48 protein-coding genes and 1 tRNA gene are annotated in these 50,839 nt (G+C 63.1%); 30 read left to right on the top strand and 19 right to left on the bottom strand.

Annotation, left to right across the window (positions count from 1 at the left end; all coding sequences use genetic code 11):
- Positions 1-42: 42 nt before the first annotated feature.
- Positions 43-828 (bottom strand): SDR family oxidoreductase, encoded by a 786-nt coding sequence (locus IVB47_RS17805; RefSeq protein WP_247437822.1) that lies wholly within the window; start codon positions 826-828, stop codon positions 43-45.
- A gap of 134 nt (positions 829-962) precedes the next feature.
- Between IVB47_RS17805 and IVB47_RS17800 the strand changes: the two genes are divergently transcribed.
- On the top strand, positions 963-1,661 hold the full coding sequence (locus IVB47_RS17800) for a histidine phosphatase family protein (protein WP_247462891.1): 699 nt from the start codon (positions 963-965) through the stop codon (positions 1,659-1,661).
- Between the two features lie 67 nt (positions 1,662-1,728).
- The gene (locus IVB47_RS17795; protein WP_247462889.1) at positions 1,729-2,496 is read left to right on the top strand and encodes an SDR family oxidoreductase; all 768 of its coding nucleotides are present in this window, start codon (positions 1,729-1,731) and stop codon (positions 2,494-2,496) included.
- Between the two features lie 166 nt (positions 2,497-2,662).
- On the opposite strand, the gene IVB47_RS17790 is transcribed toward IVB47_RS17795, so the two are convergent.
- A complete protein-coding gene (locus IVB47_RS17790) occupies positions 2,663-3,916 on the bottom strand; it encodes a serine hydrolase domain-containing protein (protein ID WP_247462887.1) in 1,254 nt (417 codons plus the stop codon).
- 162 nt (positions 3,917-4,078) lie between these two features.
- Between IVB47_RS17790 and IVB47_RS17785 the strand changes: the two genes are divergently transcribed.
- Positions 4,079-4,154 (top strand) — tRNA-Trp (locus IVB47_RS17785).
- Positions 4,155-4,228: 74 nt separating this feature from the next.
- Here IVB47_RS17785 and IVB47_RS17780 read toward each other — a convergent pair.
- The 16 genes from IVB47_RS17780 to IVB47_RS17705 all read right to left on the bottom strand — a co-directional run bounded on the left by IVB47_RS17780 (position 4,229) and on the right by IVB47_RS17705 (position 19,545).
- Entirely contained in the window at positions 4,229-5,263 is a 1,035-nt protein-coding gene (locus IVB47_RS17780; RefSeq protein WP_346730797.1) for a Gfo/Idh/MocA family oxidoreductase, read from the bottom strand.
- Positions 5,264-5,266: 3 nt separating this feature from the next.
- The gene (locus tag IVB47_RS17775) at positions 5,267-6,472 is read right to left on the bottom strand and encodes a class I SAM-dependent methyltransferase (protein ID WP_247462882.1); all 1,206 of its coding nucleotides are present in this window, start codon (positions 6,470-6,472) and stop codon (positions 5,267-5,269) included.
- Complete coding sequence (locus IVB47_RS17770; RefSeq protein ID WP_247361962.1) at positions 6,465-7,682, bottom strand: class I SAM-dependent methyltransferase; 1,218 nt, start codon at positions 7,680-7,682, stop codon at positions 6,465-6,467. Before IVB47_RS17770 ends, IVB47_RS17775 begins: the two co-directional genes overlap by 8 nt.
- A complete protein-coding gene (locus IVB47_RS17765) occupies positions 7,679-8,296 on the bottom strand; it encodes a WbuC family cupin fold metalloprotein (protein ID WP_247462878.1) in 618 nt (205 codons plus the stop codon). The genes IVB47_RS17770 and IVB47_RS17765 overlap by 4 nt, the downstream gene beginning before the upstream one ends.
- Positions 8,274-8,939, bottom strand: a complete 666-nt coding sequence (locus IVB47_RS17760) for a class I SAM-dependent methyltransferase (protein ID WP_247462874.1) — start codon at positions 8,937-8,939, stop codon at positions 8,274-8,276. The genes IVB47_RS17765 and IVB47_RS17760 overlap by 23 nt, the downstream gene beginning before the upstream one ends.
- 25 nt (positions 8,940-8,964) lie before the next feature.
- Positions 8,965-9,357, bottom strand: a complete 393-nt coding sequence (locus IVB47_RS17755) for an LIC12192 family sporadic carbohydrate cluster protein (protein WP_247287045.1) — start codon at positions 9,355-9,357, stop codon at positions 8,965-8,967.
- Positions 9,350-10,156, bottom strand: coding sequence for a sporadic carbohydrate cluster 2OG-Fe(II) oxygenase (locus IVB47_RS17750; protein ID WP_247287044.1), 807 nt, complete (start codon positions 10,154-10,156; stop codon positions 9,350-9,352). Before IVB47_RS17750 ends, IVB47_RS17755 begins: the two co-directional genes overlap by 8 nt.
- Entirely contained in the window at positions 10,153-11,271 is a 1,119-nt protein-coding gene (locus IVB47_RS17745; protein WP_247462872.1) for a DegT/DnrJ/EryC1/StrS family aminotransferase, read from the bottom strand. Before IVB47_RS17745 ends, IVB47_RS17750 begins: the two co-directional genes overlap by 4 nt.
- Positions 11,261-12,367 (bottom strand): DegT/DnrJ/EryC1/StrS family aminotransferase, encoded by a 1,107-nt coding sequence (locus IVB47_RS17740; protein ID WP_247462870.1) that lies wholly within the window; start codon positions 12,365-12,367, stop codon positions 11,261-11,263. The genes IVB47_RS17745 and IVB47_RS17740 overlap by 11 nt, the downstream gene beginning before the upstream one ends.
- 8 nt (positions 12,368-12,375) lie before the next feature.
- Positions 12,376-13,335: a transketolase C-terminal domain-containing protein gene (locus IVB47_RS17735; RefSeq protein ID WP_247462867.1), complete on the bottom strand. Its 960-nt coding sequence runs from the start codon at positions 13,333-13,335 to the stop codon at positions 12,376-12,378.
- A gap of 10 nt (positions 13,336-13,345) precedes the next feature.
- Complete coding sequence (locus IVB47_RS17730; protein WP_247462865.1) at positions 13,346-14,194, bottom strand: transketolase; 849 nt, start codon at positions 14,192-14,194, stop codon at positions 13,346-13,348.
- Positions 14,191-15,219 carry an aminoglycoside phosphotransferase family protein gene (locus IVB47_RS17725; RefSeq protein WP_247462864.1) on the bottom strand — a complete coding sequence of 343 codons (1,029 nt, stop codon included), beginning with the start codon at positions 15,217-15,219 and terminating at the stop codon, positions 14,191-14,193. Before IVB47_RS17725 ends, IVB47_RS17730 begins: the two co-directional genes overlap by 4 nt.
- Positions 15,216-15,827 carry a hypothetical protein gene (locus tag IVB47_RS17720; protein ID WP_247462848.1) on the bottom strand — a complete coding sequence of 204 codons (612 nt, stop codon included), beginning with the start codon at positions 15,825-15,827 and terminating at the stop codon, positions 15,216-15,218. The genes IVB47_RS17725 and IVB47_RS17720 overlap by 4 nt, the downstream gene beginning before the upstream one ends.
- Positions 15,828-15,832: 5 nt before the next feature.
- Positions 15,833-16,834 (bottom strand): SDR family oxidoreductase, encoded by a 1,002-nt coding sequence (locus IVB47_RS17715; RefSeq protein WP_247396612.1) that lies wholly within the window; start codon positions 16,832-16,834, stop codon positions 15,833-15,835.
- A 27-nt stretch (positions 16,835-16,861) separates the two neighbouring features.
- Positions 16,862-18,433 carry a PfkB family carbohydrate kinase gene (locus IVB47_RS17710; RefSeq protein WP_247462846.1) on the bottom strand — a complete coding sequence of 524 codons (1,572 nt, stop codon included), beginning with the start codon at positions 18,431-18,433 and terminating at the stop codon, positions 16,862-16,864.
- Between the two features lie 83 nt (positions 18,434-18,516).
- A complete protein-coding gene (locus IVB47_RS17705; RefSeq protein WP_027567499.1) occupies positions 18,517-19,545 on the bottom strand; it encodes an SDR family oxidoreductase in 1,029 nt (342 codons plus the stop codon).
- 161 nt (positions 19,546-19,706) lie between these two features.
- On the opposite strand from IVB47_RS17705, the gene IVB47_RS17700 reads away from it, so the two are divergent.
- The 13 genes from IVB47_RS17700 to IVB47_RS17640 all read left to right on the top strand — a co-directional run bounded on the left by IVB47_RS17700 (position 19,707) and on the right by IVB47_RS17640 (position 39,917).
- Complete coding sequence (locus IVB47_RS17700; protein ID WP_245287774.1) at positions 19,707-20,294, top strand: SIS domain-containing protein; 588 nt, start codon at positions 19,707-19,709, stop codon at positions 20,292-20,294.
- A gap of 75 nt (positions 20,295-20,369) precedes the next feature.
- The gene (locus IVB47_RS17695; protein ID WP_247437850.1) at positions 20,370-21,638 is read left to right on the top strand and encodes a class I SAM-dependent methyltransferase; all 1,269 of its coding nucleotides are present in this window, start codon (positions 20,370-20,372) and stop codon (positions 21,636-21,638) included.
- A 379-nt stretch (positions 21,639-22,017) separates the two neighbouring features.
- Entirely contained in the window at positions 22,018-22,209 is a 192-nt protein-coding gene (gene secE, locus IVB47_RS17690) for a preprotein translocase subunit SecE (RefSeq protein ID WP_007602984.1), read from the top strand.
- On the top strand, positions 22,209-22,763 hold the full coding sequence (gene nusG, locus IVB47_RS17685; RefSeq protein WP_007602985.1) for a transcription termination/antitermination protein NusG: 555 nt from the start codon (positions 22,209-22,211) through the stop codon (positions 22,761-22,763). Before secE ends, nusG begins: the two co-directional genes overlap by 1 nt.
- 130 nt (positions 22,764-22,893) lie before the next feature.
- Entirely contained in the window at positions 22,894-23,322 is a 429-nt protein-coding gene (gene rplK / locus IVB47_RS17680; protein WP_007602986.1) for a 50S ribosomal protein L11, read from the top strand.
- 6 nt (positions 23,323-23,328) lie between these two features.
- On the top strand, positions 23,329-24,021 hold the full coding sequence (gene rplA, locus IVB47_RS17675) for a 50S ribosomal protein L1 (protein WP_007602988.1): 693 nt from the start codon (positions 23,329-23,331) through the stop codon (positions 24,019-24,021).
- A 90-nt stretch (positions 24,022-24,111) separates the two neighbouring features.
- Complete coding sequence (locus IVB47_RS17670) at positions 24,112-25,059, top strand: 2-hydroxyacid dehydrogenase (protein WP_247462843.1); 948 nt, start codon at positions 24,112-24,114, stop codon at positions 25,057-25,059.
- Between the two features lie 577 nt (positions 25,060-25,636).
- Positions 25,637-26,155 (top strand): 50S ribosomal protein L10, encoded by a 519-nt coding sequence (rplJ, locus tag IVB47_RS17665; RefSeq protein ID WP_027567495.1) that lies wholly within the window; start codon positions 25,637-25,639, stop codon positions 26,153-26,155.
- Between the two features lie 54 nt (positions 26,156-26,209).
- Positions 26,210-26,587: a 50S ribosomal protein L7/L12 gene (gene rplL / locus IVB47_RS17660; RefSeq protein ID WP_007602994.1), complete on the top strand. Its 378-nt coding sequence runs from the start codon at positions 26,210-26,212 to the stop codon at positions 26,585-26,587.
- Between the two features lie 482 nt (positions 26,588-27,069).
- Entirely contained in the window at positions 27,070-31,185 is a 4,116-nt protein-coding gene (rpoB, locus tag IVB47_RS17655; RefSeq protein WP_007602996.1) for a DNA-directed RNA polymerase subunit beta, read from the top strand.
- Between the two features lie 129 nt (positions 31,186-31,314).
- A complete protein-coding gene (rpoC, locus tag IVB47_RS17650; RefSeq protein ID WP_247462841.1) occupies positions 31,315-35,511 on the top strand; it encodes a DNA-directed RNA polymerase subunit beta' in 4,197 nt (1,398 codons plus the stop codon).
- A gap of 191 nt (positions 35,512-35,702) precedes the next feature.
- Positions 35,703-37,763 carry an FAD-dependent oxidoreductase gene (locus tag IVB47_RS17645; RefSeq protein WP_247462839.1) on the top strand — a complete coding sequence of 687 codons (2,061 nt, stop codon included), beginning with the start codon at positions 35,703-35,705 and terminating at the stop codon, positions 37,761-37,763.
- 132 nt (positions 37,764-37,895) lie between these two features.
- On the top strand, positions 37,896-39,917 hold the full coding sequence (locus tag IVB47_RS17640) for an ABC transporter ATP-binding protein (protein WP_247462837.1): 2,022 nt from the start codon (positions 37,896-37,898) through the stop codon (positions 39,915-39,917).
- Here the strand turns inward: IVB47_RS17640 and IVB47_RS17635 are convergent.
- A complete protein-coding gene (locus IVB47_RS17635) occupies positions 39,845-41,083 on the bottom strand; it encodes an NAD(P)/FAD-dependent oxidoreductase (protein WP_247462835.1) in 1,239 nt (412 codons plus the stop codon). The two genes, IVB47_RS17640 and IVB47_RS17635, sit on opposite strands and share 73 nt — an antisense overlap.
- A 639-nt stretch (positions 41,084-41,722) precedes the next feature.
- On the opposite strand from IVB47_RS17635, the gene rpsL reads away from it, so the two are divergent.
- The 14 genes from rpsL to rpmC all read left to right on the top strand — a co-directional run.
- Positions 41,723-42,094 carry a 30S ribosomal protein S12 gene (rpsL, locus tag IVB47_RS17630; protein ID WP_007603006.1) on the top strand — a complete coding sequence of 124 codons (372 nt, stop codon included), beginning with the start codon at positions 41,723-41,725 and terminating at the stop codon, positions 42,092-42,094.
- 15 nt (positions 42,095-42,109) lie between these two features.
- Positions 42,110-42,580: a 30S ribosomal protein S7 gene (gene rpsG / locus IVB47_RS17625; protein WP_007603009.1), complete on the top strand. Its 471-nt coding sequence runs from the start codon at positions 42,110-42,112 to the stop codon at positions 42,578-42,580.
- Positions 42,581-42,610: 30 nt separating this feature from the next.
- The gene (gene fusA, locus IVB47_RS17620; protein ID WP_027518591.1) at positions 42,611-44,683 is read left to right on the top strand and encodes an elongation factor G; all 2,073 of its coding nucleotides are present in this window, start codon (positions 42,611-42,613) and stop codon (positions 44,681-44,683) included.
- Between the two features lie 40 nt (positions 44,684-44,723).
- Positions 44,724-45,914, top strand: a complete 1,191-nt coding sequence (gene tuf, locus IVB47_RS17615) for an elongation factor Tu (protein WP_018456453.1) — start codon at positions 44,724-44,726, stop codon at positions 45,912-45,914.
- A gap of 82 nt (positions 45,915-45,996) precedes the next feature.
- The gene (gene rpsJ, locus IVB47_RS17610; protein WP_002712302.1) at positions 45,997-46,305 is read left to right on the top strand and encodes a 30S ribosomal protein S10; all 309 of its coding nucleotides are present in this window, start codon (positions 45,997-45,999) and stop codon (positions 46,303-46,305) included.
- Between the two features lie 53 nt (positions 46,306-46,358).
- Entirely contained in the window at positions 46,359-47,072 is a 714-nt protein-coding gene (rplC, locus tag IVB47_RS17605) for a 50S ribosomal protein L3 (protein WP_007603016.1), read from the top strand.
- Position 47,073: 1 nt separating this feature from the next.
- Positions 47,074-47,694, top strand: coding sequence for a 50S ribosomal protein L4 (gene rplD, locus IVB47_RS17600; protein ID WP_007603018.1), 621 nt, complete (start codon positions 47,074-47,076; stop codon positions 47,692-47,694).
- On the top strand, positions 47,691-47,993 hold the full coding sequence (locus tag IVB47_RS17595) for a 50S ribosomal protein L23 (protein WP_007603019.1): 303 nt from the start codon (positions 47,691-47,693) through the stop codon (positions 47,991-47,993). Before rplD ends, IVB47_RS17595 begins: the two co-directional genes overlap by 4 nt.
- A gap of 12 nt (positions 47,994-48,005) precedes the next feature.
- The gene (rplB, locus tag IVB47_RS17590) at positions 48,006-48,839 is read left to right on the top strand and encodes a 50S ribosomal protein L2 (RefSeq protein ID WP_007603020.1); all 834 of its coding nucleotides are present in this window, start codon (positions 48,006-48,008) and stop codon (positions 48,837-48,839) included.
- A gap of 12 nt (positions 48,840-48,851) precedes the next feature.
- On the top strand, positions 48,852-49,130 hold the full coding sequence (rpsS, locus tag IVB47_RS17585; protein WP_007603021.1) for a 30S ribosomal protein S19: 279 nt from the start codon (positions 48,852-48,854) through the stop codon (positions 49,128-49,130).
- A gap of 10 nt (positions 49,131-49,140) precedes the next feature.
- Complete coding sequence (gene rplV / locus IVB47_RS17580; RefSeq protein WP_007603022.1) at positions 49,141-49,527, top strand: 50S ribosomal protein L22; 387 nt, start codon at positions 49,141-49,143, stop codon at positions 49,525-49,527.
- A gap of 18 nt (positions 49,528-49,545) precedes the next feature.
- Positions 49,546-50,271: a 30S ribosomal protein S3 gene (gene rpsC, locus IVB47_RS17575; protein ID WP_007603023.1), complete on the top strand. Its 726-nt coding sequence runs from the start codon at positions 49,546-49,548 to the stop codon at positions 50,269-50,271.
- A 32-nt stretch (positions 50,272-50,303) separates the two neighbouring features.
- A complete protein-coding gene (gene rplP, locus IVB47_RS17570) occupies positions 50,304-50,717 on the top strand; it encodes a 50S ribosomal protein L16 (protein ID WP_007603024.1) in 414 nt (137 codons plus the stop codon).
- A gap of 5 nt (positions 50,718-50,722) precedes the next feature.
- The coding region (rpmC, locus tag IVB47_RS17565; protein ID WP_346730800.1) for a 50S ribosomal protein L29 at positions 50,723-50,839 on the top strand (117 nt) is incomplete at its 3' end.

Genomic DNA, 50,839 nt, shown 5'->3' with positions numbered 1-50,839 from the left:
TTGCTTCGCTGCGCTCGCAATGACGGTGCTGAAGCAGTTGCGCTAAACCGGTTTCCCCGTATACGGCATCGACGCCGTGAGGCCACCGTCCACCGGGAAGGCCTGGCCATTGACATACGACGCCTCGTCGCTGGCCAGAAACAGTCCCATCGCGGCGAGCTCGTGCGGCTGGCCGGGGCGCTTGAGCGGATTGAGCTGGCCGATCTTGTCGGCGGTGCCGCGCTCCTTGGCGCGGTCGAAGATCGGTTTGGTCATGCCGGTCTCGATCAGGCCCGGGCACACTGCGTTGATGCGCACACCGGTGCCGGTGAGCGAATACGCCGTGGTCTGCACCAGGGAGATGACGCCGGCCTTGCTCGCGGCATAGGGGTGACCGCTGGCGCCGGCCTTGAGGCCCGCGACGGATGCGGTCAGCACGATCGCACCGGACTGCTGCTTCACCATGTGCGGCATCGCATGCTTCACCGCGAGAAACGGCCCGATCAGATTGATGCGCAAAACCTCCTGCCATTGCTCGACGGTCTGCTCGCCGAGCGGGACGAGTCCGCCGGAGACGCCGGCATTGGCCCAGATCACGTCGAGGCGGCCGTGCGTCTTCACCGCCTTGTCGATCACGGCGATGACGTCCTTTTCGGAGCCGGCATCCGCCACCATCGCTTCCGCGACACCGCCGGCCTTCTTTACCTCGTCGACCGTCTCCTTCACCGCCTCGCTGCGATCGACCGCGATCAGCCTGGCGCCTTCTCTGGTGAACAGCAGCGCGGCCGCGCGGCCGATGCCGCTGCCGGCACCGGTGATGATGACGGATTTGCCTTGCAGACGGCCCATGCGGTTTCTCCCTTTGGTTGGCACGCGACGCTTGCCGCGCGACGGAATTTCAAACAAGATTTCAAACGGTAAAGTGTCTTGAGACACGTTCACTACTGACGTACAGCGACATCAAACGGGATGGAAGGGTTTCGATGGCAGGTGCAGACAAGCCCAAAGTGGTCACGACACGCTGGTGGTGGGTCCGTCACGCGCCCGTGCGCAATGACGGCGGCAACATCTACGGTCAGTCCGATCTCGCCTGCGACACCAGCGATACCTACGTCTTCAATGCTGTTGCCAAGGTGCTGCCACGCAAGGCGGTCTGGTATTCGAGCAATCTGATGCGCACGCATCAGACTGCCGAAGCGATCTGGGCGGCGGGCTTCCCGAAGCCTGCATCGATGAAATGGGAAGCGGACCTCGCCGAACAAAATCTCGGCCGCTGGCAGGGCATGAACCGCGCCGAGTTCATCGCCAGCCGTCCCGTCGGCTCGAGCTGGTTTGCCGATATCAACGAGCCTGCGCCCGGCGGCGAAAGCTTCATGGATCTCTACAACCGTGCCCGCCGCACCATCGAGCGGATCAACAATGAGGCCGCCGGGCAGGACGTGATCGCGGTTGCACATGGTGGCACCATCAAGGCGGCGCTGGGCTTGGCGCTCGACAATCAGCCGGAGCGGGGGCTCGCGTTCGATATCGACAATTGCTCGGTGACGCGGCTCGACTATTTCGCAAGCCCCGAGCGCAGCGTCTGGCGGCTGCCGATGGTGAACCAGCAGCCGTGGATCGCGGACGACGCGCATGCGGCGATGCATCAACCCGCGGGACCGGAAGTCAAGAAGCTCGCCTGAGCAATTGCCCGGTCGCGCGGATGCGGCGTAAGCTTCAAGCAATCAAAACGTACTCTGGGAGAGAAACATGACCTTGTTCGACATGAAGGGGAAAGTCGCCGTCATCACCGGCTCGACGCGCGGCATCGGGCTTGCGATCGCCGAGCGCATGGCCGAGCACGGCGCCAAGGTGGTGATCTCCTCGCGCAAGGCCGACGTTTGCGACCAGGTCGCAAAGAGCATCAACGACAAGTTCGGCAAAGGTAGCGCGGTGGCGATCGCCGCCAACATCTCGTCGAAGGAAAACCTGCAAAACCTCATCGACGAGAGCAACCGCGCCTTTGGCAAGATCGACGTGCTGGTCTGCAACGCCGCGTCGAACCCGTATTACGGCCCGCTCGCCGGCATCTCCGACGATCAGTTCAGGAAGATCCTGGACAACAACATCGTCGCCAACAACTGGCTGATCTCGATGGTGGTGCCGCAGATGATCGAGCGCAAGGACGGCTCGATCATCATCGTCTCCTCGATCGGCGGTCTGAAAGGCTCGACCATCCTCGGCGCCTACGCGATCTCGAAAGCCGCAGACATGCAGCTCGCGCGCAATTTGGCCTGCGAATATGGCCCGCACAACATCCGCGTGAACTGCATCGCGCCGGGCCTGATCAAGACCGATTTTGCGAAAGCGTTGTGGGACAATCCGGAGAATTTGAAAGCCTCGACCGCGCGTTCGCCGCTGCTGCGCATCGGCATCCCCGACGAGATCGCGGGCGCCGCGGTGTTCCTGGGCTCGAAGGCCGGCGACTTCATGACCGGCCAGACCATGGTGATCGACGGCGGCGCGACAATCAGTTGAAGCACCAGTAGGTGTCATCGCCCGCGAAGGCGGGCGATCCAGTACTCCGCGGCCTTCGTTGCAGAGCTCGCTCCCACGAGATCCGCCGCGGCGTACTGGATGCCCCGGTCAAGCCGGGGCATGACAGCGAAAATGTGGATGCAGCGCCGCGCATAGCGGCGCCGTCTCAATCCACCGCCGCGTACACCAGATCCCGCACCAGCGTTCGCGTAAAATCGCGCTGTCCCGGGCCCTGGCTCATGAACACGACGAACAGATCCTCCTTCGGATCGATCCAGAAGAAGGTCCCCGCAATGCCGCTCCAGAAAAACTGGCCGACGCTGCCGGGGAAGGGCGCGATGCCGGCATCGCGGCGCACCGCGAAGCCGAGGCCGAAACCATGGCCGGGTGACAGCAGAGTGCCGTTGGTCACGACGTGAGGTCCGAGATGATCGGAGGCCATCAGCTCCAGCGTCTTGCGGCCGATGATCCTGTTGCCGTCGAGCGTGCCGCCATTGCGCAGCATCAGCGCGAAACGGGCATAGTCCATGGTGGTCGAGACGAGGCCGCCGCCGCCGGACTCCATGATTGGCTGCTCGAGCATGTTGAACAGCGCGACCTTGTCGCCGGTCCAGGGATCGGCTGCGAACGGCTCGGCGAGCCGGCCGGCATTGGCCTCCGCTGTCGCAAAGCCGGTCTCGGCCATCTGCAAGGGCGTAAGAATGCGCTCAGCGAGGTACGCGCCGAGCGACTTGCCGCTGACAACCTCGATGATGCGACCGAGGATGTCGGTGGAGCGGCTGTAGTTGAACTCGTCGCCGGGATGGCAGACCAGGGGGAAGCTCGCCACCAAGGCGGCGTGCTCGGCATTGCTGATCTTGCGGCTGCGCACCCGCGAGTCCTGGTAGATCTTGTGCACGGGGCCGTCGCCCTGGTGCTCGTAAGTTAGCCCGGAGGTGTGGCGGAGCAGGTCCTGCACCGTCATCGGGCGTTTCGGCGGAACCAGTTCCAGCTTGCCGCCACTGATCACGCCGACCTTTTGGTTGGCGAACTCCGGGATGAATTTCGCGACGGAGTCGGCAAGGAGCAGGTGGCCGTCCTCGACCAGCGTCATGATGCCGACCGACACGATCGGCTTGGTCATCGAGAAGATGCGAAAGATCGAATCATGCGCCATCGGCGCTGAGCCTGTCGGGCTCTGCCTCCCGAGCGCCTCGAACCAGCCGACCTGGCCGTGCCGTGCCACCAGCACGGTGACGCCCGGAACGGTTCCCTTGTCGATCTCGCGCTTGAAGGCGTCCGACATGGCCTGGAGGCGAGGACGCGACAGCCCCAGCGTCTCGGGGCGGGATTCCGGCAGAGGCGGGGTTTTCGGCGCAATCGAGGGGCGGTGGGCGGCTGTCGCGGACGCTTGGGCAGTCGCAGAGGCTTGGGCAGTCATGGGCACTCCCGGTGCTTATTATTGTTCGGAGCGGACTGTGGCCCAGAAGGCGCGGCACAAACAAGCGAAGCCAGCGCGCTTCACCCTTGCAATCCGGCCTTGCAATCCGGCCGCCCCCTGTGCTTCAAAGCGGCCTGATCCGGGCGGCAACGCAGGGTCCGTAGGAGTGTAGCTCAATTGGTAGAGCACCGGTCTCCAAAACCGGGGGTCGCAGGTTCGAGCCCTGCCACTCCTGCCAGCGAAATCAAACACTTAACCCAGGACGCGGGCGGTCAGCCATCCTCCGGATATTGCCGCCGGACGGCGTGAAACCTAGCCACTGACCCGCGCTTTCCAGATCGCCTCCGCAAGGGCGATGTCGGCCACGGAATCCTCGCCGGACGCCAACGGCGTCCTCTGTTCCACGATATCGGCGACGAATGCATCGGCCTGACGCCGAAACGCCCAGCTCGTGTCGCGCGGCAATTGCGTGCGTTGTCCTTGCTGATCGAGGATGACCTCCGCCTCCTGCTCGGCAAAAGGCGGGGGCAATTCGATGGTCAGCGTGCCCCGCTCGAATTCGATGCTCAGCCCCTCGCGCCAGACGCCTTCGGATTCATTCGCGAGTTGCAGCGCGCAGGCGACGCCGTCGAAGTCGAGTGTCACGGTCGCCGCGCCCGAGGTCTCGACGGTGCTTTCCGCAATTGTCGGTGACGATCCGAGCACGTAGCGCGCGAGATTGATGATATGGCTGAACACGTTCAGAAAATTGTCGTAGCCGGGTCGCATCGCGCCCGGCATCCAGTCGGGGCCGTCTTGCCAGAGCTCGAGCCCGTCCGGCCGCACTTCGCCGGTCATGACGAACTTGTCCTGCGACCGGCCCGTGCTGCCACCGAAGCACCAGCCTCGCGCGCCAACAATCCGTCCAAGCGATTGATCCGCTCGCAGGCGCGCCAACTCGGCAATCGCGCGCGCCACCCCGGCATCATGACGCTTCATGTAGCCGATGCTGTAGACGAGGTTGTGCCGCCGCGCCGCCTCGGTCAGTGAAACGGCCTGAGCCGTGGTGTAGGCCATCGGCTTTTCCGAGAGCACATGGCGACCGCTGTTCAATGCATCCAGCACGATCGGGCCGGTGGCGCGACGCTTCGTCACAACGACGACGGCCGACACCTCGCTATCCGCCAGCAATTCTCGGTGCGTACCGTAGACCCGGGCGATGTCGAATTTCTGCGCCGCTGCGGCGGCGAGATCAGGCCGCAGATCCGCAATCGCGACAACGCGGCAGGTGGGGTTGGCGGCGAAATTGGCGAGGTGGCACATCTGACCGACCATGCCCGTTCCGACGATGCCAATGCCTGGCCTCACTTGCTAGGACCCCTCGAAGCGTTTCCGGAGAACGAGGAAATGCGCCGGCTGTCCCCAGGTGTTGATGAACGCCTGGTCGGATTGGGTGAGGGCTATGACTGTGGACGCATCCCGTCGCCCGATCGCGCCAAAGATACGGTGGAAACTGTCGAGGGTCGCAATGATGGCGTCGATGTCGGACGCATCGTTGGCGAGAACATCTGTCGCCGGAATCGTCTCGCGCAGTGACGCGAGGCTCGCGATCGCACGGGGCAGGCTGTCGCCGAAGGGATCGTCGATCATCGCATCGACATCGGCAACCAATGTCTCGATCGAAGCCGAGATCGCGTCGACCGCTTCGGTCCGGCCGGCCAGATAGAGCTTCCGGCCGCCGAGAAAGCTCAGACGACTGCGGCCGAGGTGGCGCGTCGCGCGCCGCAGCTTCTCGTCATCGGGCAGGACCTTCTTGTGCCAGTAGACATCCAGGCTGTCGCGATAAGCGGGCCAAGCCGAATGGATATCGAATCCCTGCTCGTGCGCCGCCGTGCACAAGGCGCCCGCGTCGAGGAAGTAGCGGTGCCGGACGAAGGGATTTTCGAGCACGTCCATCAGCCAGGATTCGAAGCTGCGCGTGTGCGGAATGCTGCTCCATTTTGCATCGAACAGCAGCTTCGCCGTTTCGAGTCCGGGACGGCCCGTCAGTGCCTTGCCGGCCGCATGAATCGCCTTGAGCGCGAGCTCGAAGAAGCCGCCGTAGCGCTCGTAGTAGGAAACGACGGCGTAACCGTCCGGATTGAGCAGCTGGTGAAAGATGCCGAGCCAATTTTCGGTCGGCTGCACTGTGTAGATGAATCCCTCGGCATCAATGATGTCGAAACGGCGATCGCTGTGAAATCCTTCGACGTCGAACGATAGGAGTTCGCGGAGACGTTGGGCCTGGTTGAAATGCGCGAAATAAGCCTGGATTTTCGCGTGCGCATGCCGGTTCGGCTCAGCGAGCGTCATGTTTGCGCCCCAGCCGGCAAACACCAGCGCGTTCTCGCCGGAATCGGGGCCGAATTCGAGCACGTCTGCGTCGCGGAACAACCGCGGCGGCAGCACCAGCTTGTCGGAAAACAACTCACGCCGCAGGCCGGCATAGGCTTCGAGTTCGGCGGCGGATTTGAAATTGCCGAACGTCGGCAGGACGTCCTGACGTTCGTAATAGTTGAAGAGCTTGTCCTCAGCCATGCCGCGACCCTGCGGCGGCCTCGAGGCGATCGAGCTCGCTCCAGATGTCCGATGGCGCGAAGATCGAAACGATGTGGAGCGGACGCTTCACGTTTTCGCGCAGCCGGCTGCCGACCTTGTCTTCGTTCTCCTGGTTCACGGCCAGAAGACAGACGAGCGGTTCCGACTTGCCGGCGAGGTCCTCCGGCGGGCGGATCGGAATCCCGGTGCCGGGCAGGAACAAGCCCTGGCGCTCCTTCTGGTCGTCGACCGAGAGGTCGACGAGATCCGCGAGTTCATGGGCATTGGTGAAGGTGCAGGCGCGGCAGCCCGCGCCGTAGATGGCGATCTCGGCGCCGTTGGCGCGGGCCTTGGCGAGGATCGGGCGAAGACGCGCGCCGTACTCCCTTGCGCGCTGGCCGAACCTCTCGCCGACGCCAGACGGCGCGGGCGGGGCCGTAACGTCGCGCGTCGTACGTCGCGCTGCGATCGCGAGGCTGCCGCCGCTGAAATTGTACTTCTTCACCGAGACCGCTTCGAAGCCGTGGCGCGCCAGCAGCGCGAGCAGCGTCGGCTCGGTGAAGTAGCTGACGTGCTCCTCCCACAGGACCGAGAGGTCGCCCGCGGTCGAGCCGGGCGCGAAATCAGGCACGTCGATGAACAGCAGACCGTCGTCGCGCAGCGCGATTTTCACGCAGTCAAAAAAATTCTCGAAATCGACGATGTGTTCGAGCACCTGTCGCGAGACGACGAGGTCGAACTTGCCGGCCTCCGCGACCGCGTCGTGACACAGCGCCGGGCTGATCATGTCGGCATAGACCTTGATGCCGCGCTCGCGGGCGATCTTGCCCGACACCGGGTTGGGCTCGACGCCCACCAAAATCTTCGCACCGCGTTCGCGAAGCCTGTCCATGAACAGGCCGTCATTGCATCCGATCTCGAACACGGATTGGTGGGCCGAGAATTTGGCGATGGTATCGAGTTCGTCGACCTGGTGCGGCTCCGGCTTCCAGCTGCTGAAATTGTAGTTGAACTGCCGGTACAGAATGTCGGGATCGATTGGCTTGACGATCTGGGGGAGGCCGCATTCGCCGCAGGCGAACACCTCGAACGGATACCGTTCCTCCTGTTCGTCGCGGCTGTGCCGAAGCCGATGCGCAATCGGCATCTGTCCGAGGTCGATGACCGGGCGCAAATTGGTCGAGTGGCAGAGGCGGCAATGATCAGTCATCGAATAGGAACCTCTGCTGGATTGGCTCGTGAAGCATGGCGATGGGCCAGATGCTCCGCGGCGAGCGCACCGGTCCTAGTGACATAGACCTGCACTTCCGCGGCATCGCCGCCATCCGGTGCCCAGTCGGGAAACGCCGTGTGGGAGGGATCGAACGGACCGGCGGTGGTTTCGTGAAACACCAGCCACTCCGAGGTGATCAGGATCGAGTGAAAAACCTGCTCGGGCATCCGGTAATAGCAAAGCACGCCCCGGCCGTACGGCGCCATCTCGAGCACGTCGCGAATGCGGCCGTCGTCCTCGAAGATCACGACCTGCGCAGTGCCTTCGATCAGGTGAAACGATTCAGGTTTGCCAAAATGCTTGTGAGGCCGCACATAGGCCTCGCGGTGATGCACGATCAGCATCTCGTGCAGGCCGGACGAAGGATCGGGATGCGTGCACAGCCGGCTGCGCAGACGCGGATTGCCTGCGGCGATGCGCTTCAGCTCCGCGATCGTGGCGTCGTCCGCCGTGACGATGGCGTCGTCCGAATAATACACTTCGGGATTTTGCGCCCGCAACGAGGCCGGCCGGCGCAGGCCCGTTGCTTCATTCGAAGAAGATGAACCCATGGTCGCCCCGGTAGCCGCATTTGTCGTAGATCCAGGCCCACGTCTCCGGACCATGGAAACTCAGGCAGGTGAGCTGCCAGTAGAGCAGGTTCGCCTTCTCACGCTCGTCGCGGAACGATTCCACCATCAGATATTTCGAGGCGCCGCGCCCCACGCGCTCGATCTCCGACACGGCGCGGAAGACGTCCTCGAGCGGAAGATTGTGGAGCACGCCGAGCGACACCACGAGATCGAAGCTGTGGTCGGGGTAGGGGAGCTCGACGGCGCTGCCGACCTTTAATTGCGGCCGCACCTCCTCCTTGGCGTTGGCGATGCCATAGTCGGAGATGTCGATGCCGGCGATGGTGAGGTCGGGGACGAGCTGGGTGAATTCGTAGAGCAAATAGCCCTTGCCGCAGCCGACATCGAGCACGCTCATCCCGGGCTTGATGCCATAGCGGTCGATCAGGGTCTGGGCGAGCGGGCGCCAGCGTCCGTCGTAGCGGTAGCCGCCGTAGCCATAACGGCGGTCGCCGTCCCAGTAGTCGTGTCCCCATTGCCGAGCGACAGTGGCGGATTCCGCCTTGTCGTGCTCGACGACCCGCTGGACGTAGTTCCGCTTGGTCGATGCGTGCATCGGCTGGAGCAGGTTGATCTCGGTCATTGTCCCCAACCGGTCCGCGGCATCGTCACAGGATGGTCGCGAATTTGTTGACGAGCAGGATGTCCTCGACGGCCTGGATGTTGTCGCGCGAGGACAGCGTGATCTCCTCGACGGCCGCGTGCAGATCGCAGCCCTCGCTCAGCACCCGGTCATAGATCTCCCGCCGCCGTGCCTCGTCGGGCGGCAGCATGAAGATGCTGTAGAGAATCAGGCCGCGCAACCGCGGCAGCTCGTCCAGGATGTCCTCGAGCACCATGTAGCTGCCGGGCATGGCGTGCTCGGCGGCGCTGAGCAGATAATGCAGGTTCTTCCGCCGCGCGTAGTCGCGGATCACGATGTTCTGGACGTGCTGCGGGGTACGGCTGCCGTTCAGCGGCCGGGCCCCGATATAGCCGCGATGGCCGGCTCGCTCAGCCATGGAAGCCTCCCGGCAGCTTGTATTGCATGCCGACGCGTGTCGCCGGACGCAGCAGGATCGGTTCGAAGAATTCGCCGAATCGCTTGTCCGCGTAGGGCGACATGATGCTCTTGAAGCGGCAGTTCATGCTCCAGCGCGAGCCGGCTTCCTCGTTGATGCGATTGCCGTGCATCAGGGTCTGATTGAACAGCATCACGTGACCGTAGGGAATCTCGATGAACGTCGCGTGCGGCTTGATGGTCTGGTAGAGTTCCTCGGCGCTGCGGAGGCTGGCCATCCGGTCCTGCATGTCGCCGTTCAGGGATGGCGGCAGCAGATACATCGATTTGGTACGGTGGACGTCCACCAGCGGGACCCACACCACGACCTCGAACGGCGAGTCGCCCGACCAGACGTCGGAATGGGTGGCGAGCAGCGACGAATCATCGCCCGGCAGCTGGATGCTCAGATTGACGCGGCGCTGCATGCAGAGCTCGTTGCCGACGATGGTCTCGATCGTCGAGCGCGCCAGACGGAAATAGGCCGGCCGGAACCAGGGCTCGGCGTTGAGGCCGTTGAAGACGTGCAGCCGCAGGCCGTTGAGATCATCTACGCTCACCCGCGTGTGGATGGTGTCGAGCATCGCGTAGGGGTCGTTGCCGTCTGGCAGCTTCAGATAATCGGCCGCGAGCTCGGCGGCGCGCCGTTGGATCCGATCGAGCCCGGCGCGATCGTCGGCCGGCGTGGTGACGAAGCCGTCGTCGATGAAGCGTTGCGCCAATGCCTGCTCATCGGCCTCGAGGAAAGCCGTGTCCGTCATGCAAAATACTCCCGGGCCGTCGCGCAAATATAGCTGATGTCCGAGGTCGAGAGGAACTGGTTGATGGGAAGCGTGAGGATCTGATCCGCCTGCCGCTCGGTGACCGGGAACGCGCCGCGACCGTGGCCAAGATGCGCCGCCGCTTCCTGGAGGTGGATCGGTACCGGATAGTGGATCGCGGTCTCGATACCCTTGTCGGCAAGATATTTCTGGAGGTCGTCGCGACGGTCCGTCTGCACGACGAAGGTGTGGAAGGTGTTGAACTCGATGTTGCGGCAAACCGGAATGAACAGGGGAAGGCCGGCGAGCTCGGCGCGGTATTGCGCGGCGTTGCGGTGCCGGCGTTCGATGACAGAGGGCAGGTGACGCAAGCGAATCCGGAGCACCTCGGCCTGGACCGTGTCGAGGCGTGACACGATGCCCCATTCCTGAACGTCACTGCGATTGATCAGACCGTGATTGCGCAGGCGGCGAATTCTCGCGGCAAGCTCGGCGTCGGCGGTGACGACGAAGCCGGCGTCGCCCGCGGCATTGAGGTTCTTCAGCGGGTGGGCGGAGAAGCAGCCGAACGTTCCGATGGTCCCGCTCATCCGCCCGTCATAAGTCGAGCCGACGGCCTGTGCGCTGTCCTCGATCACGGCGAGAGCGTGCTTGGCCGCAATCGCCATCAGCGGGTTCATGTCGGCCATCCGCCCGGTCAGGTGCACCGGCATGATTGCCCTGGTCCGCGGGGTGACGGCGGCCTCGACCGCGGCCGGATCGATATTCTGGTCCGGCAGCACGTCCGCAAATACTGGCGTGGCGCCGACGGCGATGATGGCGGCGGTCGACGCCACGAACGAATTCGGCGGGGTGATCACCTCGTCCCCGGGACCGATGTTGAGCACCCGCAACGACAGGATCAGCGCATCGGTGCCGGAATTCAGCGTCACCACATGCGGCGAGCCAAGATAGGTGGCGAGCTCCTCTTCGAGCTTCGCAACGGCCGCGCCGCCGATGAAATCGCCGCGCCGGAACACGCCCTCGACCGCCTGCATGATCTCAACGCGCTCTTCCTCGAATTGCGCGGGAAGATTGACGTAACCGATGCGCCGGCGGCCGGTGTCAGCGTCCATGGCAGAACTTCCGAACGATCTCGATGACGCGGTCCTGTTGCGCCCGCGTCAGATGCTGGTCGACGGGGAAGCTGATGACTTCCTGGGCGTGGCGGTCGGTGACCGGGAAGGTGCCCGGCGCGTAGCCGAGGTGCTCGAGGCCTTCCTGCTGATACAGCGGGATGGGATAGTGGATCTTCGCTTCGATGCCGTTGTCCAGGCAGTATTTGTAGAGCTCGTCGCGGCGCTCGGCGAACACCATGTAGAGATGGTAGACGTGCTTGACGTTGGGCCGGCGCGGCGGAATCCGCAGGCCGGGCAGACCGGCAAGGCCCGCATCGTAATAGGCCGCGTTCTCGATCCGACGGCGCGTGATCTCGCTGGTCTGGCCGATCAGCCAGTTGCCGACGACCGCCTGGAGGGAATCGAGCCGCGAATTGCAGCCGAGAATCGCGATCTCGTCGCGATTCTTCATGCCGTGGTTGCGGATCAGGCGAAGCCGCTCGTTCATCCCGTCGTCATTGGTGACGACGACACCGGCATCGCCCCAGACGTTGAGGTTCTTGAGCGGATGCAGCGAGAAGCCGGCCGCGATACCGTGTGTGCCGGACCGTTTTCCCGCGAACTCCGACAGGATGCCCTGGCAGGAATCCTCGACGACGGGGATGTTGTGACGCTGGGCGATCGCCATCAGCTTGCCCATGTCGGTGACCTCGCCGGTCAACTGAACCGGCATGATCGCCTTGGTCTTTTCGGTGATCGCGGCTTCGACGTAGTCGACGTTCATGCAGAAGGAGTCGTCGCAGTCGACCAGCACCGGCGTCGCGCCGGTCTCGGCGATGGCACCGACCGTGGCAATGAAGGTGTTGGCAGCCGTGATGACCTCGTCGCCATGGCCGATGCCAAGCGCCTTGAGCGGCAATTTGAGCGCATCAGTGCCCGATCCGACGCCGATGGCGTGACGCACGCCGATCAGCTCGGAAAAGCGCCGTTCGAATTCAGCGACCGGCTTGCCCAGGGTGAAGTCACCGGTCGCCACCAGTCGGCCGATCTCGGCCAGGATCGGTGCCGGGTCGGAGAATTGCTCGAGCAGATAGGAATATCGAACGTCGTGCATGGGGCCCGTCAGGTGGAATGAAGTTGAGGAGAGGAGGTGTGCGAAGCGGGGAGCGCGCGCGCGACCGAGGTCGCAATGGCGTCGGCGGAAAGTCCGTGCTTCTTCAGCAGCGAGTCCTGCGATCCGTAATTGTGCATGAACCGGTCCGGCAGCGACAACCGCAGCATCGCGGGCAGGCCAGAGCCGAGCTTGTCGATCAGCGCCTCCGCGACCGCGCTGCCGAGGCCGCCGGAGGGCACGTGCTCCTCCAGCGTCGCTACCAGCCTGGTGCCCCGGATCGCTTGCAGCAGCGCCTCGGTGTCGAGCGGCTTGACGGTGTGCATGTGCAGGATGCCGGCGCGAATGCCTTGCGCTGCCAGCAGGTCGGCCGCAGCGAGTGCGCGCTGGAGCATGATGCCTGTCGTGACCATGACGACGTCGCCGGGCGGGCGCATCAGGATGGCCTTGCCGATCTCAAAGCCGTGCTCGGCCTTCGAGACCACGGCGTCGCCACCTTTGCCGAGCCGGATGTAGATCGGCCCGGTCCAGTCGAGGGTTTGCTCCATCAGCCGCGTCGCCTCGTCGGCATCGCACGGGCAGACCACCGTCATGTTCGGCAGCGCCCGCATGATGGCGATGTCCTCGATCGCCTGGTGGGTGGGGCCGAGCGGCGCGTAAACCAGCCCGCCGCCATTGGCGATCAGCCGCACCGGCAGATTGTGCAGGCACAGATCGACCGCGACTTGCTCGTAGCAGCGGCGGGTGAGGAATGTGGCGATGGTGTTGACATAGGGCACGAAGCCTTCCATCGCGAGGCCGGCTGACATGCCGATGATGTGTGCTTCCGAAATGCCTTCGATCAGGTGGCGCTTGGGAAACTCCTTGCTCATCGCGCGCAAGGTACCTGCGCCGGGATCGGAGCCGATGTAGAGCACACGCTCGTCGCGTGCGGCGAGCTTGTGGACCATGTTCATCGCGGTGTTGCGCATGAGGACCCGATCAAAAATCCCCGACGGCGACGCGGATGGCGTCGAGCTCGCTGTCGGTGAGCTTGTTCTTGTGATGCCAATCGGCGTTGGATTCCGCGGCCGGCAGACCCTTGCCCTTGACGGTATGGCAGATGATCGCGGTGGGTTTTCCCGGAACGGCTGGGACCTGCTTCAGGACTGTGCGCAGGGCGCCGACGTCGTGGCCGTTGAGCTCCTGGACGGCAAAGCCGAAGCTGCGCCACTTGTCCGCGAGCGGCTCCAGCGGCAGGACGTAATCGGTGGGCCCGTAACTCTGCAGCTTGTTGTAGTCGATCAGCGCGACCAGATTGTCGAGCCCGTGCTTGGCCGCGCCCATGGCGGCTTCCCACACCGATCCCTCGTTGATCTCGCCGTCTCCGAGCAGGACGAAGGTGCGGTAGGTGCGCTCGCGCATGCGCGCGGCGAGCGCGAGGCCGACACCGATCGACAGGCCGTGTCCGAGCGCGCCCGTCGAGGCCTCGACCCCCGGCACCATTCCGTATTCGGGATGTCCGCCCAAAATGCTGTCGGGGCCGCAGAAACCGTCCAGCTCCGACAAGGGAAAGAAGCCGCGATCGGCCAGCAGCGCATAGAGCGCCAGACAGCCGTGCCCCTTGCTGAGGATTGCGCGGTCGCGGGCCGGATCGCGCGGGTTGTTTGGGTCGATCCGCAGCACGTCATCGTAGAGCACGCGGACCATCTCGATCAGCGACAATGCCGGACCGACATGTCCGCGTCCCGCGGAGCGGACAGAACCGAGCACCAGTCGGCGCAAATAAAGGCTGCGCTCATCCAGCGTGCAGGTGAGGGCGGCTTCAGCGTGGGGCGAGATCTGGGTCACTTCGGTAAATCGGTTGGGCGAATCGTCTGGTGAAGCCGGCGGGCTTTGTCGAGCTGACCGGCGAGGCGGATCCTAACATCGCCACCTTGCGCAGCGATTGCGCGCCGGGAGCGGCTGTCCGGCAAATAGGCGTTCAGGACAATCAGGCACCAGATTCCCTTGAACACAGGATACAGTACGTCACGTCGGATCGCAAACGCGTCATCGCTCGCCTCGAAGGCGCGCGACAGCCGTTCGATCAAGCGATTCGCGCTCGCTTCCGGCAGGTCGCTGCCGGGGTGAATGGCGGTGTCGGACACGAGCTTGACGGGATCGTCCCAGCCGAAATATTCGAAGTCGATGAATCGCAAGCGCCCGTCTTCAGCGCGCAGTGCGTTGTGCAGTCCGAAATCGGACGGACTCAGCGCGCGATGGGTGGGCGCAAGGTCTGCTGCGGGATCCCGACCCAGTTCCGCGTAGCGCCGGCGGAGCTGCCGAATCGCGACGTCAATGCTGGGAACCAGGCTGCCTTCGAGGAACGCACGCAGGTCGGAATGATCATCCGAGGCTCGCCTCAATGCGTCCAGGCGCTGTTCGTACTGGGCGATGGCCGCCTCCGGCGAAAAGATGCTGGCTGAGGCGTTGCGCAAAATCTGCGCGCCTTCGGCTTTGCGCAGCTTCTGCAGCTCTATGAGGAAATCGGCGAGTTGGTCGGCGTCGTCGCCCTGGGGACGCAGCGCCGCGGCCTCGCCGTCGAACCATTGGTACAGCGCGCAGAATGCATCTGCGTCCTTCGCGACTGGCCGCGGTGTCGACGTGATGCCGTGGCGCGCCAGGAACGAGAGTGCATCATACTCCTGTCCCAGGCGATCGCGTCCGTCGGACGGATAATGCTTGAGGGCGAGGGGCGGTCCATCCGCCATCTCCAGCCGAAACACCCTGTTGTTGCCGCCGGATCGTGCCGGCTGGGCGGACGCAACACGCGCACCGGCCAGGCGGCTGCCGATCGCCATCGCATCCGGCGCGGTGATGTCGGTCTCGCTCATGCCGCAAACACCTCGCGGCGAATATCGGCCCATGTCGCGATTGGCTTGCAGTGTTCGGGGTGGGGCGGCTGCGACTGCGTGAACAGGATCGATCGCGTGGCCTTCGGAAAATGTGGTTGCTCGAAGACGTCGACGAGGTCATCGATGAAGACGTCGAGCTTCAGGATCACGAGCCTCTCGATCTTGGCGGGCAGTGTGTCCTCGAAATAGACATCGCGGATAGCCAGCGCCGCATCCGCAGCGTCGACTAGGCCCGCCCCCCGCAGCCAGCTGCGCGCGGCGTCACGCAGGTCGATGCGGTCGGGGTCCTGATGACCGAATCGGGTCTTGTGGCTGACGATGCAGACCTTCGAGCCGGCCTGCTTGCACGCCGCCAGGAATTCCCGCACCCCTGGATAGATTTCGGCGCCGCCGATTCCCTTGCCGTAGACGAAGCCTTGCAGTCCTTGCCAGGCGAGCTCGCCGCCCGCGCGGGACCGGAGATGATCCCGCAGGTCGGTCTTAAGCCCCTCCCACCCTTCCGGCACCAGCCCACGCTCACGTGCGACGGCGGCAAAGACCTTGTCGTAGCAGATGATCGTGTTGTCGAAATCGATGCCGATCCGCACGCCGCTCACTTCAGGCTGATGTTCTGCATCATCTTGATGTTGAAGTACCGGGGGTCGTTGAGCGAGTTCGGCAGGCGGCCGCCCTTGAAGGCGTTCACGAGGCCGGACACGGCCTGCTCGATCGTGTGGGTCGGCGCAAAGCCGAGCTCGCGGCGGATCTTCTCCGACGAGACGTGGTAGGAGCGGAGATCGTCGGTCGGCTCGACGACGACGTCGACATTACTGCCGACCACCGACTTGACGATGTCGGCGATCTTCATCAGCGAGTGGTTTTCGTAACCGATATTGTAGGTCTTGCCGTCGATCTTTGCGTCATCCTGCTGGAGCAGGAACAGATAGGCGGCTGACATATCCTCGATGTGCAAATTGGGCCGGCGCTGCGTTCCGCCGAACACGCGGATGCGGCCGGTGTTGACCGCGAGATTTGTCAGGATGTTGACGACGACGTCGAGCCGCTGCCGCGGTGCGTAGCCGCAGACGGTGGCGGGACGAACCGTGCAGGTGACGAAACCGGACGCGGCCTCGTCGGCAAGGTCGGTCTCGCACATCGCCTTGAACTTCGAGTAGTCCGTGAGCGGCTCGCAGGACAGGTCCTCGGTCACCTCGGCTTCGTCCTTGATGCCATAGACGCTGGACGAGGAGGCATAGATGAAGCGCTTGATGCCCGCCTTCTTGGCGGCGCGCACCATCGGCCGGAAGCAGTCGTAATTGATGGACTTGCCGAGCCCCGGGTCCAGCTCGAACGACGGGTCGTTGGAGATGCAGGCGAGGTGAATCACGGCGTTGTTGCCGCGCAGGGCCTCGTTGATCGCGGCTTCATCACGGATGTCGCCCTTGATCAGGCGCAAATCGGGATTGCTGCGGACGGCATCGAACACGTCCTCGCCATACATGAACAGGTCGAGCACGGTGACCTTGTGGCCCGCAGCGAGCAACTGGGGAACCAGCACGCTACCGACATAGCCGGCACCACCGGTGACCATCACATTCCATTTTCGACCAATCACTGTTGTTCTCCAGAATCTGCCGTCGCGCTACTTCAGCAACGCGGTGACGAACTTGACCAGCGGCACCTTTTCGACCGAGCTGCGGTGGCCAACGATCCCGACCTTGATTGCGCCGGCCGCGTTGCCGATGAAGGCGACGTCCTCGATATTGCCGCCGGCGGCGACCAGCGGCGCGGTGATCGTCAGGAAGGCGTCCCCCGCGCCGACGGTGTCGACGACGGTCTTGGTGAAGGCGGGGACGCGCGTGACGCCGGTTTTCGACGAGAAAGGGTAGCAGCCGAAGGAGCCGTGCGTGATGATCATGTTGTCGCAGTCGATCTTGCCGTGCAGGCCGACCTCGATCACGGACGCGATGTCGCTGAACTTGTCGGTTGCAGCCAGACGCGCCTCTGGCGCGTCGATGCAGATGTAGTCGGCCCGCGGATACCTCGTGATCAGGTTGTAGCCGTGATTGCCGCTGTTGCTCTGGGCATTGACCGCCAGGAACTTGGAGTTGGCGATCAGGGTATCGATCGTGCTCGACGCGATCATGCCGTGACCGAAATCAGTGGCAATCACCACATCCGCGCTACGCACACGCTCCGTCGTGATACGGTCGATTTCCTTCCGATCGGCCTCGTCGAGCGGCGTGTCGTCCATGGTGTAGACTTCGAAGAGCTTGTGCAGATATCCCAGCTCGACGTACCGCGATTTGCGGGTGGTCGGACGGCCCGGAAGGCGGATCGGCGTCAGCGTGACGTTCGGGCGGACATGCGCCCGAATGAACTCCTCAGGGTAGTCGTTGCCGCCCAGCGTCGTGACGACCTCCACCGACTTGCAGAAGCTCGCGACATGGTTCGCCGCCGCAATGACGCCGCCGGCAAATTGCTCGCCGCTCTTGAACAGCGTGGCGACGATGTTTTCCTTCGATGCCTTTCCGAGCGCCGTGACGTACTGGTATTCGTCGATGATGGTGTCGCCGACCAGCACGACGTGCATGTCCTGCACCTTGTCGATCAGTTTCAGCAGGCGATCGGCGCCGCCACCTTCACGGACTTTTTGCAGGTAGTCGCGAAGCGGCGGATCGTAGATGTCGAAATACCGGTTCACTAGCGACGAGGAGCTGAATGTCACGTCCCGGGTGAACACGATGCGTCCGCCGTGACGCTCGACGGCGTCGCGCTCGCTCCGGATCTTGCCGGTCACGTCGTCTTCGGGATTCTCGTAGTCGGATCCCTTCACGTAGATGTCCGGCCGCACCGTATCCAGGATCGGCTCGGCGCTGGAGGTGTGATTGATGCCGACCCAATCGACGGTCGCGAGCGAGGCCAGCATCTCGGCCCGCATGTTTTCGGGGAAAATCGGCCGACCCGGTCCCTTGTTGACATAACGGTCGGCGGTGATCGTCACCATGACGACGTCGCCCTCGTTGCGCGCCGCCTGGATGTGTCTGATATGGCCGAGATGCACGAGGTCGAAGACGCCGTGGCAGAGCGCAACCTTCCGGCCTCGCGCTTGCGCGGACCGCGCGATCTCGCCCAGTTCCTCGATCGTCTTGATCTTTTCGTGCGCCGCCAGTTGGTCGTTCAACGCGGGATTGCCGGTCGGAATATTGCCCATGTGAATAACCTAAAGCGCCAGCCGGCCTCAGCCGGGCGGCCCGGAATTGATCGATTCGCGGCAACGATACCCGGCGAACCTGTTCACTGGCTTGCCTTCTGCGGCACGCCGGGCGCCGCGTCGTTGTTGTCCCCGAGATATTTGAACCAGTCCTTCGTGGCGTCCGCGATCTTGTCCACCGTCCACAGGGGGGCGTCCTTGTACTGATCCATCGCCTTCAGCATCGTCGCGACCCCGTCCTCAAATTTTACCTTCGGCGCCCATGTCAAGATACGCTTGATCTTGGTGATGTCGGCATAGGTGCAATCGGGCTCGCCGGGACGCTTGGGAATGTGGACCTTGTCGCCGCCGAGAAGCTCGACCAGCCGGTTGACACTGTAGGTGTTGTCGGAGCCGACGTTGAAACTCTCGTTCGAGACATCGGAGCGCGCGGCGGTCACGAAAGCGTCGGCGACGTCGCTGACGAAGGTGAAGTCGCGGGTCTGCTCGCCGTCGCCGACCACCGTGAAGGGCTTGCCGGCGAGCTTCTGCGCCATGAACACGCCGAACACCGCACCGTAGGTTCCCGTGGTGCGATGGCGCGGCCCGTACACGTTGAACAGGCGCAGCGCGACCGCGGGCAGCTTGTAGACCTGGCACCAGTGCATGACGCACTGCTCGCCGAGATTCTTGGTGAGGGCATAGGGATACATCGGCCGGATCTCGGCGCTCTCCGGCGTCGGATAGACGTCGGGAATTCCGTAGCAGGACGACGACGCGGCATAAACGAAGCGACTGACGCCCGCCTGCCGTGCAGCCTCGAGAACGTTGACGGTGCCGTCGACGTTGGCGCGGTGATACGGGATCGGGGACTCGATCGAGGGAACGATGTCTGCCAGCGCTGCGAGATGGAATACCCAGTCGATGCCGTCGAAATGCGGCTTGATCGATTCGAGCTCGGTGACGTCGGCCCGCACGATCTTCAGTCGATCAGAATCGACGCGCGAGGCCAGATTTTCGGGACGTCCGATCACAAAATTGTCGAGCGCGACGACCTCGTGGCCGTCGTCGAGGAGGCGGTCGACGAGGTGACTGCCGATGAAGCCGGCGCCACCGGTAACGATGCATTTCATAGGAACATCCGTGATGCGAATGCCCAGCGAAACAGGCCCGCCAATGTTGAGTGAAGGTGGAAACCGAATCGGCTGCTGGTCAACTTCGAAGGTAATATACCTTTGCAATCACTGGTGATAGCCGGTATCAGGGCGTCATGTCGCCGTCGAGCTGCGAGCCCATGCCTGCCGAGTCCGTCGATCCCGATCACAAGGCTTTCCTTGACGACTACGTAGGACGCCTCCATCGCGCGACGGCGATTGACGACGGTGTTTTCGCCAGGATTTCCGCCACCCGCACGGCCTGGTTGTGCGCGCGCGAGCAGGGCGGCCGCGTCATCTTCATCGGCAATGGAGGCTCGGCCGGCATCGCCTCCCATCTCGCGATCGATCTGGCGAAGAACGCATCGGTGCCGGCACTCTGCTTCAGCGATGCCAGCATGATGTCGTGCCTCGCCAATGACTATGGTTTCGAGGACTGGCTTGCGCATGCCGTGAGGTTGAGCGCCCGCGCCGGCGACTGCCTCGTCGCGATCAGCTCGTCGGGACGCTCGAAGAACATTCTCAATGCGGTCGCGCAGGCGCGGACGATGAAGCTCGATGTGATCACGCTGTCGGGCATGACCGCGGAGAATCCGCTGCGCAATCTCGGCGACGTCAATTATTACGTCGACAGTCGCAGCTACAATATTGTCGAGACCACGCATCAGTTCTGGATGATGGCCGCGATCGACCTCATCATCGGTCGCGCGGAATATCCGGCCTCCTGAGGCGGTGCCCTCTATCTGATCACCACGGGTGAGATTGCCTCGCCTGTTCGCATGTCTCCGTCTTACGGTCCTACGATGAAAAACCTGTTCTACGTCCGCCATACCTGCCGCCTCTGTCATTCGGACAAGCAAGAGCTCGTCGTGCCGATGGCAGGCATGCCCATCGGCACGCCGAACTTTCAGGTGCCGGACGCAAGCGTCGACGATCCCGTCTTTCGGGCCGCGGTGCCGATGGCGCTGCACCTGTGCGCAGACTGCGGCCATCTGCAGATTCTCCACGTCGGCAATCCAGAGATCCAATACCGAAACTACGTCTATACCACCTCGCTCTCGCTTGGCCTGCGGGAGCACTTCGCGGGCTATGCGATGGACGTCGTCAGCCGATTCGCCATCGCGCCGGGCTCGCTGGTCGTCGAGCTCGGCAGCAACGACGGATCGCTGCTCGGTTTCTTCAGGGAGCGCGGCATGCGGGTGCTCGGTGTCGATCCCGCCGTCGACATCGCGCGGCGTGCGACGGAAGCGGGGATCGAGACCATCGGCGATTTCTTCACCGATGCCATCGGTCGCCGCATCCTGCAAAGCCACGGCGCGGCCAGTGTCGTGATCGCCAACAACATGATCGCCAATGTCGACAATCTCGACCCGCTGGTGATCGGGGTTCGCGACGTGCTTGCGCCGGACGGGCTGTTCGTTTTCGAAACGCAGTATGGCGTCGACGTCACCGAGAAGAACCTTCTCGACACCGTCTATCACGAGCATCTGTCGTATTTTAACATCAAGCCGCTGACGCGCTTCTTCGCGCGACTCGGCATGGAAGTGATCGACGTCCAGCACATCGAGACCAAGGGCGGCTCGATCCGGGTGACGGTGCAGCGTGCCGGCGGCGCGAAGAAGCCGTCCGCGGAGGTCGCGCGCTTCATCGCCGAGGAAGACCGGCTCGGCGTCGACCGGCCGGCCTACTATGTGCCCTATGCGAAGAGAATCGCCGCCATCCGCGACGAGCTGGTCGCGATGGCCGATGCCGCCCATGCGCGCGGCCAGCTCGTGGCCGGCTACGGCGTCTCGGTCGGGACCACGACCCTGCTGCCGCAGTTCGGCCTGGAGAACAAGATCGACTTCCTGGTGGACGACGACCCCAAGAAGGGGAGCGTTATGGCCGGCCCGGGGTATGACATCCCGATCCTGCCGCCCGCCGCCCTTTACGAGCGCAAGCCGGCGTTCGTCGTCGTCTTCGCCTGGCGCTATGTGGATCCGATCCGGGCCAAGCATGCCGGCTATTTCGCCGAGGGCGGAAAGTTCGTCGTGCCGTTGCCGGGCATTTCGACGATCGATCGGGCCGACTGACCTTGAGAGGTCGCCAAAGAGGCTGCAGGTGAGGGGGACGGGCCCGGTGGTCTCGTTCTGCGAGGAGCCGGCTGAGGCCCTGGGACCGCGCTTTGCAGGCGGCAGATAAGCCCTTGATCGGCCTGATCTCTGGTCGGTCGGCCGCGGAGGTCGGATTACTCGCGCGGGCCCTCTCTATCTTGACCTTTGGTCCCATCCGCAGTAGATACCGCGCACTCGCAGCCGGCCCGTTAGACGCGGATTTCCGGCGCGGCTTTGAAATCCCCGAACAATCGAGCCCGATTTCCGGCTCATCCTTCGACAGAGGGCTGGGCCAACGGCGGCTGTTCGGATCCCTGAAATTCATTCGCGTCTGTCGACGGACGTTGGACATCAAACGATGGCAGTCAGCCCGTTCAAGTTCTTGCAGGAAGTGCGCTCGGAGACCGCCAAGGTCACCTGGCCAACCCGCCGCGAGACCACGATCACCACCATCATGGTGTTCGTGATGGTCGCCGTGGCCTCGATCTTCTTCTTCGCCGCCGACCAGATCATCCGCGTCCTCATCACCTTCCTTCTGGGCATTCACTGATGGCAACAGCAACGGCTCAATTGTCTGACAAGCGCTGGTACATCGTCCACGCCTATTCGAACTTCGAGAAGAAGGTCGCCGAATCGATCCGCGAGCAGGCCAAGCAGCGCGGGCTCGAGGAGCTGTTCGAGCTGGTGCTGGTTCCGACCGAGAAGGTCACGGAAGTGCGCCGCGGCCGCAAGATCGACGCCGAGCGCAAGTTCTTCCCGGGCTACGTGCTGGTGAAGATGAAGCTGACCGACGAGGCGTTTCATCTGATCAAGAATACGCCGAAGGTGACCGGCTTCCTCGGCGCGGAAAACAAGCCGATGCCGATCTCGGAAGCCGAGGCCATGCGCATTCTGCACCAGGTGCAGGAGGGCGTGGAGCGGCCGAAGGCGTCGGTGTCGTTCGAAATCGGCGAGAACGTGCGCGTGGCCGACGGCCCGTTTGCCTCGTTCTCGGGTGTGGTCGAGGAAATCGACGAGGCGCGCTCGCGCGTGAAGGTCGCGGTGTCGATCTTCGGCCGCGCCACGCCGGTCGAACTGGAATTCGGTCAGGTCGAGAAGGTCTGATCGGGTAGGCGTGAGGCTTCGGTCTCGCGCAGCAAGAGGCCGTGGGAGGGAGAGGGCGGTTGCCAGCCGCATCCGACCCAGACCACGAACCTGAAACCGCCGGCCCAGGCCGGCCCACCAGGAGTGATACATGGCAAAGAAAGTGACCGGATACCTGAAGCTTCAGGTCCCGGCCGGTGCGGCGAATCCTTCGCCCCCGATCGGTCCCGCGCTCGGTCAGCGCGGTCTCAACATCATGGAGTTCTGCAAGGCGTTCAACGCCCAGACCCAGAAGGAAGAGAAGAATACCCCCATTCCCGTCGTGATCACGATCTACGCCGATCGTTCGTTCACGTTCGAGATGAAGACGCCGCCGATGTCCTTCTTCCTCAAGCAGGCTGCCAAGATCCAGTCCGGCTCCAAGGCGCCGGGTCGTGACAAGGCGGGTGCGGTGACCAAAGCGCAGGTGCGCGAGATCGCCGAGAAGAAGATGAAGGATCTCAATTGCGACTCGATCGAGTCGGCCATGAAGATGGTCGAGGGCTCTGCCCGTTCGATGGGTCTGGAAGTGGCGGGGTAAGGGCTCATGGCAATCGGAAAGCGTTTGAACAAAGCCCGCGAAGGTATTGATCGCGAAAAGCTTTACCCGCTCGCGGACGCCATCAAGATGGTCAAGGAACGCGCGAAAGCGAAGTTCGACGAGACCATCGAGGTCGCGATCAATCTCGGCGTCGATCCGCGTCACGCCGACCAGATGGTCCGCGGTGTCGTGACCCTGCCGAACGGCACCGGCCGTACGCTCCGCGTCGGCGTGTTCGCCCGCGGCGCCAAGGCCGACGAGGCCAAGGCTGCGGGTGCCGATGTCGTCGGCGCCGAGGACCTGGTCGAGAAGGTGCAGAACGGCACGATCGATTTCGACCGCTGTATCGCAACCCCCGACATGATGCCGCTGGTCGGCCGCCTTGGTAAGGTGCTCGGTCCGCGCGGCCTGATGCCGAACCCTAAGATCGGCACCGTGACCATGGACGTCACCGGCGCTGTGAAGGGCGCCAAGGGAGGCTCGGTGGAGTTCCGCGTCGAGAAGGCCGGCATCCTGCAGGCCGGCGTCGGCAAGGCCTCGTTCACCGAGGAAAAACTGGTCGAGAACATCAAGGCTCTCGCTGACGCCGTCTCCAAGGCCAAGCCGGCCGGTTCCAAGGGCACCTACATCCAGCGCGTTGCGGTGTCCTCGTCGATGGGTCCCGGCGTGAAGGTCGAGCCGGGCACCATTCTCGGCTAAGGTTTGGAAACGACATGAGGCGAGGGGCGGAATTGGGCAACCGATTCCGCCCCTCGTCGTTTGTCACGGCGTTCACCGGAAACAAGAACAATGACTGACAAGGTCCTGATCTACTCGCGCTTTCCCAAGACGATGATGGCGCGCTTCGCCGAGCGGTTCGAGCTGCTCGACACCGGCGGCAAGCCGGCGCGGGAGATGTTTTCGGCCGACGCGCTCGGCGATATCCGCGCAGTGCTCACCGCCGGCGGCACGCCGCTGGGCGCGGAGGCGATGGACCTGTTTCCGAAGCTCGGTGCCATCGTCTGCTACGGCACTGGCTATGACGGTGTTGACCTGAAGGCCGCTGCCGCCCGCAACATCGCGGTCGGACATAGCCCGGGCGCCAATGCGGCCTCGGTCGCCGACATCGCGATGACGCTGGTGCTCGCGACGACGCGGCGAATCCTGGTTGCCGACCAGTACGTCCGAAGCGGCGATTGGGCCGCGTCAAAGCCCTCGCCGATGATGCGCCCGCAGGCCGGGATGCCGGGCCGCCGCATCGGCGTCTACGGCATGGGCGAAATCGGCCGCAAGATCGCAGCGCGCTGCGCCGCCTTCGAGAGCGAAATCGGCTATTTCAGCCGCAGCAAATACGACCTGCCCTATCAATATTTCCCGACGCTGGAGGCGCTCGCCGACTGGTGCAGCGTGCTGACGATCGCGGTCCGGGCAGGGGCCGAGACCCAGCATGCCGTCGGCGCCGATATCCTCAGGCGCCTCGGGGCGGACGGCTATGTCGTCAACATCTCCCGCGGCTCGGTGATCGATGAGAAAGCCCTGGTAGTGGCGCTCACCGAAAAGACCATCGCCGGAGCCGGTCTCGACGTCTACGACAAGGAGCCGCACGCCCCGGACGCGCTGACGGCGCTGCCCAACGTCGTGTTCGCCCCCCATATCGGCGGCCACACCCTCGAATCGCACGTCGCCATGCAGAACTGCGTGCTGGCGAACCTGACCGCGTTTTTCGAGGGCAAGCCGCTGCCTTACGGGGTCAAATGAGCTGAAATCGGCCCCTGTCCGCCCCGATTAAGCGCGAGCGGCAACGGATTGGAACTGGTGTGAATTTTGCTCTTGGCAAGGCGGCCCCGAGCGGTTAAAGAACCGCTTCCGGACGTGCCGGCCTCGGCTGGCGCGTTCGTGCACGCATTCCGAAAACAAGCGATGGAGATCATTCCTTTTCAGGGCGTCCGTGAGGATTTGCCGGAAAAGGAGGGAAAGCCGTAGGGTGTGGGGTGCGGGCAGAGGTCGGACGGTTCGCCGGCTGACCTTGTCCTGTCCAAGACTGCAGGCGCCCGCGGGGAATTTCGATTTCTCAACGGCTTAATCGCATGGCCTGCATAGACGGGTGAAGACCGGATTTCACGTCGTGACCACCTTAGGGTCGGTTGCGGAATGGGTTTGGTTCGGACCTCGACACGCCGTGGGCTCCTGTGGGCTCCCGGAGGGCAGGCTTTGAATTGTCGTCTTGCCCGGCGTGTCCGATGGGTTTGGCCCTGAGGTTCAGGTTTGGGCGGGACGATGGGTGCAACCCGGCGGTCCCGCTTTCGCGATGACCGCCAACCGGAAAGAGCTTGCTGTGGAACGAGCGGCAAAAAAGGAAGCGGTCGAACAGCTCAATGGGGTCTTCAAGACCACGAGCGTCGCGGTCGTTGCCCAATATTCCGGCCTGACCGTTGCCCAGATGCAGAAGCTGCGCTCGCAGATGAAGCAGGCTGGCGCCTCGGTGAAGGTCTCGAAGAACCGTCTCGCCAAAATTGCTCTTGAAGGCACTGACGTCGTTGCCATCGGCCCCATGCTGAAGGGACCGACCGTGATCGCCACTTCGGACGATCCGGTAGCGGCGCCAAAGGTCGCCGTCGAATTCGCCAAGGCGAACGAAAAGTTCGTCATCATTGGTGGCTCGATGGGAACGACCGTCCTGAATGTCGACGGCGTGAAGGCTCTTGCCTCGCTGCCGTCGCTTGACGAACTGCGCGCCAAGATCGTCGGCCTGCTTGTGGCCCCGGCGACCAAGATCGCTCAGCTCGCCAACGCGCCCGCGGGCAAGCTCGCGCGCGTCATCCAGGCTTATGCCTCAAAGGGCGAAGCGGCCTGACGCCCTTCGCAAAACTCAAACCCGAACCAGACTTACATTCAAGGAAACTGAACAATGGCTGACCTGCAGAAGATCGTTGACGACCTCTCGAGCCTCACCGTGCTCGAAGCTGCCGAACTCGCGAAGCTCCTCGAAGAGAAGTGGGGCGTTTCGGCTGCCGCGGCTGTCGCCGTGGCTGGCCCGGCTGGTGGTGGCGCCGCCGCCGCTCCGGCCGAAGAGAAGACCGAGTTCACGGTCGTTCTTGCCGCCGCCGGCGACAAGAAGATCGAGGTCATCAAGGAAGTCCGCGCCATCACCGGCCTGGGCCTGAAGGAAGCAAAGGACCTCGTCGAGGGCGCGCCGAAGCCTGTCAAGGAAGGCGTGAACAAGGACGAAGCCGAGAAGCTCAAGGCCCAGCTCGAGAAGGCTGGCGCGAAGGTCGAGCTCAAGTAAGCAGCGCTTACTGGCACGGGATCCCGGTCAGCATCATCGCAACCGGGATCTCGGTCCACTCCCTGAAAGGGTGGGCCAGATGCAAAAGGCGTGCGACGGAACGACCCGACGCAGGCCGAACACGAAAAAGTGTGGGGATTTGAGGGTTTACCCCTCGAATCTGCACTAATGTCGCCCCATATCGGGTCGGCAGCACGAAAGCGCGGTGGGCAGGGATGCCGGATTCCCTGTAAGCCGTTGGGAGAGCAAGCTATTTCGGGCTTTTGCAGTCCGTGAAGAGGTTGGTTGTGACGGGCGGGCGCGCTCCTGCGCCCCGCGCGTCGTTTTGCGTTTTGAAGGTCTGAAGAACAGATTCAGGACATTCCTGCCTGAAACTGAGTCTCCGGCCCCCAAGACGGGTTCGAAAAATTCAACCCGGGGAGCGGCGGTCGCCGCGTTCCGGAGGGCGCGCCCAAATCGGGCGACGAAAATGAGAGGCCACGATGGCGCAGCAGACATTCACCGGTCGCAAACGCGTTCGCAAGTTCTTCGGACACATCAAGGAAGTGGCCGAGATGCCGAACCTCATCGAGGTTCAAAAGGCGTCCTATGACCAGTTCCTGATGGTCGACGAGCCCCAGGGCGGGCGGTCGGACGAGGGCTTGCAGGCGGTGTTCCGCTCGGTGTTCCCGATCTCGGACTTCTCGGGCACCTCGATGCTGGAATTCGTCCGCTACGAGTTCGAGCCGCCGAAATACGACGTCGACGAGTGCCGCCAGCGCGGCATGACCTTCGCGGCCCCCCTTAAGGTGACGCTGCGCCTCATCGTGTTCGATATCGACGAGGAAACCGGCGCGAAGTCGGTCAAGGACATCAAGGAGCAGGACGTCTACATGGGCGACATCCCGCTCATGACGATGAACGGCACCTTCATCGTCAACGGCACCGAGCGCGTCATCGTCTCGCAGATGCACCGTTCGCCGGGCGTGTTCTTCGATCACGACAAGGGCAAGACCCATTCGTCGGGCAAGCTGCTGTTCGCGGCCCGCGTGATCCCGTATCGCGGTTCCTGGCTCGACATCGAGTTCGACGCCAAGGACATCGTCTATGCGCGTATCGACCGTCGCCGCAAGCTTCCGGTGACGTCGCTGATGTTCGCGCTCGGCCTCGACGGCGAGGCGATCCTCAGCACCTTCTACAAGAAGATCCAGTACAAGCGGATCAAGGAGGGCTGGCGTGTTCCGTTCGACGCCAATCGTTTCCGCGGCTACTCGACCATCAACGACCTGATCGACGCCGATACCGGCAAGGTCGTGCTCGAAGCCGGCAAGAAGCTCACCGTGCGCGGTGCGCGTCAGATGCAGGAGAAGGGGCTGAAGGCGCTGCGCCTCTCGGATGCGGAGCTCGTCGGCAACTACATCGCCGAGGACCTCGTCAATCCCAAGACCGGCGAGATCCACGCGGAAGCCGGTGAAGAGATCACCGACAAGTCGATGAAGGCTCTCAACGAGCAGGGCTACAAGGAGCTGCCGCTGCTCGACATCGACCACGTCAATGTCGGCGCCTACATCCGCAACACGCTCTCGGCCGACAAGAACATGACGCGTGAGGACGCGCTGTTCGACATCTACCGCGTGATGCGTCCGGGCGAGCCGCCGACGCTGGATTCGGCGCAGGCGATGTTCCAGTCGCTGTTCTTCGACGCCGAGCGCTACGACCTCTCTGCGGTCGGCCGCGTCAAGATGAACATGCGCCTCGACCTCGATGCGCCCGACACCCAGCGCACGCTGCGCAAGGAAGACATCCTCTCCGTCATCAAGACGCTGGTGGATTTGCGCGACGGCAAGGGCGAGATCGACGACATCGACCATCTCGGCAACCGCCGTGTGCGTTCGGTCGGCGAGCTCATGGAGAACCAGTACCGCATCGGCTTGCTCCGCATGGAGCGCGCGATCAAGGAGCGCATGTCGTCGGTCGACATCGACACGGTCATGCCGCAGGACCTGATCAACGCCAAGCCGGCGGCCGCCGCCGTGCGCGAGTTCTTCGGCTCCTCGCAGCTCTCGCAGTTCATGGACCAGACCAACCCGCTGTCGGAGATCACCCACAAGCGCCGTCTCTCGGCGCTTGGACCGGGCGGTCTGACCCGCGAGCGCGCCGGCTTCGAGGTGCGCGACGTGCATCCGACGCATTACGGCCGCATCTGCCCGATCGAGACGCCGGAAGGTCCGAACATCGGCCTGATCAACTCGCTCGCGACCTTCGCGCGCGTGAACAAGTACGGCTTCGTCGAGACCCCTTACCGCAAGGTCAAGGACGGCCGCGTCACCGACGAGGTCGTGTACCTCTCGGCGATGGAAGAGGGCCGCTACACGGTCGCGCAGGCCAACGTGCCGCTCGACCCGAAGGGCCGCTTCACCGAAGATCTCGTGGTCTGCCGTCACGCCGGCGAAGTCTTGCCGGTGACCCCGGACAAGGTCGACTACATGGACGTGTCGCCGAAGCAGCTCGTTTCGGTCGCGGCCGCGCTGATCCCGTTCCTCGAGAACGACGACGCCAACCGCGCGCTGATGGGCTCGAACATGCAGCGCCAGGCGGTGCCGCTGGTTCGCGCCGAAGCGCCGTTCGTCGGCACCGGCATGGAAGGCGTGGTTGCGCGTGACTCGGGTGCTGCGATCGCAGCGCGCCGTTCGGGCGTGATCGACCAGATCGACGCAACCCGCGTCGTCATCCGCGCCACGGAAGATCTCGATCCGACCAAGTCGGGCGTCGATATCTACCGGCTGATGAAGTACCAGCGCTCCAACCAGTCCACCTGCATCAACCAGCGTCCGCTGGTGAAGGTCGGCGACATCGTCAAGAAGGGCGACATCATCGCCGACGGTCCGTCGACCGATCTCGGCGAGCTCGCGCTCGGCCGGAACGTGCTCGTCGCGTTCATGCCGTGGAATGGCTACAACTTCGAAGACTCGATCCTGCTCTCCGAACGGATCGTGAAGGAAGACGTGTTTACCTCAATTCATATCGAAGAATTCGAGGTGATGGCCCGTGACACCAAGCTCGGACCCGAGGAAATCACCCGCGACATTCCGAATGTCTCGGAAGAAGCGCTGAAGAACCTCGACGAAGCCGGCATCGTGTACATCGGCGCGGAAGTGCGCGCCGGCGACATCCTGGTCGGCAAGATCACGCCGAAGGGCGAAAGCCCGATGACGCCGGAAGAAAAGCTCCTGCGCGCCATCTTCGGCGAGAAGGCTTCCGACGTCCGCGATACCTCGCTGCGCGTTCCTCCGGGCGTGCAGGGCACCATCGTCGAAGTGCGCGTGTTCAACCGGCACGGCGTCGACAAGGACGAGCGTGCGCTGGCGATCGAGCGGGAAGAGATCGAGCGTCTGGCTAAGGACCGCGACGACGAGCAGGCGATCCTGGACCGCAACGTCTACAACCGCCTTGCCGAGCTGCTCGAAGGACGGCAGGGCATCGCCGGACCGAAGGGCTTCAAGAAGGACACCAAGATCACCCGTGCGGTGCTCGAGGAGTACCCGAAGTCGCAGTGGTGGCTGTTTGCTTCGCCGAACGACAAGCTGATGGCCGAGATCGAGGCCATGCGGAAGCAGTACGACGAGTCGAAGAAGGGGCTGGAACAGCGCTTCCTCGACAAGGTCGAAAAGCTTCAGCGCGGTGACGAATTGCCGCCCGGCGTGATGAAGATGGTCAAGGTCTTCGTCGCGGTGAAGCGCAAGATCCAGCCCGGCGACAAGATGGCCGGCCGCCACGGCAACAAGGGCGTGGTGTCGAAGATCGTGCCGATCGAGGACATGCCGTTCCTCGAAGACGGTACGCATGCCGACATCGTGCTCAATCCGCTCGGCGTGCCATCGCGCATGAACGTCGGACAGATCCTCGAGACCCATCTCGGCTGGGCCTGTGCCGGCCTCGGCAAGCGTATCGGCCAGACGGTCGATGCCTATTTGTCGAAGCAGGACATCAGGCCGCTGAAGGAAACCTTGAAGAAGGTCTACGGCGAGGACGAGACGATCAAGTCGCTCAACGACAACGAGTTGATCGAGCTCGGCCACAATCTGAGCCGCGGCGTTCCGATCGCGACGCCGGTGTTCGACGGCGCCAAGGAAGCCGACATCGAGGAGATGCTGAAGCTTGCCGGTCTGGACGCTTCGGGCCAGTCGACCGTCTATGACGGCCGCACCGGCGACGCCTTCGACCGCAAGGTGACGGTGGGCTACATCTACATGCTCAAGCTGCACCATCTCGTCGACGACAAGATCCACGCGCGTTCGATCGGTCCGTACTCGCTCGTTACCCAGCAGCCGCTGGGCGGCAAGGCGCAGTTCGGCGGCCAGCGCTTCGGTGAAATGGAAGTGTGGGCGCTCGAGGCTTACGGCGCGGCGTACACGCTCCAGGAGATGCTGACCGTGAAGTCGGACGACGTCGCCGGCCGTACCAAGGTGTACGAGGCGATCGTGCGTGGCGACGACACCTTCGAGGCCGGTATTCCGGAATCGTTCAACGTGCTGGTCAAGGAAATGCGCTCGCTCGGCCTCAACGTCGACTTGCACAATTCCAAGGTCGGACCAGGGACGGCGGAAGCGGCCGAGTAATACGACCCTCATGCCCGGCCTGAATGGCCGGGCATCGGCGCCCAGTCCTCGAATCGCGAGGGCAGGGCGGCCCCGCATAGTGATTTTCGAATTTGCTGCCGGAGGCGACCGGCACGCGAGGAGAAGACGATGAACCAAGAAATTATGAATCTCTTTAATCCGACGACGCCGGCTCAGGTCTTCGACCAGATCCGGATCTCGATCGCGAGCCCCGAGAAGATTCTGTCCTGGTCGTACGGCGAGATCAAGAAGCCGGAAACCATCAACTACCGTACCTTCAAGCCCGAGCGCGATGGCCTGTTCTGCGCCCGCATCTTCGGGCCGATCAAGGATTACGAGTGCTTGTGCGGCAAGTACAAGCGCATGAAGTACAAGGGCATCATCTGCGAGAAGTGCTCGGTCGAGGTTACGCTGTCGCGCGTCCGGCGCGAGCGCATGGGCCATATCGAGCTCGCAGCCCCCGTCGCCCACATCTGGTTCCTGAAGTCGCTGCCCTCGCGCATCGGCCTCCTGCTCGACATGACGTTGAAGGACCTCGAGCGGATCCTCTACTTCGAATATTACGTCGTGCTCGAGCCGGGCCTCACCGCGCTGAAGGACCGTCAGCTCTTGTCGGAAGACGAGTATCTGAAGGCGCAGGACGAATACGGCCAGGATTCCTTCACCGCCATGATCGGCGCGGAAGCAATCCGCGAGCTGCTCAAGGGCATGGATCTCGAGAAGCTCGAGCTGACCTTGCGCGCGGAGATGCAGGAGACCGACTCCGACATCAAGCACAAGAAGCTCGCCAAGCGCCTGAAGATCGTGGAAGCGTTCCGCCACTCCGGCAACAAGCCGGAATGGATGATCATGACCGTGGTCCCGGTGATTCCGCCGGACCTGCGTCCGCTGGTGCCGCTGGACGGCGGCCGCTTCGCGACCTCGGACCTCAACGATCTCTACCGCCGCGTCATCAACCGCAACAACCGCTTGAAGCGGCTGATGGAGCTGCGCGCGCCGGACATCATCATCCGCAACGAGAAGCGCATGCTTCAGGAGGCCGTCGACGCGCTGTTCGACAACGGCCGCCGTGGCCGCGTCATCACCGGTGCCAACAAGCGTCCGCTGAAGTCGCTCGCCGACATGCTCAAGGGCAAGCAGGGCCGGTTCCGTCAGAACCTGCTCGGCAAGCGCGTCGACTATTCGGGCCGTTCCGTGATCGTGGTCGGTCCCGAGCTGCGCCTGCATCAGTGCGGCCTGCCGAAGAAGATGGCGCTCGAGCTGTTCAAGCCGTTCATCTACTCGCGGCTTGACGCCAAGGGCCTGTCCACCACCGTGAAGCAGGCGAAGAAGCTGGTCGAGAAGGAGCGGCCCGAGGTCTGGGACATCCTGGACGAGGTCATCCGCGAGCATCCCGTGCTGCTCAACCGCGCACCGACGCTGCATCGCCTCGGCATCCAGGCGTTCGAGCCCGTGCTGATCGAGGGCAAGGCGATCCAGCTCCACCCGCTGGTCTGCGCCGCGTTCAACGCCGACTTCGACGGCGACCAGATGGCCGTGCACGTCCCGCTGTCGCTGGAAGCGCAGCTGGAAGCGCGCGTCCTGATGATGTCGACCAACAACATCCTGCATCCGGCGAACGGCCAGCCGATCATCGTGCCGTCGCAGGACATCGTGCTCGGTCTCTACTACGTCTCCATCATGCGCGAAGGCCTGCCCGGCGAGGGCAAGATCTTCGGCGAGATGGCGGAGCTCGAGCACGCGCTGCACGCGAAGGTCATCCACCTCCACACCAAGATCAAGTACCGGTGGGAAGGCATCGACGATACCGGCAAGATCTCCAAGCGCTGGATCGAGACCACCGCTGGCCGCGTCATGCTGGGCAATTTGCTGCCGAAGAACCCGCGTGTTCCCTACGAGGTCATCAACAAGCTGATGACCAAGCGCGAGATCTCCGGCGTCATCGACCAGGTCTACCGCCACTGCGGTCAGAAGGAGACGGTGATCTTCTGCGACCGCATCATGGCGCTCGGCTTCTACAACGCGTTCAAGGCCGGCATCTCGTTCGGCAAGGACGACATGGTCGTGCCGCACTCCAAGTGGAAGATCGTCGACGCCACCCGTACGCTGGCGAAGGATTTCGAGCAGCAGTACAACGACGGTCTGATCACCCATGGCGAAAAGTACAACAAGGTTGTCGACGCCTGGTCGAAGGCCACGGAAGAAATCGCCAAGGCGATGATGAAGGAGATCTCCTCGACCAAGAAGACGGCGAGCGGGGCGGATGCCGACATCAACTCGATCTACATGATGGCTCACTCCGGTGCCCGCGGTTCGCCGGCCCAGATGCGCCAGCTCGCCGGCATGCGCGGCCTGATGGCCAAGCCGTCTGGCGAGATCATCGAGACGCCGATCATCTCGAACTTCAAGGAAGGCCTTTCGGTGCTCGAGTACTTCAACTCGACCCACGGCGCCCGCAAGGGCCTCGCGGACACCGCGTTGAAGACCGCGAACTCCGGCTACCTGACCCGTCGTCTCGTCGACGTCGCGCAGGATTGCATCATCACGCAGGACGATTGCGGCACCAAGCTCGGCATCAAGATGCGCGCCATCGTCGATGCCGGCACCGTGGTCGCTTCGCTCGGCTCGCGCATCCTCGGACGCACGGCCTGCGAAGACGTGCGTGACAGCACGGGCAAGGTGATCTTCAAGCGCGGTACGCTGATGGAAGAGAGCCATCTGGATGCCATCCATCAGGGCGGCGTCCAGGAGGTGAAGATCCGCTCGGCGCTGACCTGCGAGCTCGTCAACGGCATCTGCGGCAAGTGCTACGGCCGCGATCTCGCTCGCGGCACGCCGGTCAACCACGGCGAAGCGGTCGGCGTCATCGCGGCGCAGTCGATCGGCGAGCCTGGCACCCAGCTCACCATGCGCACCTTCCACATCGGCGGTGCGGCGCAGCTGAACGAGCAATCTTTCGTCGAATCCAACTTCGACGGCAAGATCGTGATCCGGAACAAGGCCATCGCTCGCAACAGCGACGGCCACCTGGTCGCGATGGTTCGCAACATGGTGATCGCGATCGTCGATGCCGACGGCACCGAGCGTGCGACGCACCGTATTCAGTACGGTTCGCGCCTGCACGTCGACGAAGGCGATACGGTCAAGCGCGGCCAGCGCATCGTAGAGTGGGATCCCTACTCCCGTCCGCTTCTCACCGAGGTCGAAGGCACCATCGGCTTCGAGGATCTGGTCGAGGGACAGTCGATCTCGGAAACACTGGACGAGGCCACCGGTATTGCCAAGCGCGTGGTCATCGACTGGCGCTCGATGCGCGGCGGCGGGGACCTGCGTCCCGCCATCGTGATCAAGGGCAAGGACGGCAAGGTGCTCAAGCTCGCCCGTGGCGGCGATGCCCGCTACATGCTGTCGGTCGATGCCATTCTGTCGGTCGATGTCGGCGCCAAGGTCCAGGCGGGCGACATTCTCGCCCGTGTCTCGACCGAAAGCGCCAAGACGCGCGACATCACCGGCGGTCTGCCGCGGGTGGCGGAACTGTTCGAGGCTCGGCGTCCGAAGGATGCGGCGATCATCGCCGAAATCGCGGGCACCATCCGGTTTGGGCGCGACTACAAGAACAAGCGTCGCATCTCGATCGAGCCGATGGACAAGACCGACGAGGCGCGCGAGTACCTGATCCCGAAGGGCAAGCACATCCACCTTCAGGACGGCGACATCGTCGAAAAGGGCGACTTCATCGTAGAAGGCAACCCGGCGCCGCACGACATTCTGGCGGTCAAGGGCATCGAGGAACTCGCAGCCTATCTGGTCAACGAGATCCAGGAGGTCTACCGGCTCCAGGGCGTGCTCATCAACGACAAGCATATCGAGGTGATCGTTCGTCAGATGCTCCAGAAGGTGGAAGTCACCGACCAGGGCGACACGGACATGATCTCGGGCGAGCAGATCGACAAGATCGAGTTCGACCAGATCAACGCGAAGGCCAAGGAAGAGGGCAAGAAGATCGCCACGGGGACGCCGGTTCTGCTCGGCATCACCAAGGCGAGCCTTCAGACCCGCTCCTTCTTCTCGGCGGCCTCGTTCCAGGAGACCACCCGCGTCCTTACGGAAGCGGCGGTCAACGGCAAGGTCGATCCGCTCGAAGGCCTCAAGGAGAACGTCATCGTCGGCCGGCTGATTCCGGCAGGCACCGGCGCCTCCATGGCGAAGATCCGCGAAGTCGCCGTGAAGCGCGACAAGATGATCCTCGACGAGCGCGAGAAGCAGGCGGCGGTCGTGCCGCCGGCGCCGGAAGTGGAGCCGATGGCGCTGCCACCTGCGGAATGATCGTTCATCCGTAGGAATACCGAGGACACTGAAAAGGCCGGCGAAAGCCGGCCTTTTTGCTGCTTTGTTTCCCTGTTGCGGTGCAGGATCAACCTTTGTTCATCTTTCCTTCAGGCGCAAAAGCGCTTCTGCTAGGAGAGCTTAGACCGGTGGTCCCGTGAAGGGGGCGGGCCGGAGACCACGGAATTCTCATGCTTGATCTCGCAATCGTAGGCGGCGGCCCCGGCGGGCTGATGAGCGCTTGGTATTTGAAGCGCAAGCTCGGCGATCTCTGCCGCGTCACCATCTACGAGGCATCCGACCGGCTCGGCGGCAAGATCGTCACGCGCAAATTCGATTCCGCGCCCGCGATGTACGAGGCCGGCGTTGCCGAGATCTACGACTACTCGATGACCGGGCCGGATCCGTTGCGCGAGTTGATCCAGCATTTCGGCCTGCAGACCATTCCGATGGATGCCGAGCAGGTGCAGTTCGGCGGCGAGCTCCTCAACGACGTCGCTGGCATGCGCCGTAAATACGGCGCCAAGACCGCGGCCGCGATCGAGGCGTTCCGTAAGCGCTGCGCCGAGACGATGACGCCGATCGAGTATTACGAGGGCGTCGGCGCGCACGACAACGAGAACCCCTGGGCCTACAAGACCGCCGAACAGGTGCTCGACGAGGAGGTCGAGGACGAGACCGCAAAGCGATTCTTCAAGGTGATGGCGCGCTCGGACCTCGCGACCGAGAGCCACAACACCAACGGGCTCAACGCGCTCAAGAACTACCTGATGGATGTCGACGGCTATATCGGCCTCTATTCCATCCAGAACGGCAATGAGCAGCTCATCGAATGCCTCCAGTCCGAGGTCAATGCCGACATCCAGCTCAATCACCGCGTCCTCACCGTCGGCAAGGCGCCGACCGGCCGCTATCAACTCAAGATGATGAACGGTAAGGGGCCGGAGACGCGCGACTTCGACCTTGTGCTGGTCTGCTTGCCGCATTCCTGGCTCGGGACCGTCGGCTGGGAGGGCGAACAGCTCCGCAAGTCGATGGTCAAGCACGTCTCGTACTTCGACCGTCCCGCGCACTATTTGCGCGTCTCAATCCTGTTCGACACGCCGTTCTGGGGCGACAAGATCGCCGGCGCCTGGTTCATGTCGGAAGCCTTTGGCGGTTGCTGCGTCTACAACGAGGGCGCGCGCCATGATGTGGGCAAGCACGGCGTACTGAACTGGCTGATTCCGGGCTCCGACGCGCTGGCCTTTGCGAATCTCTCCGACCAGGAGCTGATCGATGCCGCGCTGAAATCGCTGCCGGCATCGCTCGGCGATGCGCGCGCCCATTTCATGGAAGGCAAGATCCACCGCTGGCTGTCGTCGGTGAACGCGATTCCGGGCGGCTTGCCCGTGCGCGACGTCATGACCAATCACCGGCCGGAGCCGAAGGAACATCCCGGAATCGTGGTGGTCGGCGACTATCTGTTCGACTCGACGCTGAACGGCCTGCTCGATTCCTCGGACGCGGCGACGGACATCATCTTGACCGAGATGATGCGCCTGCGCCGCGAGCGTTCGCAGGACGACAAGCCGCTCTCGGACAAGATCGATCGCGACTATTTTGACAATTATCGCGGCCTGGGTCCCTACAGCGAAGTGTGGCAACACTTCACCGATCCCGACTATCTCACAAAACTGATCGGCATTGTCTGGGGCAAGGCCAAAGGCACGAAGCTCTTGATCGCGGGCTCGGCCAGCGGCGAGCTTGTCGGCGCGCTGCGCGATCGCGGCATCGATGCCTGGGGCATCGAGAACAACCGCACCATTCACGCCAGAACGCCGAAGGCGCTGAAGAAGTACAACAAGCTCGGTTCGATCACCGACATGCCGTTCAAGGACGGTGCGTTCGACTTCGTGTTCGAGACCAGCCTCTGCCACGTTTCCCCGAAGCAGGTGGTCCGTGCGATCAGGGAGCTGAACCGTGTGGTCAAGACCGGGCTCGTGTTCGGCTCGGTCACCTCGGACATGGCGCCGGCACTGATCGACCGCTACGACCTCCTGCGTGGGGTCAAGAAGCTCGGCACCTGGTGGGAATGGTCCGAACTGTTCTTCGGCAACGGCTTCGAGCTGTCGATGCACCGCAAGGACTGCACGGACGCGCTCTGGGAGACGACGCTCGCCGCCAACAAGGGGCCGGGCCAGTGGTACGCCGACGCCGATTCCCTGCGCTATTCCTTTTTCGACAAGGTCGAGGACGAGGAAGACGACTAGCCGCCTGAAACGGGCGCCTTCGCCAATTGTTTTGCCGAATTCATCCTGATCGCATAGAATCGATGCAATAGCGGTTTCCGCTATTTCCTGCTTTCTCCGCGGTCATGCCGGCCGTCAGCATCGGTTGGTTTCATGGCGTCCAAGCCCCTCCCGCCCGACAAACAGAAGCTCGCCGCGGAAGAGGCGGCCGAGCTCGACGAGAAGCTCGTCCCCCCCGTCAAGCCGGACCTCGAAGACGACGAGGACGATGAAGACGAGGAGGATGGAGGGCTGGAGCTCGATGACGATGATGAGGACGAGGACCTCGTCGTCTTTACCGCCCGCGAGGCCGCCGGCGCGCTCGCGACCATCCTGGGCTTCGTCAAACCCTTCCTGGTCAATTACAAGCAGATGCTGTCGTTCGTGGCGTTCGGCGTCTTCGTCGAGACGCTCTTCAACGTCATCATGCCGCTCAGCCTGAAGTACCTGATCGACGACGCGCTCGGCGAGGAGGATTTCCAGGCGCTGTACAAGATCCTCGGCGTGCTCGCGGTCGCGGGCATCTTCACCTCGATCGTCGCGGTCTGGTACGAGCGCTGGGATGCGAGGCTCGCGGCGTGTATCATCTCCGACGTCCGCAAACGGCTGTTCGAGCACGTCCAGGACCTGCCGGCGGCCTATTTCGGTCGCACCAAGCGCGGCGAGATCCTGTCGCGCTTCTCCGTCGACCTCGCGGCCTTCGAGGGCTCGGTCAAGACCTTCGCCAACAGCGCGGCGTTGCCGTTCCTGGAATTGATCGCGGGCATCATCCTAATGGTGTTCCTGAACTGGCAGCTCGCGGCGGTTGCGCTGCTGGTGTTCCCGATCACGCTGATCGGTCCCCGCATGCTCACACCGAAAGCTGTTCAGGCGAATTACGAGCAGAAGCTCAATGAGTCCGCGCTGCTCGGCATGGTGCAGGAGAACGTGGCGGCGCAGGCCGTGATCAAGGCGTTCAGCCTGCAACGCCGGATGTTCGGGTTCTTCAAATTCCGCAACGACGAGACGCGAAACAAGATGGCCTCGGCGGCGTTCCTGTCGACCATGGTGGAGCGGACGGTCACCATCTCGGTGCTGCTCTTGCATCTCGTCGTGCTCGCGATAGGCGCATATCTGGCGACCAAGGGGCAGATCACCATCGGCACCTTCGTCACCTTCGAGAGCGCGTTCTGGGAGGTGTCCTACAACATCGCCCATGTGATGCATTTCATCCCCGTGTCGATCTCCTCGGCAGCCGCGATTCGTCACATGCAGGAGCTGCTCGACGAGCCCACGCGCAGCGCCGATCGTGCCGGCGCGCCCGATCTGCCGCGCATCACCAACGACATCACCTTCGACCACGTGACCTTCCAGTACGAAGGCAGCCAGACGCCGGTGCTGGACAATCTCAGTCTCAAGCTCAGTGTCGGCAAGCGCATTGCCATCGTCGGTCCCTCGGGCTCCGGCAAGAGCACGCTGCTGAATCTGATCCTGCGGCTCTATGTGCCTGACGAGGGGCGCGTCACCATCGACGGCGTCGACGTCCGCAAGGTGACGCTGGATTCGCTGCGCCGGAGCATGGCGGTGGTGTTCCAGGAGAACATGCTGTTCAACATGTCGATCCGAGAGAACATCCGGCTCGGCAAGGAGGGCGCGACCGACGAGGAAGTGGAGGAGGCGGCCAAGAAGGCCGAGATCCACCGCTACATCATGAGCCTGCCACAGCGATACGATACGCCGGTGGGTGAGCGCGGCGATACCTTATCGGGCGGCCAGCGCCAGCGCATCGCGATCGCGCGCGCGGTCATCCGTAATCCCTCCGTGCTGCTGCTGGACGAAGCCACGTCGGCGCTCGATCAGACCACGGAAGCTGCGATCAACCGCACGCTGCTGAAGGTTGCCAAGGGCCGCACCATGATCTGGTCGACCCACCGCCTGACCTCGGTGGTCGAGATGGACGAGATCATCGTGATTTCAGGAGGCAGGGCGATCGAGCGCGGCTCTCATGCGGAACTGCTCGCCAAGAACGGCACCTATCGCAAGCTGTGGAACGACCAGATCCACCAACCTCATGGCGCGCCGGCTCACGTCGACGAGGACAGCGACGATGACGACGAGGATGAAGACGATCTCGACGAGGACGATGAGGAGGAGTGACCGAGGAAGTTCGGCTCCAGATCGAAGGCTCCTCCAAGCGGCCGCAATAGCCCCTGAACCGACCAGGCAATGAAGCGTGCCCAGCGCTGCGCCGTCCAATAGGGGCTCGTCGCAATGGAGACTGAGCGGAAGTCGAACGCCTTCGCCGCCGACCAATCGTCGCACGCCCGCTTGACCGGATCTGCGTAGAAGGTGGCGATCTTGCTTGTATCCATCCCGTCGGAGGCCAGCCATCGCGGGATGTAGAGGTTGCAGAGCCGCTCGACGTCGGTGAAGACCTTGTCGCAGCCGGTGCCGGCGGCAGGGCAGGAGGTCGAGAAGGCATCGCCCACCAGCACGAGGCCGGGTAGGCCGCTGGCATCGTTCACATAGAGATCGACCGGGCGGATTTTCAGTTCACCGGGAATGTCGAATGGTCCGGTGATGCGCTTGAGTCGTGGCAGCGCGGCGTTCAGCGTCTCGGCGGGCGCGCGGCGCAGCTCAAGCAGCCAGGGATCGTCGAAACTGCGGTAGACGAACAGATTGGCGCGCATCCGCGTCCCGATCGGGAAAAGCGTGAGGTAGGGGATGCGGTCGCTCGGCCGTTCCGAGAAATAGGTCAACGCCGGGAAGTCGAAGGAGTCCCGTCCCGCGGGCACCACGTCGAACCCGATCGAAATCGAATGGCAGGCACTGACGATCTTTCGGGCGATTCCCAGCTGGTGGCGCAGGCCGACATTGAGGCCGTTGGCGAGCACGACCAACCGGGCGGAGACCATCTCGTCGTTGGAGAGGGTGACCTTCTGCCGCTCCGCGCTTGTCTCGACCAAGATGGCCTTGGCGCAGATGCGCTCGACGCCGGCAGGAATTTCGTCGCGGACCGCGTTGACGAGGGCATCGTAGAGGATGTTGAACTGCCGGCTTGGCGCCTTGTCGAGAAGGCGGCCGAAGCGGGCGATCCAGTTCTCACCGACATAGGTCGCGCAGCGCAGCACCGATTCGGCGATTCCCGTCTGCAGGAATCGCCCGACCTGCACGTGACCGCTGAGTTTTTCGACACGAAAGTCCGCCGAATAGCTCTCATGCGGATCGATCAGAATGGTCGAAATGCCGCTACGGCCGAGCATCGCGGCGGCGGTTGAGCCGGACAATCCCCCGCCGATAATGGCAATGTCGGTGTACCGCATGGTGCTAATCTCTGCCAAGGCGGCACATTGGCGCTCCAACCGGAAAGAAAGCCTTAGCCAAAGGTTACAAAAGTATATTTAACCCGGGTATAAATTGGTTTGGAGGTGGCGGAACGCGCTCTTCGTTTCCATCTCGCGAAGGTGCAGCGAGCGGCCCGTGAAGCGATTTCAGCAGGCGCGGGAAGCGCTTCTGACTGACGTTTCGCCTTGACTTGACCGACTCCCACTTATAGAACCCCCTCACTTAACGACAGGCGGTGAGCATCGCCAACGTCGGAACGGGCCACCTGTTTGATCCCCTGGGATCGCCAAGACAGGCACCAACCTCGACGAATGCCGCTCAAACGCTGTCGATCATAGCTAGGCAATGCCAGTGCGATTTTAGTTCTCTTGAGCATGTTCTCTCGAGATCGAATTCGGATGCATGACCTCGGTGCGCGGGCCGCAGCTTCAAGCTGACCGGTTCAACTACTGCGGTCCTCTGTGGCGTCGAAGCGCTTTCCGCCCGTTGATGGGTGGTTGGCGCGATTTCGCTTTGTGCGGATTGTTCCGCGCAAGACGGCCTCGTCGGGCGGGTAGCTCGAAAGAATTTGCGGACCCGGTGACGGGCCGCGGCAGAACACAAAGGGTAATGCCAGGATGCCGACGATCAACCAGCTGATCGCTCAACCGCGGGAAGTGCAGAAGTCGCGCAAGAAGGTGCCGGCACTGCAGCAGTCGCCGCAGAAGCGCGGTGTTTGCACGCGCGTTTACACCACGACCCCGAAGAAGCCGAACTCGGCGCTTCGTAAGGTTGCCAAGGTGCGCCTGACCAACGGCTTCGAGGTGATCGGCTACATCCCCGGTGAGGGCCATAACCTCCAGGAGCACTCGGTGGTCATGATCCGCGGCGGTCGCGTCAAGGACTTGCCCGGCGTGCGCTACCACATCCTCCGCGGCGTTCTGGATACCCAGGGCGTCAAGAACCGTAAGCAGCGCCGTTCGAAGTACGGCGCCAAGCGTCCGAAGTAAGCGGGAACCAGGTCCATGTCTCGTCGCCATTCTGCCGAAAAGCGCGAAGTCCTTCCCGATCCGAAGTTCGGGAACATCATCGTCACGAAGTTCATGAATTCGGTGATGTACGCCGGAAAGAAGTCTGTCGCCGAAGGCATCGTCTACGGCGCGTTCGGCCTCATCGAAAGCAAGACCAAGCAGAACCCGCTCGGCGTGTTCGAGCAGGCACTCGAGAACGTCATGCCGACGATCGAAGTGCGCTCCCGCCGCGTCGGTGGCGCGACCTATCAGGTTCCGGTCGAAGTTCGCTCGGTGCGCCGTCAGGCGCTGGGCATTCGCTGGCTGATCTCGGCTGCGCGCGATCGCAACGAGAAGACGATGACCGAGCGGCTCTCTGCGGAGCTCCTGGACGCGTCGAACAACCGGGGTAACGCCGTCAAGAAGCGCGAAGACGTGCACCGGATGGCGGAAGCCAACCGCGCCTTCTCGCACTATCGCTGGTAACGGCGACACACGGAATCTAAGGAACACTCCATGCCCCGCGTTCATGCCATAGAGAACTACCGTAACTTCGGTATCATGGCGCATATCGATGCCGGCAAGACCACGACCACCGAGCGCATCCTCTATTACACCGGCAAGAGCCACAAGATCGGCGAAGTGCACGAAGGTGCCGCGACGATGGACTGGATGGAGCAGGAGCAGGAGCGCGGCATTACAATTACGTCGGCCGCGACCACCGCGTTCTGGGAAGGCAAGCGTCTCAACATTATCGACACTCCCGGCCACGTCGACTTCACCATCGAAGTCGAGCGCAGCTTGCGCGTGCTCGACGGCGCCGTGTGCGTGCTCGACTCGAACCAGGGCGTCGAGCCCCAGACCGAGACGGTCTGGCGCCAGGGCGACAAGTACAAGGTTCCGCGCATCGTCTTCGCCAACAAGATGGATAAGACCGGCGCCGACTTCTACAAGTGCATGCAGGATATCGTCGACCGCCTCGGCGCGAAGCCGATCGCGATCCAGCTTCCGATCGGCTCCGAGAACAACTTCAAGGGTCTGGTCGATCTCGTTCGTATGAAGGGCGTGGTCTGGGAAGAAGAGAAGCTCGACGCCAAGTTCGTCGACATCGATATTCCCGAGGACATGGTCGAGAAGGCCAAGGAATATCGCGAGAAGCTGTTGGAAGCCGCCGTCGAGCTCGACGACGAAGTTCTCGCCGCTTACCTCGACGGCAAGGAGCCCGACGAGGCGACGTTGAAGCGCTTGATCCGCAAGGCCGTGCTGACTGGCGCGTTCTTCCCGGTATTGTGCGGCTCGGCGTTCAAGAACAAGGGCGTGCAGCCTTTGCTCGACGCGGTCGTGGATTATCTGCCGTCGCCCGTTGACGTGCCCGCCATCAAGGGCGTCGACGAAGACGGTAACGAGGTCGTTCGCCTGCCGGACGACAAGGAGCCGCTGGCTCTGTTGGCCTTCAAGATCATGGACGACCCATTCGTCGGCACCATCACCTTCTGCCGCATCTATTCCGGCACGCTGCTGTCGGGCACCGGCGTCATCAATTCGACGCGCGACCGCAAGGAGCGCATCGGCCGCATGTTGCTGATGCATGCGAACAACCGCGAAGACATCAAGGAAGCCTATGCCGGCGACATCGTCGCATTGGCTGGCCTGAAGGAAGCGCGCACCGGTGACACGTTGTGCGATCCCGACAAGGCGGTGATCCTCGAAAAGATGGAATTCCCCGAGCCGGTCATCGAGATCGCGATCGAACCCAAGTCCAAGGCCGACCAGGAAAAGCTCGGCGTGGCGCTGGCGAAGCTCGCTGCGGAGGATCCGTCCTTCCGCGTGTCGACCGACCAAGAGTCCGGCCAGACCATCCTCAAGGGAATGGGTGAACTCCATCTCGACATCAAGGTCGACATTCTTCGCCGCACCTACAAGGTCGATGCCAACATCGGCGCGCCGCAGGTGGCGTTCCGTGAGCGCGTCACCAAGAGAGCCGAAGTCAAGTACACCCACAAGAAGCAGACCGGCGGTACCGGTCAGTTCGCGGAAGTGTCGATCGTGGTCGAGCCGAACGAGCCCGGCAAGGGTTACGAGTTCGAGTCCAAGATCGTCGGCGGTGCGGTTCCGAAGGAATACATCCCCGGCGTCGAAAAGGGCCTCAACAGCGTGATGGGCTCTGGTGTCGTCGCGGGCTTCCCCGTGGTCGACGTCAAGGTTCAGCTTGTCGATGGCAAGTATCACGACGTCGACTCGTCGGCGCTCGCCTTCGAAATCGCTTCGCGTGCTGCATTCCGCGAAGCCTTGCAGAAGGGCAAGTCCGTCCTGCTCGAGCCGATCATGAAGGTCGAAGTGGTGACCCCGGAAGATTACACCGGCTCGGTCATCGGCGACCTGAATTCCCGGCGCGGTCAGATCCAGGGTCAGGACATGCGCGGCAACGCCAACGTCATCAACGCGATGGTGCCGCTCATGAACATGTTCGGTTACGTGAATAACCTGCGCTCGATGAGCCAGGGTCGCGCGACCTTCACCATGCAGTTCGACCACTACGCAGAAGCGCCGGCCAACGTGTCGGCAGAAGTCCAGAAGAAGTTTGCCTGATTGTCGTCGGTCTCGAACTGACGATTGAACGGAGAGTCAAATGGCCAAAGCAAAGTTTGAACGTAACAAGCCGCACTGCAACATCGGCACCATCGGTCACGTCGACCATGGCAAGACGTCGCTGACCGCGGCGATCACCAAGGTCCTCGCCGAAGCCGGCGGCGCGACGTTCACCGCGTACGACCAGATCGACAAGGCGCCGGAAGAGAAGGCGCGCGGTATCACGATCTCGACGGCGCACGTCGAATACGAGACCAAGAACCGCCACTACGCGCACGTCGACTGCCCCGGCCACGCCGACTACGTGAAGAACATGATCACCGGCGCCGCCCAGATGGACGGTGCGATCCTGGTCGTGTCGGCCGCTGACGGTCCGATGCCGCAGACCCGCGAGCACATCCTGCTCGCCCGCCAGGTCGGCGTTCCCGCGCTCGTCGTGTTCCTCAACAAGTGCGACATGGTCGACGATCCGGAACTGCTCGAGCTCGTCGAGCTCGAGGTTCGCGAGCTGCTCTCGAAGTACGAATTCCCGGGCGACACCATCCCGATCATCAAGGGCTCGGCGCTCGCCGCTCTCGAAGATTCCGACAAGACGCTCGGCCATGACGCGATCCTCGAGCTGATGAAGCAGGTCGACGCCTACATTCCGCAGCCGGAGCGTCCGGTCGACCTTCCGTTCCTGATGCCGGTTGAAGACGTGTTCTCGATCTCGGGCCGCGGCACCGTCGTGACCGGCCGTGTCGAGCGCGGTATCGTCAAGGTCGGCGAGGAAATCGAGATCGTCGGTCTGCGCGCCACGCAGAAGACCACGGTCACTGGCGTCGAAATGTTCCGCAAGCTGCTCGATCAGGGCCAGGCCGGCGATAACATCGGTGCGCTGCTTCGCGGTACCAAGCGCGAGGACGTCGAGCGCGGCCAGGTGCTGTGCAAGCCGGGTTCGGTCAAGCCGCACACCAAGTTCAAGGCTGAGGCTTACATCCTCACCAAGGAAGAGGGCGGCCGCCACACCCCGTTCTTCACCAACTACCGTCCGCAGTTCTACTTCCGCACCACCGACGTGACCGGTGTCGTGCATCTGCCGGAAGGCACCGAGATGGTGATGCCGGGCGACAACATCGCGATGGAAGTGCACCTGATCGTGCCGATCGCGATGGAAGAGAAGCTCCGCTTCGCGATCCGCGAAGGTGGCCGTACCGTCGGCGCCGGCGTCGTCGCCTCGATCATCGAGTAATTACGAAAATAGGGATCGGCGAATAGCGAATGTGAAATTCGCTATTCGCTATTCGCCACCCCACTGAAGAGAGACCACGGCAATGAACGGCCAAAACATTCGTATCCGTCTCAAGGCGTTCGACCATCGTATCCTCGATACGTCGACCCGCGAGATCGTGAACACGGCGAAGCGCACCGGCGCGCAGGTCCGCGGACCCATTCCGCTGCCCACCCGCATCGAGAAGTTCACCGTCAACCGTTCGCCGCACGTCGACAAGAAGAGCCGCGAGCAGTTCGAGATGCGCACTCACAAGCGCCTGCTCGACATCGTCGATCCGACCCCGCAGACCGTCGATGCTTTGATGAAGCTCGACTTGGCCGCCGGTGTCGACGTCGAGATCAAGCTCTAAGATTTTTGGATCACGTTCGCCACTAGCGGACAGAAAGAACAGGAAGCACGCCGATGCGCTCCGGAGTGATCGCACAAAAGGTCGGGATGACGCGGGTCTTTACAGAGGCCGGCGAACATATCCCCGTGACCGTGCTGAAGCTCGGCAATTGCCAGGTCGTAGGCCACCGCACCGAAGAGAAAAACGGTTATGTCGCGCTCCAGCTTGGTTCTGGCAGCCGCAAGACCGTGTACATGCCCAAGGCGGAGCGCGGCCAGTTCGCGGTCGCCAAGGTCGAGCCGAAGCGGCAGGTCGAGGAATTCCGCGTCTCCGCGGATCAGATGATCCCCGTCGGTGCCGAGATCCTGGCCGACCACTTTGTCGTCGGTCAGTTCGTCGACGTCACCGGAACTTCGGTCGGTAAGGGTTTTGCCGGCGGTATGAAGCGCTGGAACTTCGGCGGTCTGCGCGCCACTCACGGCGTCTCGGTCTCGCACCGTTCGATCGGTTCGACCGGTGGCCGTCAGGACCCGGGCAAGACCTGGAAGAACAAGAAGATGCCCGGTCACATGGGCGTCGACCGCATCACCACGCTCAACCTTCGGGTCGTTCAGCTCGATGTCGAGCGCGGCCTGATCCTCGTCGAAGGCGCCGTTCCCGGTTCCAAGGGCGGCTGGATCCGCGTGCGCGACGCCGTCAAGAAGCCGCTGCCTAAGGAAGCTCCGAAGCCCGGCAAGTTCAAGGTTGCTGGCGAAGCGGACGCTGCTCCGGCTGCGCAGGAGGCGTGAGATGGAATTGAAGGTCACCACCCTCGAAGGTAAGGAAGCCGGCTCGGTCCAGCTTTCCGACACCATTTTCGGCCTCGAGCCGCGCCAGGACATCATTGCACGTTGCGTGCAGTGGCAGCTCAACAAGCGCCAGGCCGGCACGCACAAGGCCAAGGGCCGCGCCGAGATCTGGCGCACCGGCAAGAAGATGTACAAGCAGAAGGGCACCGGTGGTGCTCGTCACGGCTCGGCTCGCGTGCCGCAGTTCCGCGGCGGTGGCCGTGCCTTCGGTCCGGTGGTGCGTTCTCACGCCACCGACCTGCCGAAGAAGGTCCGTGCGCTCGCGCTCAAGCATGCGCTCTCGGCCAAGGCCAAGGACGGCGATCTCATCGTGATCGACAAAGCCGCGCTGGAAGCGGCCAAGACCAAGGCGCTGCTTGGTCATTTCTCCGGTCTGGGTTTGACCAACGCGCTGATCATCGACGGCGCCGAGCTCAACAACGGCTTCGCCGCTGCAGCCCGCAACATCCCGAACATGGACGTGCTGCCGATCCAGGGCATCAACGTCTATGACATCCTGCGCCGTCGGAAACTCGTTCTGACCAAGGCCGCCATCGATGCGCTGGAGGCGCGCTTCAAATGACGAAGAACATCGAGCCTCGCCACTACGACGTGATCCTGTCGCCGGTCGTGACCGAAAAGGCCACGATCGCCTCGGAGCACAACAAGGTGCTGTTCAAGGTGGCCGCGAAGGCGACCAAGCCGCAGATCAAGGAAGCGATCGAGAAGCTGTTCGACGTCAAGGTCAAGAGTGTCAACACGCTGGTCCGCAAGGGCAAGACCAAGATCTTCCGCGGCAACCTCGGCTCGCAGTCGAACTCCAAGCGCGCGATCGTGACTCTCGAAGAGGGTCACCGGATCGACGTGACCACCGGTCTGTAAGGTCGTACGACGATGGCACTGAAGACATTCAATCCCACGACGCCGGGCCAGCGCCAGCTGGTCATGGTCGATCGTTCGGCCCTCTACAAGGGCAAGCCGGTCAAGGCGCTCACCGAAGGCAAGCACTCCTCTGGCGGCCGCAACAACACCGGTCGCATCACGGTGCGCTTCCGCGGCGGCGGTCATAAGCGGACGTTGCGTACCGTCGATTTCAAGCGCGACAAGGTCGATGCGCCCGCGACGGTCGAGCGGTTGGAATATGATCCGAACCGCACCGCGTTCATCGCGCTGGTCAAGTACGAAGACGGCACCCAGGCCTATATCCTGGCGCCGCAGCGCCTGGCCGTCGGTGATTCCGTCGTCGCCGGCAACTACGTCGACGTGAAGCCGGGCAATGTCATGCCGCTCGGCAACATGCCGGTCGGCACGATCATCCACAACATCGAGGTCAAGATCGGGAAGGGCGGCCAGCTCGCCCGTTCCGCGGGCACCTACGCCCAGCTCGTCGGTCGCGACCAGGACTACGTGATCGTCCGCCTGAACTCGGGTGAACAGCGCCTGGTGCACGGCCGTTGCCGCGCCACGATTGGCGCGGTGTCGAACCCGGATCACATGAACACGTCGATCGGCAAGGCCGGCCGCAACCGTTGGCTGGGCCGCAAGCCGCATAACCGCGGCGTCTCGATGAACCCGATCGACCATCCGCACGGCGGTGGTGAAGGTCGTACCTCGGGCGGCCGCCACCCGGTTACTCCGTGGGGCAAGCCGACCAAGGGCAAGAAGACCCGCTCCAACAAGTCGACCAACAAATTCATTCTCCTAAGCCGCCACAAGCGGAAGAAGTAAGGAACGCCGGACATGGTTCGTTCAGTCTGGAAAGGCCCGTTCGTCGAGGGTTCTCTGCTCAAGAAGGCAGATGCCGCGCGCTCGTCCGGCCGTCACGACGTCATCAAGATCTGGAGCCGTCGCTCGACGATCCTGCCGCAATTCGTCGGTCTGACCTTCGGCGTCTACAACGGTCAGAAGCACGTGCCGGTGGCGGTCAACGAGGAAATGGTCGGTCACAAGTTCGGCGAGTTCTCGCCGACCCGTACCTTCCATGGCCACTCCGGGGACAAGAAAGCCAAGAAGGCTTGAGGATTAAACGATGAGCAAACCTAAGCGCGAACGGAGCCTCGCCGAGAACGAGGCCAAGGCGGTCGCCCGGATGCTGCGGGTGAGCCCGCAGAAGCTCAACCTGGTCGCCCAGCTCATTCGCGGCCGGAAGGCGGCTGCTGCGCTCGCCGACCTGCAATTTTCGCGCAAGCGGATCGCGGTTGACGTGAAGAAGTGCCTGGAATCGGCTATTGCCAACGCCGAGAACAACCACGACCTCGACGTCGATGATCTCGTCGTGGCGCAGGCCTTCGTCGGCAACGGCCTCGTGATGAAGCGCTTTGCCGCCCGCGGCCGTGGCCGTTCGGGCCGTGTCTACAAACCATTTTCACAGCTGACGATCATCGTTCGTCAGGTCGAAGCCGCAGCAGCGGCTTAAGGGACGCAGGAGAACACGATGGGTCAAAAGATCAATCCGATCGGTCTGCGTCTCGGCATCAACCGGACCTGGGATTCCCGCTGGTACGCGGGCAAGCAGGAATACGGCAAGCTGCTGCACGAGGACGTCAAGATCCGCGAGATCCTGCACAAGGAGCTCAAGCAGGCGGCCGTCGCCCGCATCGTGATCGAGCGTCCGCACAAGAAGTGCCGCGTCACCATCCACTCGGCTCGTCCGGGCGTGGTGATCGGCAAAAAGGGTGCCGACATCGACAAGCTGCGCAAGAAGGTCGCGGACATCACCGCGTCCGACGTCGTCATCAACATCGTCGAAATCCGCAAGCCGGAGCTCGATGCGACGCTGGTGGCCGAGTCGATCGCGCAGCAGCTGGAGCGCCGCGTGGCGTTCCGCCGCGCCATGAAGCGCGCCGTGCAGTCGGCGATGCGTCTCGGAGCGGAAGGCATCCGCATCAACTGCTCGGGACGTTTGGGCGGCGCGGAAATCGCGCGCATGGAGTGGTACCGCGAAGGTCGCGTGCCGCTGCACACGCTGCGCGCAGACATCGACTACGGCGTCGCGACCGCGTTCACGACCTTCGGCACCTGCGGTGTCAAGGTCTGGATCTTCAAGGGCGAGATCCTCGAGCACGATCCGATGGCCCAGGACAAGAGAATGGCCGAAGGTGAGACTGGTGGCGGCGGCGATCGCGGCGGCCGGCAGCGCCGGGACAACGCTGCAGCCTGACGCCAGCACAGAGAATTTGAGGGCTTGAAGCCATGATGCAACCTAAGAAAACGAAGTTCCGGAAGGCGCATAAGGGCCGTATCCACGGCGTTGCGTCTTCGGGCGCGACGTTGGCCTTCGGCCAGTTCGGTCTGAAGGCGACCGAGCCTGAGCGCGTCACTGCGCGCCAGATCGAAGCCGCTCGCCGCGCGCTGACCCGCCACATGAAGCGCGCCGGCCGCGTCTGGATCCGCATATTCCCCGACGTTCCCGTGTCGAAGAAGCCTGCCGAAGTCCGCATGGGCTCCGGCAAGGGCGCGCCGGAATTGTGGGTCGCGCGCGTCAAGCCGGGCCGGGTGCTGTTCGAGATCGACGGCGTCAACACCCAGACGGCGCGTGAAGCGCTGACCCTGGCGGCAGCGAAGCTGCCGATCAAGACGCGCTTCGTCGAGCGCATTGCGGAGTAATGGCCATGGCCCAGATGAAAATCGAAGACATCCGCGCGTTGAGCCCCGATCAGCAGGATGACGCCATCCTGAACCTGAAGAAGGAGCGCTTCAACCTGCGCTTCCAGCGCGCCACCGGGCAG

The organism is Bradyrhizobium sp. 62, assembly GCF_023073035.1.
Taxonomy (GTDB): Bacteria; Pseudomonadota; Alphaproteobacteria; order Rhizobiales; family Xanthobacteraceae; genus Bradyrhizobium.
This window is presented reverse-complemented; position numbering and strand designations above follow the sequence as displayed.

Bases quoted from the DNA above. Each gene is read 5' to 3' on its own strand.
- rplC (WP_007603016.1), top strand. From the start codon at position 46,359: ATGCGCTCCGGAGTGATCGCACAAAAGGTCGGGATGACGCGGGTCTTT.
- rpsC (WP_007603023.1), top strand. From the start codon at position 49,546: ATGGGTCAAAAGATCAATCCGATCGGTCTGCGTCTCGGCATCAACCGG.
- IVB47_RS17745 (WP_247462872.1), bottom strand. From the start codon at position 11,271: ATGGACGCTGACACCGGCCGCCGGCGCATCGGTTACGTCAATCTTCCC.
- rpsL (WP_007603006.1), top strand. From the start codon at position 41,723: ATGCCGACGATCAACCAGCTGATCGCTCAACCGCGGGAAGTGCAGAAG.
- IVB47_RS17760 (WP_247462874.1), bottom strand. From the start codon at position 8,939: ATGACCGAGATCAACCTGCTCCAGCCGATGCACGCATCGACCAAGCGG.
- rplK (WP_007602986.1), top strand. From the start codon at position 22,894: ATGGCAAAGAAAGTGACCGGATACCTGAAGCTTCAGGTCCCGGCCGGT.
- rplV (WP_007603022.1), top strand. From the start codon at position 49,141: ATGAGCAAACCTAAGCGCGAACGGAGCCTCGCCGAGAACGAGGCCAAG.
- IVB47_RS17695 (WP_247437850.1), top strand. From the start codon at position 20,370: ATGAAAAACCTGTTCTACGTCCGCCATACCTGCCGCCTCTGTCATTCG.
- IVB47_RS17755 (WP_247287045.1), bottom strand. From the start codon at position 9,357: ATGGCTGAGCGAGCCGGCCATCGCGGCTATATCGGGGCCCGGCCGCTG.
- rpoC (WP_247462841.1), top strand. From the start codon at position 31,315: ATGAACCAAGAAATTATGAATCTCTTTAATCCGACGACGCCGGCTCAG.
- rplB (WP_007603020.1), top strand. From the start codon at position 48,006: ATGGCACTGAAGACATTCAATCCCACGACGCCGGGCCAGCGCCAGCTG.
- IVB47_RS17735 (WP_247462867.1), bottom strand. From the start codon at position 13,335: ATGCGCAACACCGCGATGAACATGGTCCACAAGCTCGCCGCACGCGAC.
- rpsJ (WP_002712302.1), top strand. From the start codon at position 45,997: ATGAACGGCCAAAACATTCGTATCCGTCTCAAGGCGTTCGACCATCGT.
- rplD (WP_007603018.1), top strand. From the start codon at position 47,074: ATGGAATTGAAGGTCACCACCCTCGAAGGTAAGGAAGCCGGCTCGGTC.
- rpsG (WP_007603009.1), top strand. From the start codon at position 42,110: ATGTCTCGTCGCCATTCTGCCGAAAAGCGCGAAGTCCTTCCCGATCCG.
- nusG (WP_007602985.1), top strand. From the start codon at position 22,209: ATGGCAACAGCAACGGCTCAATTGTCTGACAAGCGCTGGTACATCGTC.
- rplL (WP_007602994.1), top strand. From the start codon at position 26,210: ATGGCTGACCTGCAGAAGATCGTTGACGACCTCTCGAGCCTCACCGTG.
- IVB47_RS17805 (WP_247437822.1), bottom strand. From the start codon at position 828: ATGGGCCGTCTGCAAGGCAAATCCGTCATCATCACCGGTGCCGGCAGC.
- IVB47_RS17790 (WP_247462887.1), bottom strand. From the start codon at position 3,916: ATGACTGCCCAAGCCTCTGCGACTGCCCAAGCGTCCGCGACAGCCGCC.
- IVB47_RS17595 (WP_007603019.1), top strand. From the start codon at position 47,691: ATGACGAAGAACATCGAGCCTCGCCACTACGACGTGATCCTGTCGCCG.
- IVB47_RS17800 (WP_247462891.1), top strand. From the start codon at position 963: ATGGCAGGTGCAGACAAGCCCAAAGTGGTCACGACACGCTGGTGGTGG.
- IVB47_RS17725 (WP_247462864.1), bottom strand. From the start codon at position 15,219: ATGAGCGAGACCGACATCACCGCGCCGGATGCGATGGCGATCGGCAGC.
- fusA (WP_027518591.1), top strand. From the start codon at position 42,611: ATGCCCCGCGTTCATGCCATAGAGAACTACCGTAACTTCGGTATCATG.
- IVB47_RS17705 (WP_027567499.1), bottom strand. From the start codon at position 19,545: ATGAAATGCATCGTTACCGGTGGCGCCGGCTTCATCGGCAGTCACCTC.
- IVB47_RS17710 (WP_247462846.1), bottom strand. From the start codon at position 18,433: ATGGGCAATATTCCGACCGGCAATCCCGCGTTGAACGACCAACTGGCG.
- IVB47_RS17740 (WP_247462870.1), bottom strand. From the start codon at position 12,367: ATGCACGACGTTCGATATTCCTATCTGCTCGAGCAATTCTCCGACCCG.
- rpsS (WP_007603021.1), top strand. From the start codon at position 48,852: ATGGTTCGTTCAGTCTGGAAAGGCCCGTTCGTCGAGGGTTCTCTGCTC.
- IVB47_RS17645 (WP_247462839.1), top strand. From the start codon at position 35,703: ATGCTTGATCTCGCAATCGTAGGCGGCGGCCCCGGCGGGCTGATGAGC.
- IVB47_RS17775 (WP_247462882.1), bottom strand. From the start codon at position 6,472: ATGGCTGAGGACAAGCTCTTCAACTATTACGAACGTCAGGACGTCCTG.
- tuf (WP_018456453.1), top strand. From the start codon at position 44,724: ATGGCCAAAGCAAAGTTTGAACGTAACAAGCCGCACTGCAACATCGGC.
- IVB47_RS17640 (WP_247462837.1), top strand. From the start codon at position 37,896: ATGGCGTCCAAGCCCCTCCCGCCCGACAAACAGAAGCTCGCCGCGGAA.
- IVB47_RS17750 (WP_247287044.1), bottom strand. From the start codon at position 10,156: ATGACGGACACGGCTTTCCTCGAGGCCGATGAGCAGGCATTGGCGCAA.
- IVB47_RS17670 (WP_247462843.1), top strand. From the start codon at position 24,112: ATGACTGACAAGGTCCTGATCTACTCGCGCTTTCCCAAGACGATGATG.
- IVB47_RS17635 (WP_247462835.1), bottom strand. From the start codon at position 41,083: ATGCGGTACACCGACATTGCCATTATCGGCGGGGGATTGTCCGGCTCA.
- rpoB (WP_007602996.1), top strand. From the start codon at position 27,070: ATGGCGCAGCAGACATTCACCGGTCGCAAACGCGTTCGCAAGTTCTTC.
- IVB47_RS17770 (WP_247361962.1), bottom strand. From the start codon at position 7,682: ATGACTGATCATTGCCGCCTCTGCCACTCGACCAATTTGCGCCCGGTC.
- IVB47_RS17700 (WP_245287774.1), top strand. From the start codon at position 19,707: ATGCCTGCCGAGTCCGTCGATCCCGATCACAAGGCTTTCCTTGACGAC.
- rplP (WP_007603024.1), top strand. From the start codon at position 50,304: ATGATGCAACCTAAGAAAACGAAGTTCCGGAAGGCGCATAAGGGCCGT.
- IVB47_RS17795 (WP_247462889.1), top strand. From the start codon at position 1,729: ATGACCTTGTTCGACATGAAGGGGAAAGTCGCCGTCATCACCGGCTCG.
- IVB47_RS17765 (WP_247462878.1), bottom strand. From the start codon at position 8,296: ATGGGTTCATCTTCTTCGAATGAAGCAACGGGCCTGCGCCGGCCGGCC.
- secE (WP_007602984.1), top strand. From the start codon at position 22,018: ATGGCAGTCAGCCCGTTCAAGTTCTTGCAGGAAGTGCGCTCGGAGACC.
- rplA (WP_007602988.1), top strand. From the start codon at position 23,329: ATGGCAATCGGAAAGCGTTTGAACAAAGCCCGCGAAGGTATTGATCGC.